The 57671-nt window shown below is 40.5% G+C and carries 54 protein-coding genes and 5 tRNA genes; 28 read left to right on the top strand and 31 right to left on the bottom strand.

Annotated elements, in window-relative coordinates:
- Positions 1-167 precede the first annotated feature (167 nt).
- The 6 genes from ACVCDT_RS11855 to ACVCDT_RS11830 all read right to left on the bottom strand — a co-directional run bounded on the left by ACVCDT_RS11855 (position 168) and on the right by ACVCDT_RS11830 (position 5798).
- Complete coding sequence (locus ACVCDT_RS11855) at positions 168-350, bottom strand: DUF2986 domain-containing protein (protein ID WP_447132996.1); 183 nt, start codon at positions 348-350, stop codon at positions 168-170.
- A gap of 95 nt (positions 351-445) precedes the next feature.
- Positions 446-1873 carry a sensor histidine kinase gene (locus tag ACVCDT_RS11850; RefSeq protein ID WP_447132995.1) on the bottom strand — a complete coding sequence of 476 codons (1428 nt, stop codon included), beginning with the start codon at positions 1871-1873 and terminating at the stop codon, positions 446-448.
- Positions 1874-1929: 56 nt separating this feature from the next.
- Positions 1930-2478 (bottom strand): vacuolar protein sorting family 37 protein, encoded by a 549-nt coding sequence (locus ACVCDT_RS11845; RefSeq protein WP_447132994.1) that lies wholly within the window; start codon positions 2476-2478, stop codon positions 1930-1932.
- Positions 2479-2543: 65 nt separating this feature from the next.
- Positions 2544-4247 (bottom strand): putative bifunctional diguanylate cyclase/phosphodiesterase, encoded by a 1704-nt coding sequence (locus ACVCDT_RS11840; protein WP_447132993.1) that lies wholly within the window; start codon positions 4245-4247, stop codon positions 2544-2546.
- Positions 4248-4562: 315 nt separating this feature from the next.
- Complete coding sequence (locus ACVCDT_RS11835; protein WP_447132992.1) at positions 4563-5186, bottom strand: FMN-binding negative transcriptional regulator; 624 nt, start codon at positions 5184-5186, stop codon at positions 4563-4565.
- A gap of 18 nt (positions 5187-5204) precedes the next feature.
- A complete protein-coding gene (locus tag ACVCDT_RS11830; RefSeq protein WP_447132991.1) occupies positions 5205-5798 on the bottom strand; it encodes a GNAT family N-acetyltransferase in 594 nt (197 codons plus the stop codon).
- A gap of 92 nt (positions 5799-5890) precedes the next feature.
- On the opposite strand from ACVCDT_RS11830, the gene pdxR reads away from it, so the two are divergent.
- On the top strand, positions 5891-7357 hold the full coding sequence (gene pdxR, locus ACVCDT_RS11825; RefSeq protein WP_447132990.1) for a MocR-like pyridoxine biosynthesis transcription factor PdxR: 1467 nt from the start codon (positions 5891-5893) through the stop codon (positions 7355-7357).
- Positions 7358-7421: 64 nt separating this feature from the next.
- Here the strand turns inward: pdxR and ACVCDT_RS11820 are convergent, their stop codons facing one another.
- On the bottom strand, positions 7422-9461 hold the full coding sequence (locus tag ACVCDT_RS11820) for a S9 family peptidase (RefSeq protein ID WP_447132989.1): 2040 nt from the start codon (positions 9459-9461) through the stop codon (positions 7422-7424).
- Positions 9462-9574: 113 nt separating this feature from the next.
- Positions 9575-11374 carry a M61 family metallopeptidase gene (locus ACVCDT_RS11815; protein ID WP_447132988.1) on the bottom strand — a complete coding sequence of 600 codons (1800 nt, stop codon included), beginning with the start codon at positions 11372-11374 and terminating at the stop codon, positions 9575-9577.
- A 163-nt stretch (positions 11375-11537) separates the two neighbouring features.
- Here ACVCDT_RS11815 and ACVCDT_RS11810 point away from each other — a divergent pair, with 163 nt between their 5' ends.
- The 4 genes from ACVCDT_RS11810 (at position 11538) to ACVCDT_RS11795 (ending at position 14812) form a co-directional block, all read left to right on the top strand.
- Positions 11538-12224 carry a PilZ domain-containing protein gene (locus tag ACVCDT_RS11810; protein WP_447132987.1) on the top strand — a complete coding sequence of 229 codons (687 nt, stop codon included), beginning with the start codon at positions 11538-11540 and terminating at the stop codon, positions 12222-12224.
- Between the two features lie 91 nt (positions 12225-12315).
- Positions 12316-12777: an Mpo1 family 2-hydroxy fatty acid dioxygenase gene (locus ACVCDT_RS11805; protein WP_447132986.1), complete on the top strand. Its 462-nt coding sequence runs from the start codon at positions 12316-12318 to the stop codon at positions 12775-12777.
- A gap of 117 nt (positions 12778-12894) precedes the next feature.
- Positions 12895-13992, top strand: coding sequence for a sensor histidine kinase (locus ACVCDT_RS11800; RefSeq protein WP_447132985.1), 1098 nt, complete (start codon positions 12895-12897; stop codon positions 13990-13992).
- Complete coding sequence (locus ACVCDT_RS11795) at positions 13982-14812, top strand: LytR/AlgR family response regulator transcription factor (protein WP_447132984.1); 831 nt, start codon at positions 13982-13984, stop codon at positions 14810-14812. Before ACVCDT_RS11800 ends, ACVCDT_RS11795 begins: the two co-directional genes overlap by 11 nt.
- 18 nt (positions 14813-14830) lie before the next feature.
- Here the strand turns inward: ACVCDT_RS11795 and ACVCDT_RS11790 are convergent, their stop codons facing one another.
- A complete protein-coding gene (locus ACVCDT_RS11790; protein WP_447132983.1) occupies positions 14831-15823 on the bottom strand; it encodes an ATP-dependent 6-phosphofructokinase in 993 nt (330 codons plus the stop codon).
- Positions 15824-15957: 134 nt separating this feature from the next.
- Between ACVCDT_RS11790 and ACVCDT_RS11785 the strand changes: the two genes are divergently transcribed.
- From ACVCDT_RS11785 to ACVCDT_RS11765, 5 genes are read left to right on the top strand one after another with little or no spacing between them, the layout of a single operon-like run.
- Positions 15958-16905 carry a DMT family transporter gene (locus ACVCDT_RS11785; protein WP_447132982.1) on the top strand — a complete coding sequence of 316 codons (948 nt, stop codon included), beginning with the start codon at positions 15958-15960 and terminating at the stop codon, positions 16903-16905.
- 46 nt (positions 16906-16951) lie between these two features.
- Positions 16952-18130: an FAD-dependent monooxygenase gene (locus ACVCDT_RS11780; RefSeq protein ID WP_447132981.1), complete on the top strand. Its 1179-nt coding sequence runs from the start codon at positions 16952-16954 to the stop codon at positions 18128-18130.
- 49 nt (positions 18131-18179) lie between these two features.
- On the top strand, positions 18180-18356 hold the full coding sequence (locus ACVCDT_RS11775) for a hypothetical protein (RefSeq protein ID WP_447132980.1): 177 nt from the start codon (positions 18180-18182) through the stop codon (positions 18354-18356).
- A gap of 54 nt (positions 18357-18410) precedes the next feature.
- Positions 18411-19424, top strand: a complete 1014-nt coding sequence (ylqF, locus tag ACVCDT_RS11770) for a ribosome biogenesis GTPase YlqF (protein WP_447132979.1) — start codon at positions 18411-18413, stop codon at positions 19422-19424.
- A 24-nt stretch (positions 19425-19448) separates the two neighbouring features.
- Entirely contained in the window at positions 19449-19847 is a 399-nt protein-coding gene (locus ACVCDT_RS11765) for a YkgJ family cysteine cluster protein (protein WP_447132978.1), read from the top strand.
- 16 nt (positions 19848-19863) lie between these two features.
- Here ACVCDT_RS11765 and ACVCDT_RS11760 read toward each other — a convergent pair whose 3' ends face one another.
- The 12 genes from ACVCDT_RS11760 to lolB form a co-directional block, all read right to left on the bottom strand.
- On the bottom strand, positions 19864-21267 hold the full coding sequence (locus tag ACVCDT_RS11760; protein WP_447132977.1) for an alanine/glycine:cation symporter family protein: 1404 nt from the start codon (positions 21265-21267) through the stop codon (positions 19864-19866).
- A gap of 127 nt (positions 21268-21394) precedes the next feature.
- A tRNA-Gln gene (locus tag ACVCDT_RS11755) sits at positions 21395-21469 on the bottom strand.
- Positions 21470-21558: 89 nt separating this feature from the next.
- Positions 21559-21633, bottom strand: a tRNA-Gln gene (locus ACVCDT_RS11750).
- Positions 21634-21637: 4 nt separating this feature from the next.
- Positions 21638-21722 (bottom strand) — tRNA-Leu (locus ACVCDT_RS11745).
- A 26-nt stretch (positions 21723-21748) separates the two neighbouring features.
- A tRNA-Met gene (locus tag ACVCDT_RS11740) sits at positions 21749-21825 on the bottom strand.
- Between the two features lie 663 nt (positions 21826-22488).
- Positions 22489-23580, bottom strand: a complete 1092-nt coding sequence (gene ychF / locus ACVCDT_RS11735) for a redox-regulated ATPase YchF (protein ID WP_447132976.1) — start codon at positions 23578-23580, stop codon at positions 22489-22491.
- Between the two features lie 67 nt (positions 23581-23647).
- Positions 23648-24232: an aminoacyl-tRNA hydrolase gene (gene pth, locus ACVCDT_RS11730; RefSeq protein ID WP_447132975.1), complete on the bottom strand. Its 585-nt coding sequence runs from the start codon at positions 24230-24232 to the stop codon at positions 23648-23650.
- Positions 24233-24237: 5 nt separating this feature from the next.
- Positions 24238-24876, bottom strand: coding sequence for a 50S ribosomal protein L25/general stress protein Ctc (locus ACVCDT_RS11725; protein ID WP_447132974.1), 639 nt, complete (start codon positions 24874-24876; stop codon positions 24238-24240).
- A 223-nt stretch (positions 24877-25099) separates the two neighbouring features.
- Positions 25100-26047 (bottom strand): ribose-phosphate pyrophosphokinase, encoded by a 948-nt coding sequence (locus ACVCDT_RS11720; protein WP_447132973.1) that lies wholly within the window; start codon positions 26045-26047, stop codon positions 25100-25102.
- Between the two features lie 183 nt (positions 26048-26230).
- A tRNA-Gln gene (locus ACVCDT_RS11715) sits at positions 26231-26305 on the bottom strand.
- 13 nt (positions 26306-26318) lie between these two features.
- Positions 26319-27173, bottom strand: a complete 855-nt coding sequence (gene ispE / locus ACVCDT_RS11710) for a 4-(cytidine 5'-diphospho)-2-C-methyl-D-erythritol kinase (RefSeq protein ID WP_447132972.1) — start codon at positions 27171-27173, stop codon at positions 26319-26321.
- Positions 27163-27786 carry a lipoprotein insertase outer membrane protein LolB gene (lolB, locus tag ACVCDT_RS11705; protein WP_447132971.1) on the bottom strand — a complete coding sequence of 208 codons (624 nt, stop codon included), beginning with the start codon at positions 27784-27786 and terminating at the stop codon, positions 27163-27165. The genes ispE and lolB overlap by 11 nt, the downstream gene beginning before the upstream one ends.
- A gap of 142 nt (positions 27787-27928) precedes the next feature.
- Here lolB and hemA point away from each other — a divergent pair, with 142 nt between their 5' ends.
- The 5 genes from hemA (at position 27929) to ACVCDT_RS11680 (ending at position 33910) form a co-directional block, all read left to right on the top strand.
- Positions 27929-29191 (top strand): glutamyl-tRNA reductase, encoded by a 1263-nt coding sequence (gene hemA / locus ACVCDT_RS11700; RefSeq protein ID WP_447132970.1) that lies wholly within the window; start codon positions 27929-27931, stop codon positions 29189-29191.
- A gap of 55 nt (positions 29192-29246) precedes the next feature.
- Positions 29247-30332 (top strand): peptide chain release factor 1, encoded by a 1086-nt coding sequence (gene prfA, locus ACVCDT_RS11695; RefSeq protein ID WP_447132969.1) that lies wholly within the window; start codon positions 29247-29249, stop codon positions 30330-30332.
- 24 nt (positions 30333-30356) lie between these two features.
- Positions 30357-31208 (top strand): peptide chain release factor N(5)-glutamine methyltransferase, encoded by an 852-nt coding sequence (prmC, locus tag ACVCDT_RS11690; protein ID WP_447132968.1) that lies wholly within the window; start codon positions 30357-30359, stop codon positions 31206-31208.
- 170 nt (positions 31209-31378) lie between these two features.
- Complete coding sequence (locus tag ACVCDT_RS11685; protein WP_447132967.1) at positions 31379-32929, top strand: DUF3369 domain-containing protein; 1551 nt, start codon at positions 31379-31381, stop codon at positions 32927-32929.
- A gap of 162 nt (positions 32930-33091) precedes the next feature.
- Entirely contained in the window at positions 33092-33910 is an 819-nt protein-coding gene (locus ACVCDT_RS11680) for a SirB1 family protein (RefSeq protein WP_447132966.1), read from the top strand.
- An 8-nt stretch (positions 33911-33918) separates the two neighbouring features.
- Here the strand turns inward: ACVCDT_RS11680 and bioA are convergent, their stop codons facing one another.
- Positions 33919-35196 (bottom strand): adenosylmethionine--8-amino-7-oxononanoate transaminase, encoded by a 1278-nt coding sequence (bioA, locus tag ACVCDT_RS11675; protein ID WP_447132965.1) that lies wholly within the window; start codon positions 35194-35196, stop codon positions 33919-33921.
- A gap of 112 nt (positions 35197-35308) precedes the next feature.
- Here bioA and bioB point away from each other — a divergent pair, with 112 nt between their 5' ends.
- The 7 genes from bioB to ACVCDT_RS11640 all read left to right on the top strand — a co-directional run bounded on the left by bioB (position 35309) and on the right by ACVCDT_RS11640 (position 43029).
- Positions 35309-36403 (top strand): biotin synthase BioB, encoded by a 1095-nt coding sequence (gene bioB / locus ACVCDT_RS11670; RefSeq protein WP_447132964.1) that lies wholly within the window; start codon positions 35309-35311, stop codon positions 36401-36403.
- Positions 36403-37590, top strand: coding sequence for an aminotransferase class I/II-fold pyridoxal phosphate-dependent enzyme (locus ACVCDT_RS11665; RefSeq protein ID WP_447132963.1), 1188 nt, complete (start codon positions 36403-36405; stop codon positions 37588-37590). Before bioB ends, ACVCDT_RS11665 begins: the two co-directional genes overlap by 1 nt.
- Positions 37587-38396: a malonyl-ACP O-methyltransferase BioC gene (bioC, locus tag ACVCDT_RS11660; RefSeq protein ID WP_447132962.1), complete on the top strand. Its 810-nt coding sequence runs from the start codon at positions 37587-37589 to the stop codon at positions 38394-38396. Before ACVCDT_RS11665 ends, bioC begins: the two co-directional genes overlap by 4 nt.
- A 9-nt stretch (positions 38397-38405) precedes the next feature.
- On the top strand, positions 38406-39113 hold the full coding sequence (gene bioD, locus ACVCDT_RS11655; protein ID WP_447132961.1) for a dethiobiotin synthase: 708 nt from the start codon (positions 38406-38408) through the stop codon (positions 39111-39113).
- A gap of 235 nt (positions 39114-39348) precedes the next feature.
- Entirely contained in the window at positions 39349-40329 is a 981-nt protein-coding gene (gene pheS / locus ACVCDT_RS11650) for a phenylalanine--tRNA ligase subunit alpha (protein WP_447132960.1), read from the top strand.
- Between the two features lie 14 nt (positions 40330-40343).
- A complete protein-coding gene (gene pheT / locus ACVCDT_RS11645) occupies positions 40344-42728 on the top strand; it encodes a phenylalanine--tRNA ligase subunit beta (RefSeq protein WP_447132959.1) in 2385 nt (794 codons plus the stop codon).
- A 4-nt stretch (positions 42729-42732) separates the two neighbouring features.
- Positions 42733-43029 (top strand): integration host factor subunit alpha, encoded by a 297-nt coding sequence (locus ACVCDT_RS11640; protein WP_447132958.1) that lies wholly within the window; start codon positions 42733-42735, stop codon positions 43027-43029.
- 69 nt (positions 43030-43098) lie between these two features.
- Here ACVCDT_RS11640 and ACVCDT_RS11635 read toward each other — a convergent pair whose 3' ends face one another.
- From ACVCDT_RS11635 to ACVCDT_RS11620, 4 genes are all read right to left on the bottom strand, one after another.
- Positions 43099-44289 (bottom strand): amino acid aminotransferase, encoded by a 1191-nt coding sequence (locus ACVCDT_RS11635; protein WP_447132957.1) that lies wholly within the window; start codon positions 44287-44289, stop codon positions 43099-43101.
- Between the two features lie 84 nt (positions 44290-44373).
- Complete coding sequence (locus tag ACVCDT_RS11630; RefSeq protein ID WP_447132956.1) at positions 44374-45135, bottom strand: NRDE family protein; 762 nt, start codon at positions 45133-45135, stop codon at positions 44374-44376.
- 9 nt (positions 45136-45144) lie between these two features.
- Positions 45145-46110, bottom strand: a complete 966-nt coding sequence (locus tag ACVCDT_RS11625) for an FHA domain-containing protein (protein WP_447132955.1) — start codon at positions 46108-46110, stop codon at positions 45145-45147.
- On the bottom strand, positions 46101-47357 hold the full coding sequence (locus ACVCDT_RS11620) for a S1C family serine protease (protein WP_447132954.1): 1257 nt from the start codon (positions 47355-47357) through the stop codon (positions 46101-46103). Before ACVCDT_RS11620 ends, ACVCDT_RS11625 begins: the two co-directional genes overlap by 10 nt.
- Positions 47358-47494: 137 nt before the next feature.
- Between ACVCDT_RS11620 and ACVCDT_RS11615 the strand changes: the two genes are divergently transcribed.
- On the top strand, positions 47495-48127 hold the full coding sequence (locus ACVCDT_RS11615; protein WP_447132953.1) for a 1-acyl-sn-glycerol-3-phosphate acyltransferase: 633 nt from the start codon (positions 47495-47497) through the stop codon (positions 48125-48127).
- Positions 48124-49362: a cystathionine gamma-synthase family protein gene (locus tag ACVCDT_RS11610; RefSeq protein ID WP_447132952.1), complete on the top strand. Its 1239-nt coding sequence runs from the start codon at positions 48124-48126 to the stop codon at positions 49360-49362. The genes ACVCDT_RS11615 and ACVCDT_RS11610 overlap by 4 nt, the downstream gene beginning before the upstream one ends.
- A gap of 112 nt (positions 49363-49474) precedes the next feature.
- Here ACVCDT_RS11610 and ACVCDT_RS11605 read toward each other — a convergent pair whose 3' ends face one another.
- Positions 49475-49870 carry an OsmC family protein gene (locus tag ACVCDT_RS11605; protein WP_447132951.1) on the bottom strand — a complete coding sequence of 132 codons (396 nt, stop codon included), beginning with the start codon at positions 49868-49870 and terminating at the stop codon, positions 49475-49477.
- A complete protein-coding gene (locus ACVCDT_RS11600) occupies positions 49867-50760 on the bottom strand; it encodes a CvfB family protein (protein ID WP_447132950.1) in 894 nt (297 codons plus the stop codon). The genes ACVCDT_RS11605 and ACVCDT_RS11600 overlap by 4 nt, the downstream gene beginning before the upstream one ends.
- Positions 50761-50875: 115 nt before the next feature.
- Here ACVCDT_RS11600 and ACVCDT_RS11595 point away from each other — a divergent pair, with 115 nt between their 5' ends.
- Positions 50876-51745 (top strand): aminotransferase class IV, encoded by an 870-nt coding sequence (locus ACVCDT_RS11595; protein WP_447132949.1) that lies wholly within the window; start codon positions 50876-50878, stop codon positions 51743-51745.
- Positions 51746-51776: 31 nt separating this feature from the next.
- The gene (gene alr, locus ACVCDT_RS11590; RefSeq protein ID WP_447132948.1) at positions 51777-52895 is read left to right on the top strand and encodes an alanine racemase; all 1119 of its coding nucleotides are present in this window, start codon (positions 51777-51779) and stop codon (positions 52893-52895) included.
- On the opposite strand, the gene cmoB is transcribed toward alr, so the two are convergent.
- Both cmoB and cmoA read right to left on the bottom strand, forming a co-directional pair.
- Complete coding sequence (gene cmoB, locus ACVCDT_RS11585) at positions 52876-53847, bottom strand: tRNA 5-methoxyuridine(34)/uridine 5-oxyacetic acid(34) synthase CmoB (protein WP_447132947.1); 972 nt, start codon at positions 53845-53847, stop codon at positions 52876-52878. The two genes, alr and cmoB, sit on opposite strands and share 20 nt — an antisense overlap.
- Positions 53848-53918: 71 nt before the next feature.
- Positions 53919-54650, bottom strand: coding sequence for a carboxy-S-adenosyl-L-methionine synthase CmoA (gene cmoA / locus ACVCDT_RS11580; protein WP_447132946.1), 732 nt, complete (start codon positions 54648-54650; stop codon positions 53919-53921).
- Positions 54651-54802: 152 nt separating this feature from the next.
- On the opposite strand from cmoA, the gene acs reads away from it, so the two are divergent.
- A complete protein-coding gene (acs, locus tag ACVCDT_RS11575) occupies positions 54803-56746 on the top strand; it encodes an acetate--CoA ligase (RefSeq protein ID WP_447132945.1) in 1944 nt (647 codons plus the stop codon).
- 121 nt (positions 56747-56867) lie between these two features.
- The gene (locus ACVCDT_RS11570) at positions 56868-57500 is read left to right on the top strand and encodes a response regulator (protein ID WP_447132944.1); all 633 of its coding nucleotides are present in this window, start codon (positions 56868-56870) and stop codon (positions 57498-57500) included.
- A gap of 79 nt (positions 57501-57579) precedes the next feature.
- Here ACVCDT_RS11570 and ACVCDT_RS11565 read toward each other — a convergent pair.
- Positions 57580-57671 (bottom strand): IS3 family transposase (locus ACVCDT_RS11565; protein ID WP_447133087.1); only part of this gene is annotated, 92 nt, incomplete at its 5' end.

The following is a 57671-nucleotide window of genomic DNA, read 5'->3' as shown; positions in this document are numbered from 1 at the left end:
TTAAGTTTTGATGAAAACTAAACACGCTAATTAATGGACATTAATAGTATTTTATAACTAAGGGTATTTTATCAGGATTTTCACAAGCAAAGAGTAGAAAATATATGGCCTTTGGCTTAGCTGACGAATGCAATTATTCTCAACTATATTTTAAATAAAAATAACTTCTAGCTTGCTGGTGAGGCGTTCTCTGCACTTAGGTTAGACTCGTTATTTGATTCTGGCTGTTCAGTCATTTGGGCTCTTTCTGCTTTGCTTATATACTTAGGTTTACGTTTTCCAGAGAGTTTAGCCTTAGCTTTTTTAGCCCGGGCTTTTAATATTTGATTACCTTTTTTGCGTCTGTTCATATTTTTCTCACACTTCTAAAGAAACAGTTTACCATTGTCAGTGATGATTTGACTTAACACTATCGAATAAAAACTAAAAAACCTAACAGTAAAGTTTAAACATCATCGTCATCAATGGCATCTGGAAAAGTTAACGAGAAACAGCAGCCCGCACCTAACTCTGAGGCGAGTGACACTTCGCCATGGTGTTTTTGCATGATAGTTTTGACTATGGTTAAGCCTACACCTGTGCCTTCTTCTTTAGATAAGCTTTCAAAAATATCAAACACCACTTTATGATATTTAGGATCTATACCAATACCATTGTCTTTAACATGAATGATGGTTGAATCAGCAGTACGAGTAGTAAATATTTCTACAATTAATTTTCTTGATGGGTCGCGATATCGAATGGCGTTACTTAAGAGATTTAATAAGGCCTCTGAGAACAATCTAGGATTGGCATTGACCTTGTGTAATTCTTTAGCCACTTGAATAGTGGCATGGCTATTATTGATCTCTTCTTCTAAGGCCCGGCATTGTCTGGCAATTAAGCCTTTAATATCAACTGCCATGGTAGTAATGGCTTGTTGGGCAATTCTTGAGATATCTAACAGATCAGTTAACAAAGCTTCCATGTTTTTAATATTTTGAGTGATTCTATGAAAACGGTGTTTTTGTTCGTCGCTTAAATCGGAATTTAATTCAGATAGCAGTTTTTGGGTAAAACCACTTATGGTCACTAATGGAGATTTTAAATCATGAGAAACCGTATAAATAAACTGTTCCATTTCTTTGTTTTTTCGGGTGAGTTGGTCGTTTAACGCGTGAGTTTGACCTTTTTCTTTTTCAACATCTTGCATCACACTGAGTAGAATAGACTGAGAGCGCAACATGTCTGCTTTGTGCTTCTCCATTTCTTCATTTAATTGTTGACTATGATGTAGTGCTTGTTGCTGCTCTTTAAAGAAAAAGCGAATGAGCAATATTATGGTTAGTAACAAAGCTAGTAGCACAATAAAACCAAACTTTAAGCTGCGGTAGCTTAAGTCTGCTAGTTTGCTTTCCATATCTTTGGTAACTTTTTCTGCAGTATGTTGAATTTCTGTGTGAGAAGGTTGATCGTCAAATCGCAAGCGTTGATCAATTTCTCTAACACTTAAACCTTGAGCAAGTAAATTAGGTAAAATTGATAATCTTTTCTGATAGGCAGATATCATAGCGTAGGTATGTGGCATAGAGATGTTTCCATTTGCGCTACTGGATGAAGACTCAATCTCTTTAAGTATGTCTATTGCAAGGTAAATATTTTTATGGGCTTTTTGAATGTAGCTTGGATCCTCTGGACGCAAGATGGCATTTTTAAAGTTATGAATTAAGCCCACATAGCCAATTTGATTTTGCAAAGCGATAAAGTTGTCAAACATAGCCACGCGCTGCTTGCGCATTTCATCTTGTTTCGAAACAAAATCTAAAGCAATCAGCACTTCTAAAGTAATAAAAAACATCAGCAAAGTGGTTAAAATAGTGTTTTTGCTATTCATTATTTATTTATCACTCTGACCCAATACCAACCATTAAATAGAAGCACTTTAAGACTCTATACTTTGTAGGTTGGAATGCGTTGAAGTTCGACCATTAAATCATTGACTTCTTTTTTTAATTCTATAATGCGCTCTTCTCTTTCTAATGTAGCTGTGTAAACCGAGCTCATTTGTTGATGTTTTTCTTGTAACACCTCTAATTCTTTTAAGGTTTTGAGATAGTTCTCTTTGGCTTCTGGAAGTTTAATTAATTCTTGAAGTTTGGGCGCCAAAACTATGACTGTAAGCAATGAAGTAAAAGCGGTTAAGGCTTTTAGCCATCCCTGATATTCGTAGGCTGCATACCACGTAACATATATGGATACAAAGTGGGTGGTACCGCAAAAAAAGATAAAGGCCATAAATAAGCCAAACAGCTCTTTGTAAGGCACAGTGTCTTTTCGTTTAAACAACAACACACCTAAAATTAAAGGAATAACATAATAAGACAGGCCAATCACTACGTCTGAGATCACATGGGTCCACAAAATATCTGGTCGCCATGCGTAACAGTGTCCGTGCGGCATAAAACTAGGGTTGGCAAATTGTTCAAACCATTCTTGCATTGGACATCCTTTCTTATAGATTTTAGTTATTGAAATGAATTGACTAAGTTCGCAAGACTAAGTAATTATTTTGAGTTCTCTAAAATATTTTCAATTTCATTGGCGGGAGCCGGCTTACCCAATAAGTAGCCTTGGATCCTATCTATTTTTAAGCGATGGCACATGCTCAATTGGGTGTCTGTTTCAATGCCTTCTGCTATTACGATAAAATCTAATAGTTTTAGCATTAATGCCACAGCTTCTAACACTCCTTTACGTTTTTCCATTTTCCCTTCGGTTTCTTGTAAAGATTTATCTAACTTTACAATGTCGATGGGATAACTATGTAAATGCGAAATAGACGAGTAACCCATACCAAAGTCATCAAGTGCAATGACAAATCCTACAGCTGAAAGTTCGTTTAATATAATAAGGGTCTGCTCGTTATTGTTAAGCAATGCAGTTTCGGTTATTTCCAAAATAATGCTTTTTGGGGAAATGCCGTACTTTTTTGCTTCGCTGAGCAATATATCAACTAAATCAGCATCTTGCAGCTGTACAGCGGAAATGTTGATAGATAAAGATAAGCTTTTATCGTAAGTTTTTTGCCAATACGCTAGTTGTTTAAAACTGGTATTAATCACCCATAACCCAATTTTATTAATTAGCCTAGACTCTTCCGCAATGGGAATAAATTCGTCTGGGGTATAAAAAGGCTGAGTGTCTGGCCATCTAATTAGGGCTTCTACTCCTTTAATATTATCTTGGTGCGCATGAAAAATGGGTTGATAAAACAAACGAAAATTAGACTGCTTAACAATATCGCTAATAGTATTTTGGATCACAAACTGACGGTTAAACTCTCTTTGGTAATGAGATTCATAAAACCTAATGGTGTTTTTACCTTGTTGCTTAGCACGATACATGGCGATATCAGCACACTTTACTAATTCAACTTGGTTTTTAGCGTCATTGGGATATAAGGCTGCACCTATACTTAAAGAGCAATTTATTCGGTTTCCTTCAATAACAAAAGGTTGATGGGTGGAGTTTAAAATACGCGAGGCAACATTATTTACCTCATCAAGAGAATGTATTTCGGGTAAGGTGATAGCAAACTCATCTCCACCTAATCTAGAAAACCCATCGTTAGTGCGCAGACACTCTTTAATACGAGCAACAAAGGCAATTAATAGCTGATCACCAGCTTGGTGGCCAAGTGAATCATTAATATGCTTAAAGTTATCAATATCTAAAGCTAACATACCAACAGACAAGCCTGAACGTTTGCAACTTTCAGTCATGAATCTTAGGTTTTCGTTAAAGTAATATCGATTATACAAACCTGTCAGTTGATCGGTTTCGGCCATGGTCTTTATAGCAAGGTAACTGGCCTGCATTTTTTGTTCTAATTCAAAACGTTTTTTAGAATGAATAATGGCTTTGTGTAGGCGTAAGTGTGACACTTCGGTTTTAGAGATAAAATCTTGCGCACCCGCTTCGATACATTCAAGTTCAATTTCGTGATTTTGCGCAGCGCTAATAACAATAATGGCAGTATTGCCTAAATGGGGGCGGGAGCGAATATCAATGATCATTTCTATGCCATTGACTTCTGGTAAATGGTAATCAAGCAAGATAACGTCAAACGCTTTGCTATCGATTAATTCAATGCCTTTTTTAACTGAATCAGCTACTTCAATGTGATGTTCTGCATTTAACGCAGAAGCAAGGGCATTTTTTACTAATGCCGTATCGATTTCATCATCATCAACAATTAAAATATTCATTCATATTCCTATATTGCCTAATTCCATTTTCCCCATTTAAATAGGGGGTTCTATGCTATTGGATATTGCCGAATTATTATTTTAGTTTGCTATGTGTGTAAGCGTAGACCAAGATATAAAATATTGTTTTAATTTGTTAATTTTCTACTAAGTTTGGTTTTTTGACCAACATCCTTGTACCCAGTGGGATGTGAGAAATAACTATTTTGCTATGTTTAGGTTAAAAATCAACCAAAACTTTTGCCTTTATTCATACTTAGGTTTTGCTTTAAATAACTCTGGGAGTTGTTCTTTTCAACAAACAAGTTAAAAAGCTTATTTTACGCCCATTCCTATATTTTCAGCCTGCATATATTCAGCTAGGGCGCGATCATGTAAATGTTGAGATTGAGTTAATTGTTGAAAGATTGACTGTTGATCTGCCTGTTTACGATCTTGACCTAACTTATGTTGACCTTGCAAATTGTGTATTTCAATTTTAATTCCCACTATGCCAGCTAGCAGGCGTTCCTTATGAGCAGGTGACACAACCTCTGGCTGATTTAACAAGTTAGGTTCGTAGTGTGCCAATAAATCATCGATTGAAGCTAAGGTTGCTTCAGGCGTTAATAACTTGGCCTTGCCATAAGCATGGACTGCAGAATAATTCCAGGTGGGTACCGCGGGTTTTTGCGTATACCAATTAGGTGAAATGTATGCATGGGGGCCGCTAAACACCACCAATACTTGGTTGTTGTCTAATTCTTTAGTCTGTGGATTAGCCTTAGCTAAATGACTAAATAACACCCCTTGTTTACCTTCATTGGCTTTTAACACAAAAGGCACATGGGTCGCTATGAGGGATTGGCCTGAGGAGAATACAATGCCAAAACCAAATTGCTGAATAAATTTAAGTTGTTGTTGAGAGTCGGTCATTTTATAAGGAGTAGCTGTAAACATGGCTTAATTGCACCTAAGTTAAATTAAAGACTTGTGGAGTTTTGTTTGAATGAGTTGGCTTACCTGTGGCCATTCTGATTGTATAACACTATAGACTGCGCTACTTCGGGTTTGACCGTTAGGTAAAATTCTATGTTGGCGTAAGATGCCCTCAAAACTTGCACCCAAGGCTAAAATTGCTCGCCTAGAGGTATGATTGTGCTCGTGAGTTTGAAACGCCACACGGTTAAAATTAAGTGTTGTAAAAGCGTAATTAAGTAATAGCCATTTGCATCTTTTATTAATTTGACTGCCTTGGGCATTAGGGGTTAAAAAACTGTAGCCAATTTCTATGCATTTATGATTTTCTGAAATATTAAGGTAGCTACTTGAACCTACAATAGTATTTTGTTTCTTATCAAAAATAACAAAAGGGTACTGTTGTTGTTTTTGTTTTTCGGCTAAACAAAATTCAACCCAAGCCTTTGTCGATGCGCGAGTTAAGCAATAAGGCTCAGTGGTCCATTGCCATATTTCTGCAAACTTGCCGGCCTCATACAATGGGTCAATATGCTGCCTTTGCATGGGCATTAGAGTAACGACTTGATCATCTAAAATGACATTGTCTTGCATGTTTAATCTCCAATTTTAATAAATAAGTTAGACTATAATGCGTTAATTCTGGTTTAATTAAATCAACCAGTTTTTACTTTTTAAGTAGACCAGTGAAATTGCTATATTTGCACCCCTCTCACGAACATCAAGCCAAATACTTACAACTGGCAGACGCTATTAGAGTTGCCATTCAACATGGTCAATTTGAGCCAGGGGATGCTTTGCCATCGGTAAAAAGTCTCAGCCAAGATTTAAATTTAAATCGTCATACTGTAATGAAAGGGTTTGCTGAATTAGTTGCCGAAGGGTGGGTGGAGTCTTGGCCAAGGGTAGGGTATAAGGTTGTGCAGTTCCTACCTATAGAACAAAGTATTAAAACCAACCATTGCACCACTCCCTCTGTAAATCCACATAGCTATAGATTAGTTCGCAACTTACCGGCCATTCCTCAAGTGCCCAATATGCCAATAACTTTTAATTTTGCTGGTGGACAGCCTGATTTATCGCGCTTTCCTTTTACCGAGTTTAAAGGTTGTATGAGTCAGGCCTTATTACGCCCGAACTTAGAGCAAATGGGCTACGGGCAAGTTGCTGGTACACCTGCTTTAATTGAACAGGTAGCTAAGTATTTACGTCACTCTAGAGCAATTAGTGGGCGCGAGATTGTGATTACAAATGGCTCTCAAGAAGCATTATATCTAGTTGCACAATTGTTATTGCAAAAAGGCGACAAAGTGGCAGTTGAGAATTTAGGATACCCCCCAGCCTTAGCCGCGTTTAGTCATACTGGTGCAGAGTTGCTTGGGATCAAGCAAGATGAACAGGGGATCAATCCAGCAGATTTAGAAGCAAAAATTATTTTAGGTGATATTCGCTTAATCTATTTAACCCCTTTACATCAATATCCAACCACAATCACGCTGTCGGTAAGTCGACGTATGGCGATTTATCAATTAGCAACAAAGTACCAGATCCCAATTGTTGAAGATGATTATGACCACGAGTTTCACTATCGTTGTCAACCTTTAGCTCCTATGGCTGCTAATGATCCTGCACAATTAGTGATCTATCTATCAAGTTTTTCGAAAGTCATGTTCCCTGGCGCAAGAATAGGCATTATGGCATTAAGTGCAAGTATGGCTAAAGCGGTGATCCAATATCGATTGATGCTATCCCATAAAACTAACGTTTTAATGCAAGAAGCATTGGCAAAATGGATGGAAAATGGCGGGTTCGCTCGGCATTTAAGAAGAACGACTCGTATTAATCAACAAAGACGCGATCATGCAGTTAATGTATTGTCTAAATATAAACAACTGGATTTTGCGGTGCCAGACGGGGGCATGGCATTATGGATAAAGCTTAAGGCTAAGCAATCTAAGCCTATTAGCGCTAAACAGCTTGCCAAGCTGGCGTTGGAGCAAGGCGTATATATTCAAGATCAAAGTCAATTTGTGTTGTCAAAACAAAACCATTCAGACAATCATTTTAGATTAGGCTTTGCAGCTATGGATGAGCAAAAGTTTGCTAAAGGTATTCACGCTTTAATGGATTTATTGCAACAACTAACAGACTAAAAACAAGAACCAAGAGAAACCGCGCTCTTGGAACTTGCTTTTTATCATGTGTATTGGTTAGGTTTTAAGGTTTAGTGGCGCTTTTAGCCGGGTCAAATTCATCAAACCATTTACGCAACATTAGGTTGGTGCGTAGATAATTAGATGGGATCGAGCCGGTTCCATGATATTCATTGCGCATTGGCACTAAACGAGTAGGAATGCCTCTTATTTTTAACGCGGCATAGTAGCTTTCTGCTTCGCCAATAGGGGTACGAAGATCTTTATCACCAGTCATTAATAAGGTGGGAGTTGTCACTTTGCCCACATGCATTAAGGTTGAGTGCGCTAACCATGGTGTAGGATCTTCCCAGTAGGGAGCAGGGAAAAAGTTATATAACCATGCAACAACGTCAGTGGTACCCGACATACCTATCCAATTTGTCACTGGGCATAGTGCGGCGGCAGCTTTAAATCTGTCGGTTTGCCCAATTATCCAAGTGGTTAACACCCCGCCACCAGAACAGCCTGCAACAAATAGTCGATTTGCATCTACATAACCATCTTCAATGACTTTGTCTACGCCAGCCATTAAATCTGCATAGTCTACAGGTCCTGGGTATCTGTGTCGGATTGCGTTGGCAAATTCAATGCCGTAGCCAGTTGATCCTCTAGGGTTGGTATACAAAACCACATATCCGCGAGCGGCAAACTCCTGATAAGTAAAACTAAAGCCGCTGTTATACATGGCATGAGGTCCACCATGAATTTGTAATAATAGTGGATAACGTTGCTTAGGATCATAATCTGGCGGCAAAACCACCCATCCTTGTACTTTAGCTTGTTCGCCTGTCTCAGCAGTTGCTTGGTACCAAATTTCTTTAACTTGTCCTAAGGTTTTGCCCAAAAGAACATCTGCATTCACCTCGGTAAGTCTTTGTATTGCTGAGGCTGAACTAACCTTAGTAACTGCAATTTCAGTAGGCTTATCAGAGGTGGTGATTGACAAGGCCGCCATACCGTTTTTTGCCAAATTAAATAGAGAAATAACTTGTGCGCCTGTACTAATATCGCGCATTTTGCCTTTTAAGTTGACCTTATGAATATTGCGAGAACCCGCTGCAGACATAGTAAATACAATTTCTTTATTGTTGGCCAACCAATGAATAGACGAAGGGCCATCGGCTAAATTTTTTGTCAGGGCAGTTTGATCTCGACCAGTGTGACTCATCACATATAAATCTGACACCGGATAAGAGGTGTTGTGCTCAGGGTAGCCTACATAGGCAATATATTTGCCGTTTGGCGAAAATTGTGGCTCGGCATAATGACCATTGCCGGTGGTAAGTTGTACTAGGCTTTTATCGGCGAGCTTAACTAAATGTATATGACTTACCGACCAATTTTGTGCTGTTTGTGCCTCTGTGAGTCCATCAAATGCAATAACACTGCTATCTGGTGACCAAGATAAAGTAGGGGCAGTGGCAATACTGCCTATTCTGCGGCGTCCTACATTCCACTCTCCATCGGTTAACTGCCTAACTGTGCCGCCTAAGGCAGGGACCACAAAAATATGGTCGTAACCTGTGTTGGTATAACCTACGCGATCTTGGCGATAATGTAGGCTATCGATTATAGGCGGATCTTCTGTCCATTTAGCGCCTTTGGGTCTATCAGGAAGGGTCACTGTCCAATTGGATTTCATCGGCACCCTAGCCACAAATGCAATCTGCTTACCATCTGGCGACCAAGCTAAACTACGTGGTGCGTGTTCAAAAGAGGTAACTTGTATAGTCGCTCCTTCATCATTAATAAAACGCACAAAGATTTGCGTTCGTCCGTGTTCATCTTTTGCAAAATAGGCAATCCGCGAACTATCGGGTGACCAAAATGCTGCGCTTCCATCTATTAATGGGCGTTTTTCACTGCCATCGGCTTTCATCAGCCAAATAGTAGACACAAATTTATCATGCATTTTATCGACACGACTTCGCGCATAAAGAATATGTGCGCCATCTGGGGATATTTGTGCGTTGCTGACTCGTTCGAAATCCAAGTAATCTGAAATTTGTATATGTGCTGGATTTACCGTGGACTGTGTTGCAGCTGCTGAGTGAAAACTCAAAATGCAGCAGCTTATTAATGCCAAGTGGTATGCCATTTTAGAAAACATCTGTCTTAATCCTTTTGTTTGGGAAAGTAAATATCAACGGCTTTGCTTAAATAAGTCAAGTAAAGCTAATTGGATAACCAGAGTTGACACAGTTCTGGATCATTAATGCGTAAACTCAGGGTATCTTTAGCTGCTTGCTGTGCTGTAAAGCTTAGTTGCTTTAATTTTTTATCGCGTAAAATGTGCATAGCAAAACTTTGATTAACTTCTAGGTTATTTAACTGTGCTTTTAGGTTGGTTTTATCTATCTGCCAATGATTTAGCGCAATCACCAGATCGCCGACCATCAACCCTGCTTGATAGGCCGCACTTTGTTCTGTTACTTGAGTGATTTCAATGCCTATGTCCGCTGCTTTAAATTGCGCGCCAAACTCTATTTCAAGTGGCTCTTCTGCGGGTTTTCCACCTTTATCTTCAAAGTTGTTTCTACTGTGATAGTCTAAGCTGATACCAAATTCCGCAAGTATTTCAGCTACTGGTAACTCCTCAGTGCTGTATAAAGCCTGCTCTAAGAAATCGTTCAAATTTAGCTTCAGCTGATGCTGTAAAATTTGCTGTATGACATCAGGCGCCGTTGCTCGATTTTTTTTACCATATTCTTGCCATAAAAATTGCATGACATCTTGTAAGCTATGTTGATCTTGACTTTTAAAGCGGATCATTAAGTCTAGGCACATAGCTATTACGGCCCCTTTATTGTAATAACTGACTATGTGGTTAATGGCACTGGCATCTTGTTTATAAAACTTGGTCCAAGCGTCAAAACTTGATTCTGTCACGCTTTGTTTAAAGCGCCCTTTGTTACGTAATAAACGAGTAAGGTTTTGTCCAACTACGCTTAAATACTGGTTCTGGTCGATAACATGAGCGCTGAATAAACTTAGATCGTCGTAATAACTAGTAAAGCCTTCATATATCCATAGTTGTTCAGTGTATTGCTCGGTTAATAACGAAGCTTGATGTAATTCTTGCGGTTTGATCCTTTTGACATGCCAAGTGTGAAAAAACTCATGACTGCATAAACTTAAAAAGCTTTGATAGCTTTCTGTCATTTTGTGTTTTTCGGCTAGGCTTGGTAAATCATTGCGGCTATACATTAAGGCGGTTGAACTAATGTGCTCTAAACCACCAAAAGCGTTATCAGTTAACAAGGTAATAAATTGATAGCGAGAAACCGGGGCTGGTTCCTGAAAAAATGCAATATGATGCGCACATATTTTACTTAAGTCAGCGGTAATACGTGATACATCAGCTTGGTGACCACCGGCCAAGACTAATTCAAACTCGACCCCTGAGGTGTTAAAGCAATGGCGTTCAAATTCGCCTATTAGTACTGGGTGATCCACAAGATCTTGATAGTCTTGAGCCTTAAAGCGACAAAACCCTTCTTGCTTTTGGTTAAGACAGGGCATAGTGGTTGCTACCTGCCAATGAGAGAGGGATGAGTCTGAGGGTTTAATTAGGCTCATCTGGCAAGGTAAATCGCTTTGTCCTTCTACCGCCAAAAATAAATTAGTGCCATTAAAAAAAGCAATTTCATCATTAATGTAAGCGCCTCGTACCGATAGATCGAAGGCGTAAACTTGGTAGGTCACTGAAATAGGCGTCAAACTTGGTTGAATTTTAAAACTTTGTTTGTCTACCTTTTTTATCGTTAACGGCTGGCCTTGTTCATCTACCGCTGAAATTTGAACGATATTTTTGGCAAAGTCTCTGATCATATAACTACCAGGGATCCAAGCAGGCAGCGTAAGAAGCTGGCCCTCTGGGTTGGGATGCTGAATATCTAAACGAACATTAAATAAATGTCCTGCAAGGGAAGCAATACTCACCTGGTAGTGAATGGGGCAAAGATCATTTGACATGGTGTTCTCTTTTTAAAATTGACTGCTAAAAGTGTTGGATATGCGCGCGCTATTAAGATAGATTATTTTTGTAGGTCGTTGTTTTTATCTACTTTAATGAGCAAAAGACAAGAGCAGTTTTACTTTTGACATGCGCACTAGTACTCAAGGATATAATAATAACATGGCAATTTTGCAGGAAAAGATTGGACTTACTAATGAAGACCTAAGAAAAATTCGCGCTATGCGTCCTGGCCGACCAGTAGATCTCCAGCTTACTATGGCAGATTGTACCAAACGCGTTAGAACAGAGTTTGTTGGCATGGATGGTACACGTTGCATGATATTCCGCTACCCAGATGAAAGAAAGTGGGGGCCAGTTGGCGACGGAATATTCAAAGAAAAATCTATGGTTATCCGTTACATAAACGAAGATGAAACTGGCGAAATTATTGCGTTTAAAGTGAATGTTGTATTGGTGGCCACTAAGCCAAGTCATCTGATTTTTTCAAGTTTCCCTCTGGCGATTCAAAGTCACGATTTACGGGTTGAACCACGAGCTCAGACCCGTATTGCCACTACTATGTTTGACGCCTCAAATGATGAAAAAATTTGTGCACCTATAGTGCAAGATATATCTGTGCATGGTTGTCGAATTTGCATTAGTAAAAGTGAAGAAGGAGGGCGGCCTAAATTAAGACAAATGGTGAAAATGTTCTTTGCCGCATCTAAAGACAAAGAAATCTTTCTGACAGGCACCATAATGAACAATAAATCTGATGAAATAAGTTTGTATTATGGGATAAAATTTGACACCCCAGAAGCTGAAGTGAATCAGTTATTAAATGATTTAATGTTAACCACTAAATAGCCTCACATTTTTACTTATAAGTATGAGTTTTTATTGCTCAAACTCATGTGAATTGTTAACGTAAAGTTAATAATAAGATTGTGAGATATTTATGCGACAAATTGAGTTTTTGTTACGAGAATATGACGAAAGTCATCAGAATAAAACCAACGTTTTAATCCATGCAATTGCAGTTCCAGCCATATATTTTGTTACTTTAGGTTTATTGTGGTCTTTACCCACCCCCAAAGTGTTAGCTTACTTTGATTTAACTTGGGCGCATGTTTTTGTGATCCCCATTTTAGTTTATTATTTTAGACTGTCTGGTCCTATTGGGGCGGCAATGACCTTGCTTAGTATTACAGCCTTTGTGGGGATTAAGCTGTTGGTTTGGTTAGATATATCGGTTTGGAAATTTAGTTTAGCCTTGTTTGTAGTGATGTGGGTGCTGCAGTTTGTTGGTCATCATATTGAGGGTAAAAAACCGAGCTTTTTTAAAGATCTGCAATTTTTGTTAGTCGGACCCGCTTGGTGGTGGGTGCACTGGCTAAAAAGAATGAATATTAATTATTAAATAATACACTTCAATAAGCGCTTCTTGCGATAAGTGACAGTTAATCTACGACCAAGCTAATTCTAGCTTGGTCGTTTTTTTGTATACTAAGCTCGCAGTCATCTTTCAGGAAATCACGTGCCAAATTGGGAAAAGTTAGTAGATAGTCGGGAACGATTATTTTGGACCTTACATACAGCTGGATGGTGTGGATTTGCCATAGTCTATTATATAGGGTCATTTTTACATGAAATGCGCAGTATTTGGCTGTTTGTCATTATTCTAAATGCTTACGCTGGTTGGCTGCTTACCATTCCACTTAGATATATTTATCGCAAAGCCTTAACCTTATCGCCACTGAAAATGCTGATATTAGTGTGTGTGAGTTTATATATCACAGCATTGCTTTGGGCTATGGTGAAAAATGTCAATAACTGGGAAATATATAAAAAGGGCTATCGACCCGAAGATTGGTATTGGTATTTTAACGACACCATTAATTCATTGATTATGATTGGTTGTTGGACAGGGGGTTACTTTGGTATTAAAAACTACCAAATGCTGCTAAGAGAAAAAGCCAATGTATTAAAAGCCTCATCTATGGCGCATCAAGCCCATATTAAAATGTTGAGGTATCAACTCAACCCCCATTTTTTGTTTAATACCTTAAACGCTATTTCAACCCTAATTTTAATGAAAGACAATAAAACCGCTGATGCCATGGTCAGCCGTCTTAGCGACTTTTTACGCTATTCCTTAGACAAAGATCCAATCCACAGAGTGCCGCTTATTCAAGAAATTCAAGCGTTAGAATTGTATTTAGAAATCGAAAAAGTACGTTTTGAAGATAGGTTAACTGTCACTTGGGATATTGAAGAAAAAACCAAACAAGCTTTAGTGCCTAGTTTGATATTGCAGCCTTTGATTGAAAACTCCATTAAGTATGCCATTTCAAAACTAGAAGCAGGTGGTTGCATTAGTATTACGGCTAAAACCTTTGGCCGCGATCTAATGCTAAATGTGAGTGACAACGGCCCAGGTGCGGAAATTAAAAACGGTCAATTGCCCGCCAGCAAGGGAGGCGGGGTAGGGTTGCACAATATTCAAGAAAGGCTACAAGCTTTGTATACCAATAACTATTCTTTTGTAATTTCGCATAATTATCCAACAGGGATTAAAGTAAATATACGCATTCCCTATGAAGTAAAAGAAAAGGGCGAAGTAAATGGCGCATAACAAAATCATAAAAACCATAATAGTTGACGACGAGCCACTTGCCCGAAAAGGCTTAGCTTTACGTTTAGCCGAGTTTTCAGAGATTGAGCTAGTGGCTGAGTGTAAAAATGGCTTAGACGCAGTGACGGCAATTCCAGAGTTTTGCCCCGATTTAGTGTTTTTAGATATTCAAATGCCAGGCTTAAATGGTTTTCAGGTGATCAATAAGTTACAAGAATTGAATCAGCCCATGCCCTTGATTATCTTTGTTACAGCCTTTGACTCATACGCTATTAAAGCCTTTGATGTGCATGCTTTAGATTATGTACTTAAGCCTGTTGATGCTAGCCGTTTGGCCGACGCCATTAAAAAAGTCAACTTAACCCTAGAACAACAACAGCAAGACTCCAACCAGCAAAAATTAGCTCGATTAGTTGCAGATTTTACCGGTGATGACTGCGAAGATATTTTGCGTAAATTGGCAAACGGCGAAAATATTGATACTAACCTTTACCCCGAAATTTTAGCCATAAAAGATGGCTCTGAAGTCACTCGAGTGGCAGTGAGTGATATTCAATGGGTTGATGCTGCTGGGGATTATATGTGTGTGCATACCTTAGATATGACCCATATTATGCGTCGTACCATGAAAGAACTCGAACAAGAGCTAGATCCAAAAGTATTTGTCAGAGTGCATCGCTCAGCCATAGTGAATATTAAGTTTGTGCAAAAATTGGTAAGCCATATTAGTGGCGAATATCATCTGATTTTAAATAACGGCACCGAACTTAAGGTAAGCCGTAGTCATAGAGACAGAGTGAAAGAGATGATTAAACTCTAATACTTGAGCCATATGAGATTATTTTGCGGCGTTAAATAGCCTTTGCTGTATTTTAATCAGGTAAGGATCTAAGGCTTTTTGTTGTTGCCAGCTTATTTCAATATTGTGACTAACCAATTGATTGTTAAGTATGCCCACCATAATGTTGCTTTGCCCAGCTAAGGCTTGCTCTAAAGCATAAGCCCCTAATTTAGTTGCTAAAATGCGGTCTTGGCTAACAGGTGAGCCGCCTCGTTGAACATGGCCTAAAATTACTGGGCGACATTCAATTTGCGTTTTCTCAGTTATATCTTTAGCTAAACCTACCACGCCAGCTGGAAATAAGTTTTCACTCACAACCACTATGTAACTGGACAAGCCTCTTTGGCTATACACTGACTTTAGGTGGTCAATCATAGCGTCAATTTCACTTTCTTGATCGCTAAATAGCTCAGGCACTAATACTCTATCTGCGGCTGACGCCACTGCTGCATCTAAAGCTAAAAAGCCCGCGTGTCTACCCATAACTTCAATTAAAAATATGCGTTCAAAGGCATCCGCGGTATCTCGTACTTTGTCGATAGAGTCTAAGGCCGTTTCAATGGCTGTGTAATAACCTATAGTGGCATCTGTGCCGTTAATGTCGTTATCTATGGTGCCAGGCAAACCAATGACTTGGCCATTATAGTACTTGGCTAAATGGTGCGCGCCTTTAAAAGAACCATTCCCACCTATTATAAATAGGGCGTCAATCTCTAATTCGTGCAAATTATTGGCCGCCGCTCGACCCGCTTGTTCGGTTTTAAATTCTTGGCAGCGACCACTTTTTAAACAGGTGCCCCCTTGTTGAGTTAAATTCACAACATTAGCTGCAGATAGCAGTTTGTAATCTTGATTTAATAGTCCATTATAGCCGTGCTTGTAACCTATCACTTGCAGTGCATAATGCTCGGCGGTTAATACTATTGAACGAATACAAGCATTCATGCCAGGTGCATCGCCACCCGAGGTTAACACGGCAATTTTTTTCATCTTTTACCTTAGATAGTGTTGTGTTGAATTAGCTAATTGGGTTTAGATTAGAAAACAAAATGGTGACTAACAAGAGCTGCCAGTTAAATAATTGATTATGTCTATGGGATACTTCTAAAACATTAAGGAGGATTATGAAAATTTTCACAGGTGATAACGGCGCGCACTGGTATGGATTTTCGCTGTCATTGCTAACAGCAGTTTTATGGGGAGTATTACCGGTATTTTTATCTCTGTGTTTAGAAGTCATGGATGCCATGACCATTACCCTTTATCGCTTTTGGGTGGCTGGGTTGTTTGTGTTTATCTGGTTATATCAACGTAAGGCATTACCGCAAGTTAAGATCTTAGGAAAAAATAAAGTTCTGTGTTTGTTAGTGGCCAGTATTCTGTTGGTCTGTAATTATGTGGCAAACGTACAAGGTTTAGTTTATTTAAACCCAGAAACTGCGCAGGTGGTGATGCAAACTGCGCCTTTTATGTTGATGCTGGGAGGCGTGATATTTTTTAACGAACGCTTAGGGCGTATCGAAGTGTTAGGAGTATTAGCCTTATTTATTGGTTTAGGGTTATTTTTTAATGACAGACTGGCCCTATTACTTTTATCTATGAGCCAATTTACTACAGGGGTATTGGTCATTTTATTTGCTGCGACCACTTGGGCCGCTTATGCCCTAATGCAAAAACCTTTATTAAGGGTGTTAACTGCCAAACAGCTGACTTTGTTGATTTATATTATTGGATTTTGTGCGCTATTGCCTTTTTCAAGCTTATCTCAGTTATGGGCGATGCAAGGCATTCACTTATTTGCGTTAGGCTTTTGTTGTTTAAATACTATTGTGGCCTATGGCGCCTTTACTGAGGCTCTGCATGTATGGCAAGCTGCCAAAGTAAGCGCTGTATTAGCCTTAGCACCAGTGTTTACATTTTTAAGTATGATGGTGGCTGTGCGAGTATTACCCGAACATTTTACTGCCAGCGTATTAGATACATGGGCCTATTTAGGGGCTTTGATAGTGGTGCTAGGCTCAGCCTTTACCGCACTTGGGCGCGCCAAAACCGCTCAAGTTATTATAAAATAATGACGATTGATACTGATTTAAAGGCAACAAAAGGTAACTCGGCTTAATGTATGATTTCTGTGTAGTTGGCGGTGGCATGATTGGCTCTGCGACAGCCTTGGGCCTAAGTCACTTAGGCTTTAAGGTAGCGCTGCTTGAAGCAAAATTGCCCAAACCCTTTGAAGTTGAACAAGCGCCAGATATTCGTGTTTCGGCAATTAATCTGAATACCGAACAATTACTCCATAAACTTGGTGCTTGGCAGTCAATTCAGGCAATGCGCGTCTGCCCATACACTAGGTTGTCGGTGTGGGATAATCCAAGTTGCCGAACCGATTTTTGCAGTAAAACTATTAACCAATCACACCTTGGCCACATCATTGAAAACCGAGTTATTCAATTAGGTTTACATCAAACTATTCAAACTGCAGATAATGTGACTTTAATAGGCGATCTGAGTATTGATAGCCTGCAACTGGGGGAAGTAAATAAAGTCAGCTTAACCGATGGCAGTCAGATAGCTGCAAAAATGCTAATTGCTGCCGATGGTGGCCAATCTTTTGTGCGCCAGCAAGCCGGTATAGGCGTTCAGGGCTGGCAGTATTCACAACAGGCATTGGGGATATTAATTAAGACCTGTGCGGCTCAACAAGATATTACTTGGCAACAGTTTACTGCGAATGGCCCATTGGCGTTTTTACCTTTGTTTGACGGTTATGCTTCGTTAGTTTGGTATCATCATCCACAGGATATTCGGCAGCTGCAACAATTGTCTAAAACTAAATTAAAACAGCAAATACAAGCTCATTTTCCACCTGAGTTGATGGATTTTGAAGTACTAAGCAGCGCTAGTTTTCCACTCACTCGTATGCATGCTAACCAGTATTATAAAGCTAATACTCTATTAATTGGCGATGCGGCTCATACTATTAATCCTTTAGCAGGGCAGGGAGTCAATTTAGGCTTTAAAGATGTCACTGTGTTGTTGGAGGTTTTAGCTGAGGCTAAAAAACAGGCTAATTTCGCCGATCTATTAAGCCCAGATATCAACCAAAAGTGGCTAAAGCGTTATCAAAAACAAAGGCGAGCAGACAATCTGTTAATGATGTCTGCAATGGATATTCTATATGCTGGGTTTAGTAACAATCACTTTCCCTTTAAATTTATGCGCAATGCCGCGCTTAAATTAGCCAATAATGCTGGTCCATTAAAAGCCAAAGCCATGCGTTATGCCATTGGTTTATAAGGCTAAAATGGTTGGGCATGAGTATAAACACTAACAATAGGTAAATACTTTGACAGTTTTGATTATAATAGCGGTATTAGTTTTGGCACTAGTGGTCATAGTGCCGTTAATTGAGCGTTCAAATTTCCAAATGTCAGAACAACAAATGTCAAAATGGGGTAGGTGGATCTTACCTTTATTAGTTGTGATGGTGGTGATCCAACTAATAATGCATTACAGCAATTAATGGATAGTTTTTACGGCTGCAGCATTCACTATATATAAACAAATAGGCAAATAAATGGCGGTTCATTGGTACCCAGGGCACATGCATAAAGCCCAAAAAGAAATAAAAGAAGTTTTACCGCAAGTAGACGTGTTAATCGAAGTGCTAGATGCTCGTATTCCCTATTCAAGCGAAAACCCCATGATTGCACAATTACGCGGCGATAAACCTTGTATTAAAGTGCTAAGTAAAACTGATTTGGCCGATCCTGAAGTGACTGCTGCTTGGCAGGAGTATTTAGAACAAGAGCGTTCTGTTAAAACCTTTGCCGCTACGACTGAACAGCCAGCCAAAATGAAACAAATTATTGAGCTGTGCCGCAAAATGTTGCCCGAAAAAGATGCCAGCGTAAAAGCCATCAATACCATGATTGTGGGTATTCCTAATGTAGGGAAATCCACATTAATTAATATTTTAGCCGACCGAATTATTGCCAAAACGGGCAATGAAGCCGCAGTGACTAAAAACCAGCAGCGCATAAATTTAGGTAATGGTATTACCTTATTTGATACCCCAGGCATATTGTGGCCAAAACTTGAGAACCCTAATAGTGGCTATCGACTCGCTGCAACTGGGGCAATTAAAGACACTGCCATGGAATATGATGATGTAGGTTTTTATGCGGCTGACTATTTAATTAACGCCTACCCAGATTTACTCAAAGAACGATATAAATTATCTGAGATCCCACACACTGAAATTGAATTTTTAGAGTTGGCTGCTGCATCTAGAGGAGCGCTTAGAGCCGGAGGCCGAGTAAACTTACATAAAATTTGTGAGGTGTTAATTAATGAACTTCGCTCTGGGCAAATTGGGCGTATTAGTTTAGAAACACCGGCAATGATCATTCAAGAAGTAAAAGAGATGGAAGCCGTTGCCGCCAAAAAAGCTGCGGATAAAGTAAAACGTAAAGAAAGCTTTAAGACCGGCTCGTTAACACCTAATAAAAAAGATCGAAAAGAAAAACGTGAACAAGAAAGGGCAGAGCAATCGGCACGTATGAAAAAACAAACGAAAAGGCGCAGATAATTAACAACCTAAGACGTTTTTCTCATGCAAGAATGTAATTCTTGTGGCAAATGTTGCATTAAATACAGTGACGGCGATTTGTCGGCATCTGAACAAGATCTTGAAATGTGGCAGTTGCTTAACCCAGAGATTGCCCAGTATGTAAAAGCTGGGCTAATTTGGTTTTCGCCCACTAACGGCCAACGTTTAACTTTGTGTCCATTTTTGCGCGCTGTGCCCAGTAAACAAGCCAAAGGTAAAAGTTACTACACTTGTGATATTTATTATGATCGCCCTGAAGATTGCCGGTTTTATCCGGTGACAGTGCAGCAAATGATTAAGGATGAATGTGAAATGCTTGAACCACAAGATTTGACTGATCCAATAAAAGCCCAGCAAAACTTAGATAAATTATTAGCCGACAGTCGCCCTAGCTATGACTAGGGCGTTTAATTAACCTCTACCAAATTCCGTCTTCAGATTTACCCTGGATCTCACAGTCTCCTGCCTTGTATTCAATTTCTTTGCCGCTTTCACGCTTAGCAAAATAATCTTTACTGATAGAAACAATAGTAGGGGTCATCCACACTATGGCGGTAATGTTAATTACAGTCATTAGGCCTAATGCCATATCGGCTGCCGCCCATACCTCAGGCAAAGCGGCCATAGAGCCCCACAAGATCATAATTAAGTAACCTACTGTGTAACAGGCGCGGCCTAATTTATTGTCTAGCTTAAACATATGTAAGTTACTTTCACCGTAAGCATAGTTGGCCACAACTGAAGTAAAGGCAAACAAACTTATGGCAGCGGCAACAAAATAACCACCCACGCCACCAAGGTGTGAGCTCATGGCATCTTGGGTTAGGCGAATCCCTTCCATGCCTTCGTTAGAAGAGCCGCCAGCCAGTAAGATAACAACGGCAGTACAAGTACATAAAATCATAGTGTCGATAAACACCCCAAGCATTTGCACGTAGCCCTGAGACACGGGATGATTAGGATTCGGAGTCGCACTTGCTGCAGCGTGAGGCACACTACCAGAGCCTGCTTCGTTAGAATAAAGCCCACGTTGCACACCGTGTTTAAAGGCTGCGCCAATGGCGCCTGCACCAGCTTCTTGTAAACCGAAAGCTGAAGCAATAATATCCCACAACATGGCTGGTACTAGCTCAATATTTAATAAGGTGATAGCCAGTGTGACCAAAATATAAGTGACCGCCATAAAAGGCACCACCCACTCAGCAAACTTAGCAATGGCACGTAAGCCACCCACTACAATTAAGGCCGCCAATAATATGATGACTAAACCTGAATACAGAGTAGGGATGTCGTAGGCGTGATTTAACGCATCTGTGATGGTGTTGGCTTGTACCGCACTAAAAATAAAACCATATCCCAAGAATAAAAATAACGAAAATATTACCGCTAACCAGCGTTTATTAAGTCCTTGCTGAATATAGTAAGCTGGCCCACCACGGTACTCACCGTTGGTGTCTTTAACCTTGTATAATTGACCTAAAACACTCTCAGCAAAGCCAGTAGCCATGCCTAAAATGGCAATCACCCACATCCAAAAGATTGCCCCAGAGCCACCTAACGAAATAGCAACCGCTACACCTGCTAAGTTACCAGTACCGACTCGGGCGGATAAACTGGTACATAAGGCTTGAAAAGAACTAATACCCGCAGCGTCACTTTTGGTGCTGTTTTTCATTACTGAAAACATTTGGCCAAAATGGCGAATTTGAATAAAACCTAAACGAAAAGAAAACCACACCCCTGCTGCCAATAACATATAGATTAGGATCTGACCTTCACCCCAAAGAATGTTATTGATAAAAGAGACTATTTCATTAATCAAAGTGCTGCCCGCAAGTTATTGAAATTATATTAGAATATTGCCGTTTATAGGAGGAGTTGTCTAGAGTGAAATGACTTAGCTTAGAAACAAAAAACGCTAAGCAAAGCTTAGCGTTTTTTTAAGTATTTGGCTGGGGTAGCTGGACTCGAACCAACGAATGGCGGGATCAAAACCCGCTGCCTTACCACTTGGCTATACCCCAAGAGAATTAGGTAATCTTAAATCACCTTTAAACAACGAAATTAGAATTTGATTCTAATTTTATCACCATTGTTACCATATAAAAGAAAATGGCTGGGGTAGCTGGACTCGAACCAACGAATGGCGGGATCAAAACCCGCTGCCTTACCACTTGGCTATACCCCAACAATGGTGCGGAAGGAGAGACTCGAACTCTCACGCCGTGAAGCACTGGAACCTAAATCCAGCGTGTCTACCAATTCCACCACTCCCGCTTACTTCAAACTAGACGAATAAAAAGTGGTGGCTACAGCGGGACTCGAACCTGCGACCCCATCATTATGAGTGATGTGCTCTAACCAGCTGAGCTATGTAGCCACTTCATTACTCCGTCTTCGAAGTGGCGCGTATTATGCTGATCTAGCTTTTTGTCGTCAACCGTTTTATTGCAATTAAATGTTCGTTTGCTTAGATACTAAGCAAGTAGGCTCGATTTTTAACCAGATATAGCTAAATCGAGGTGTTTTTGTGCAGTAAATTAAGCTAATTTTAGAAAATTAATACTTTAATAAAGTTACTTATCAAAATATTAAAAAGATTGTTTTGAGAGGCTTTCCATTTGAGTGTTGGCAATATCTTTAATACTCAATGGATAATGGTGCAATTTTCTCTAGCTTTACCGAGAAAGCAGACATTGCCCAATTAACGTTGAACCTCCGTCTTTCCCGCGAAGGCGGAACCCCCTTCAACACCGGTGAAATGACGATAAATAATGTCAAAGCAGTAGCTTTCTAAAGCACGCTTCGCGCAATCATCCATGATTGTTTATGTCTCGAATCCCTTCGAGACATAAACTGGCAGGACGCCAGTGAGCGTAAGCGAATGCTTTTAGAACAATAAGCAAACAACCGCTATCTGCTAAAACCAAACAATCAAATATTGTAATTGGCATCCCATTTTTACTACTTATTCACTTTATCCATTTATTTAGGTACAAAAAAAGCCCACATTAAGTGGGCTTTTTAATCACAGTATTTGGGTTTACACGTTAAACCTAAAGTGAATAACATCACCGTCTTTTACTTTGTAGTCTTTGCCTTCTAGACGCCACTTACCGGCGTCTTTTGCACCTTGTTCACCATTGAACTCTATGTAATGGTCGTAGCTGATGATTTCAGCGCGAATAAAGCCTTTTTCAAAGTCGGTGTGAATGATACCGGCGGTTTGTGGCGCGGTAGAACCCTCAGGGAAGGTCCATGCGCGTACTTCTTGCACACCAGCAGTGAAGTAGGTTTGCAAAGTTAGCAATTCGTAACCACTGCGGATCACGCGGTTTAAGCCAGGCTCTTCTAAGCCCATATCGGCCATAAACTCGGCTTTTTCTTCTTCGTCTAATTCACCAATCTCTGCTTCTATTTCGGCACACACAGCAACCACTACCGCACCTTCTGCGGCAGCTATCTCACGTACTTTATCTAGATAAGGGTTGTTTTCAAAGCCGTCATCATTAACGTTAGCTATGTACATAGTTGGCTTAAGCGTTAAATAGTTCATGTAGCTTATGAGTTTTAACTCTTCTTTTTCTAAAGGTAATGAACGTAACAAATGGCCTTCATCTAAATGCGGCTTAATTTTTTCTAATACTTTTAATTCTGCTTTAGCATCGGCGTCGCCGCCTTTAGCGCGTTTTGCTACGCGGTGTAGAGCTTTTTCTGTGGTGTCTAAGTCGGCTAAGGCCAGCTCAGTATTAATAATATCTATGTCGTCAGCAGGGCTAACTTTACCCGCTACGTGAACAATGTTTTCATTGTCAAAACAACGTACTACATGGCCAATGGCATCTGTTTCGCGAATATTGGCTAAAAACTTATTGCCTAAGCCTTCACCTTTAGAGGCGCCTTCTACTAAACCTGCTATATCAACAAATTCCATAGTGGTAGGGATCACGCGTTTAGGCTGAACTATAGCAGCTAGTTTATCGAGTCTTAAATCTGGTACTGGCACCACGCCTGTGTTTGGCTCGATTGTACAAAATGGAAAGTTGGCTGCTTCGATGCCGGCTTTGGTTAAGGCGTTAAAAAGTGTCGATTTGCCAACGTTGGGTAAACCTACTATGCCGCATTTAAAACCCATTTTGATATCCTCGTAAAAAAGTGTTGGATTAATAGGGCTTGGCCCTTTAATCAATGTGCTGTATTAATTATTCGCTTTTAAACGAATGTAATCTGTTCATGGCGGTTTTTAGATCTTGCCTGATCAATATTTCGGTGCAACTTAGCGCTTCACTAATTGCATCTTCTATTTGTTGTTGTTCTTTTTGTGGCGCTTTGCCTAATACATGTCCGGTAACGCGATTTTTGTCACCTGGATGACCTATTCCTATGCGTAAACGTAAAAAGTCCTTTTGATTGGCCATTTTACTGACGATATCGCGAATGCCATTTTGGCTTGAACTACCACCTGTTTTAAACTTAGCTACCCCTGGAGGTAAATCTAATTCGTCAAATGCTACTAATAATCCTGCCAATGGCACGCGATAAAACTTAGCCATAGCTGCTACCGCTTGGCCGCTTTTATTCATATAGGTAGTAGGAATGAGTAGGCGAATATCCTGACCCGCAATGCTAATACGACCAGTATAACCAAAAAATTTATTTTCTAATTTGAGTGGACAATTGTAGGCTTTTGCAAGGGATTCAACAAACCACGCCCCAGCATTGTGGCGAGTATGCTGATATTCGGGGCCTGGATTACCCAGGCCCACAATTAACTGAATATCAGTCAAGCAACTTATTCCGCAGGCGCTTCTTCTTCAGCTGAATCACCTTCGTCTTCAACTTTAGGTCCTTTGGCAACTTTAACTGTTACTACAGCCAAGTCGTGAGACTCACCTTTGTTCAGTTCTAATAAAGTAACGCCTTTAGGCAATACTAAATCAGTTAAGTGAACAGTTTGACCTAATTCAACGTTAGTTAGGTCAACTTCGATGAACTCAGGTAAATCAGCTGGCAAACAGCTAATTTCTACGTCAGCCATGTGGTGCTCAGCGTGACCGCCTTGAACTTTGATTGAATCAGCTTTGTCTTCGTTAATGAAGTGCAATGGTACATTAGTGTGTACCGCTTTCTTCGCATCAACGCGCAAGAAATCTAAGTGCATAACTTGAGGTTTAAAAGCATGACGTTGCATGTCTTTTACTAATACTTCTACTTTTTCTTTACCAATGTTTAACGTTAATACGTGAGAGTAAAACGCTTCAAACGCTTGCGCTTGGAAAACTTTGTTATGAGAAAGGGTCAAAGAAACGGCTTCTTTATCCGCTCCGTATAAGACAGCAGGTACTTTACCTTGATGACGTAGGCGGCGGCTCGCACCTTTCCCTAAATCAGTACGGATTTCTGCGTCTAGTGTAAAAATTCCTTCAGACATTGAGATAACTCCAAATATATATAAATGAGTGTAGATTTTTGCGACCAAAATCTACGTTTAGTGAGGCAATTTACCGTCAATTTAAGGTAAATTACCCACACCCCTAAAAAAGGGCGGCGAATGTTAACATCTGTTGCTTTGCTAAACAATGCCAACTCGGCTTTATTTGCCAATAAAAAAGCGGCTTAAGAAGCCGCTTTTCTAAATTTCGTTAAAGCATGAGTTAATATTCGAACATAGCCGAGATTGACTCTTCATTACTTACTCTTCGAATAGCTTCGGCTAGCATGTTAGATAAAGTCAATTGTTTAACTTTAGGGATAGCTTTAATGTCATCACCTAAAGGAATGCTATCCGTTACTATGATTTCATCTATAACCGAATCTTTTAAATTTTGTGCGGCATTGCCAGAAAAGATTGCGTGAGTGGCATAGGCATAAACATTACGAGCACCATGTGCTTTTAGGGCTTCTGCAGCTTTTGCTAAGGTTCCGCCTGTGTCAATCATGTCATCTACAATAATGCAGTCGCGGTCTTGTACATCACCAATAATATGCATCACTTGGGCAACATTAGCCTTAGGACGACGCTTATCTATTATGGCTAAGTCAGTATCGTTCATTAACTTGGCTAAGGCACGAGCTCGAACCACACCACCAATATCTGGCGAAACAACCACTGGATTATGGAAATCACGTTGACGCATATCGTCTAGTAAAATTGGGGTACCAAAGGCATTGTCTACCGGTACATCAAAAAAGCCTTGAATTTGTTCAGCGTGAAGATCGATAGTTAATACTCGGTCAACGCCAACATTTGACAAAAAGTCAGCCACGACTTTTGCCGTAATAGGTACACGGGCTGAACGCACACGTCTGTCTTGACGAGCATAGCCAAAGTAGGGGATAACAGCAGTAATTCGACCTGCTGAAGCACGACGAAAGGCATCGATCATCACAATCAATTCCATCAAGTTGTCGTTAGTGGGGGCACAAGTCGATTGAATAATAAATACATCTGAACCACGCACGTTTTCGTGGATTTCAACGCTGATTTCTCCATCGCTAAAACGTCCCACACTTGCATGTCCCAACTTAGTGTAAAGCCTATCAGCAACTTTTTGGGCCAATTCAGGTACTGCATTTCCAGAGAAAATCTTCATATCCGGCACGGTTATATCCTCGGTGCGTAATCATTTGGCGAGATTAGCTGGAAATGAACCTACGACATAGCCGTGGTTCAGGCCCTGTTATCACAACCATACTTTAATAAAATGGCTGGGGTAGCTGGACTCGAACCAACGACATAGACGCGGATCAAAACCATATAACTCAGCGTTTATTGTTTTCAAAAATGGCTGGGGTAGCTGGACTCGAACCAACGAATGGCGGGATCAAAACCCGCTGCCTTACCACTTGGCTATACCCCAATTAAACTGGTTATTAAACCTTAGCTTGCAAAGGAGAGTTGTTCACCCCTTTTGCAACAAAACTTTTCATGCCTGTTGGCAATAATGTTTGAACACTCTGCGCGTCTTCTTGTCTATCAAAAACAGCAAAAACACATGCGCCTGTGCCGGTCATCCTCGACGGCGCGTATTCTAACAACCAGTGTAATGCTTTTGCAACATCAGGATAGCGTTGACAAACTAATTTTTGGCAATCATTTTGGGTTTGCGCAAATTGATAGCTAGCAAAGTTTATTTTTGCGGTATTTCTGGGTAAATCTTCTGCTGAAAAAATTTCGGCAGTAGATACATGCACATCGGGGCATAACACCAGATAATATTTAGTTGCTAGTCTAATAGGGTAAATTAGTTCGCCTACACCTTCGGCAAAGGCCGTTTGGCCTTGAATAAAAATGGGCAGATCGGCCCCTAATTTCAATCCCAGTTCGGCTAATTTAGTTTGAGAAAGGTTAAGTTGCCACAAATGATTCAATGCCACTAAAGTGGTGGCGGCATTTGATGAGCCTCCACCTATACCTCCACCCATAGGCAGTTGTTTGTTTAAATATATATGGCAACCTAAATGAGTTTGTTGCGCCATTGAAACTTGTTGCTTTAATAGCTTGGCAGCCCGCACTATGAGATTGTCTTGGTCTGGAACATTAGGAATAGGGTTGGCCAAGGTAATTGTACCGCTGGTATTGACTTCAAAGGCTAATTGGTCACCAAAGTCTAAGATTTGAAATAAACTTTGTAATTGATGGTAACCATTTTCGTAGCGACCGTTGATGTGTAAAAACAAGTTTAATTTGGCAGGGCTTGGCCACCAATCTAACTGATTAGTTTTCATCCAAACTCCAATCGTTAATGCGGATAAGCAGTTGGCTATTCGTTAGGCTATTGCTTAGTACTACTTTATGCGGCAACCAAAGTTCTCCTACTTTTTTATATTGATTGTATTCTATGCGCCAGCCAGAACAGTTTTCACAAACCGGGGTCAGTTGTGCTAGCCAACCTTGCGGACTCATTTTTACTTGGTCATTTGCCTGATATTGGCCTTTTATCCAAATGCGTAATGGTTCGACTGGTATTTGCCAGCCCGAGACTCGCCAAATAAGGTTGGCTGGATCTTTATCTAAATAGGTTTGTTCATCTGTAATCAGTTCAACCACCCCATTTTTATTGTTTAGCGATAATAAGGCACTGCCTATAATAGAAGTTAAGTTAATTTGATACTGCTGTGATTGCTGTTGCCAGCGAAAGTTTGCACTTTGTTTTTTGCTTGGCCCTTTAAATCCAATTTTACCTTTAATTGTCCAGTTTTTAAGTTTGGCTAATGCCTGTTGATGCTGCTGCGCATGCAAGTTAATAGAGGGCGCTGGGGCGGTGGCGCAACCCGTTAAAAAAGCGAGTAACAAAGATACCAATAAAATAGGTTTAATATGAGCTTGATAGGCTAACACTGAGTAAATTTCACTCTATTGAAGTAAATATAATGCGCCAATGGGAACATAGATGTGACATCGCTTTCAATAGTTTTACCTTTTGCGTACAATGCCGCCATCTTTTTAGGCAAACCATAACAGTAGTTCATCTTAGTATTCCATGACCCTGATCGCTTTTGGCATAAATCATAAAACAGCCCCGGTAGAATTGCGCGAGAAAATTGCTTTTTCTCCAGATGCTATTGTGCAAGCGTTGGCTTCATTGCGAAATAATACTGGGGCATGTGAGTCTGTGATTTTGTCTACTTGCAATAGAACAGAAATCTACGCTGAACTAGATCCGCAACAGCAACAAAAATTAGCATTTTGGTTAGCCGATTTTCATCAGGTTGAGATAGATCAAGTGGTGAATAATAGTTATTGCTATACCCAACAAAAGGCCGCGCAGCATTTAATGCGCGTAGCCTGTGGACTAGATTCGTTAATTTTAGGTGAGCCACAAATATTAGGTCAAGTTAAACAAGCCTTCACCGATGCTAAAAATTCCGGGGTGATAAACAGCCAGTTTGAGCGTTTGTTTCAATTAACCTTTGCTATTGCTAAAAAAGTGAGAACCGAAACCGAAATTGGCGCAAACGCTATTTCTGTGGCCTATGCTTCAGTGCAATTGGCTAAACATATATTTTCATCATTAGAAAAAAGTCGGGTGTTATTAATTGGCGCAGGGGAAACCATAGAGTTAGTGGCCAAACATTTATTTGAGCAAAATGTTAAATCGCTCACAGTGGCAAATCGCACCCTTGCTCGAGCTGAAAGCATAGCCAAACCACTGCAAGCCTCGGTATTAACCTTGGCGCAAATACCACAACATTTATCAGAAGCGGATATTGTGATCAGCTCTACGGCCAGCCAATTGCCTATTATTGGTAAAGGCTTAGTGCAAAGTGCATTAAAAGAAAGAAAGCATAAACCCATATTCTTAGTGGACTTGGCTGTGCCTAGAGATGTTGAAGGGGAAGTGGCTGAATTAGACGATGCTTATTTGTACACAGTGGATGATCTACAACAAATTGTGGAACAAAACTTAGCTAGCAGACAAGATGCAGCGGATATTGCTAATGGTATGATAGAGCAACAAGTACAAGTGTTTTTTAGTTGGCAACAAAGCCAAGGTTCAATCGACCTATTAAAGCAATTTCGCGATCAATGTGAAACACAGCGCGATGTTTTGGTGCAAAAAGCCTTGAACCAAATTGCCGATGGTAAACAAGCTGAAAAAGTCATTACAGAATTAGCCAATAAGCTAACTAAAAGTTTGATCCATGGCCCCACTAAAGCATTAAAAAAAGCGGCAAGCGAGCAAGATTTAGCGCATATGGCCTTACTTAAAGATGCATTAGCCTTAAAAAACACAGATAATTAACTATTAATTTATTATTTTTGAATTACAACGTAAGTTGTAACCATACAGGAATACAATGAAAGACTCGGTACAACGAAAATTAGAATCCCTGATTGAACGCTTTGAAGAAGTGCAAGCATTGTTGGGCGAAGCAGAAGTGATTGCAGATCAAGACAGGTATCGTGGACTGACCAAAGAATATTCGCAGTTAGAAGACGTAGTGAAATGTTTTCGTAGTTATCAACAAGCGCAGCAAGACTTTGAATCTGCGCAAGAGATGATGCAAGAAGACGACCCTGAAATGCGCGAAATGGCGCAAGAAGAGTATAAATCTGCCAAACAAGGCATTGAAGAATACGAGCAAGAACTGCAAATTTTATTGCTACCTAAAGATCCTAACGACGACAGCAACTGCTTTGTGGAAATTCGCGCAGGGGCAGGGGGCGACGAAGCCTCTATTTTTGCTGGCGACTTATTCCGCATGTACAGCCGTTTTGCCGAAAAGCAAGGCTGGAAAGTTGAGCTTGTTACCGCAAATGAAGGCGAGCACGGTGGCTTTAAAGAAGTCATTGCCAACATAATCGGAGATGGCGCCTATGGCATAATGAAGTTTGAGTCTGGTGGCCATAGAGTACAAAGGGTACCAGAAACTGAATCTCAAGGCAGGATCCATACTTCTGCGGTTACTGTTGTAGTGATGCCAGAAGTACCAGAATCTGAAGCCATTGAAATTAATAAAGCAGATTTAAAAATTGATACTTTCAGAGCGTCTGGCGCCGGTGGACAACACGTTAACAAAACCGATTCGGCTATTCGTATTACCCATAACCCAACGGGCATAGTGGTAGAGTGTCAAGACGAACGCTCACAACATAAAAACCGTGCCAAAGCTATGGCAATATTACAATCAAGACTGACCCAATTAGAAGAAGAAAAACGCCAAGCCGAAGAAACCTCAACCCGTAGAAACTTAGTGGCCAGCGGCGATCGCTCAGAGCGCATTAGAACTTATAACTTTCCACAAGGGCGTGTGACCGACCATCGCATTAACTTAACTTTATATAGTTTAAATGATGTGATTGCTGGAGACTTAGGGGCGGTGTTAGAGCCAATTAGACAAGAACATCAGGCTGATTTGCTTGCCTCATTGTCTGACGAATAATTTGTAGTCATGGCAAACTCCCGTATGTCCATTCAACAAGCGCTTGAATGGGCAAAGCTTGCTCTTGCACAAGCTCAAGTGAGTGATGACGGCGAGTCTGATTCTTCAGGCATAGATAGCAAAATCTTGTTAGCTGCAATCTTGCAAAAAGACCAAGTGTTTTTGCATACTTGGCCAGAACAATTGCTAGAAGAAAAACAATGGCAGCATTTTAGTCAGGCAGTACAACAGCGTATAGATGGTCATCCAGTGGCGCACATTATTGGCTACAGAGACTTTTGGTCTTTACGTTTAGAAGTAAACCCCTCAACCCTTATTCCTCGCCCAGAAACTGAATTGTTAGTTGAACTAGCCCTTGATTTAAATTTAGCTGATCAAAGTTCTGTGTTAGATCTTGGCACAGGAACCGGCGCCATTGCACTTGCACTAGCATCAGAGCAAGCAAGTTGGAAAATTACTGCCATAGATAAAAGTGATGAAGCGGTGGTATTGGCAAAACGTAACGCTAAGCGCCTAAAGCTAGACCAAGTAGAAATTAAACAAAGTAATTGGTTTGAAAATTTAGTTAATCAAAAGTTTGATTTAATTCTATCTAACCCTCCTTATATTGAAGATAAAAACATTTTTTTACAAAAAGGTGATGTGCGATTTGAACCAGCGTCTGCGCTTACTTCAGGCATTGATGGCTTAGATGATATTCGTTTAATTGTGTCACATAGCAAAGCCTTTTTAGCTCCTTCAGGAATATTGGCAATAGAGCACGGCTATCAGCAGTCAGAGGCCGTTCAGGCTATTTTTAAACAAAATGGATTTGCTAATATTCGAACCCAAAACGATCTAAATCATTTGCCTCGCGTAACTATGGGTAATGTTTAAATTTATCCGATATTAGATAGTGCAATAAATTGTCGTCAAACAGACTTAAATGATTAAATTAAAAAGAAATTCACTAACAAGAGTTGTTGTTTTTAGCAATACATTATAACTTAGTTATTGAAGCATCATAGTAATTCCATCTATGACTGATTTTTTTCAATGGGAAATGTATGACAGACGAGATTTTGTTTGCAGAAGATCAAGAGGATGAATTTTCTGAATATAGTGGAAAATGGAAAGTCCTAATAGTTGATGACGAGCCCGAAGTTCATGCTGTAACAAAATTAGCCTTAGGTGATTTTGTATTCCAAGATAAAAATCTTGAATTTATTAGCGCCTACGATGGTGAGCAAGCAAAACAAATGTTTCTTGAGCATCAAGATATAGCGGTGGTTTTGCTAGATGTAGTGATGGAAACTGACGATGCTGGCCTCAAGGTGGCTGAATTTATTCGTGGTGAAGCCAGTAATCATTTTACTCGGATTATTTTAAGAACAGGCCAACCAGGCCAAGCGCCAGAGCGTGATGTCATTATTAATTACGACATCAACGACTATAAATCTAAAACCGAATTAACCGCACAAAAATTATTTACCGTAGTGATCTCTGCACTGCGCTCATACCGCGACATTATTGTGATTGAACAAAATCGCCAAGGTTTAGAAAAAATTATCTCCGCATCTGCTGATTTATTCAGCATGCAATCTTTTGAAAACTTTATCGAAGGTATAGTTCAGCAACTTACATCTTTAATTGGCGGCACAAAAGATGCGGCCTATCTCACTTCTGCGGTAGCAGGTCCTAAGCCCATTGAGCAATATAATTCTTCTGAACTTTATGTGTTTACTGGCAAAGGCGAATATGAAAATACCGAAGGTAACAGATTAGAAGAAGTGATTAAGGGGCACGAACTAGAATCCTGTAAAAAAGCTTATGCAAATAAATGCTTAGTGTATGAAGACGATCACTTGGTTGCATATTGCGATAGTAAATCGCAAAAAGGCTCTTTGTTATATATGTCTGGTTTACCTAGAAAGTTAACTGAAGGTGATAAACGTTTAATCGAAATCTTTTCGCAAAATGTGCAAATTGCCTTTGATAACGTGCTGTTGACCAAAGATATTGAAGATACCCAAAGAGAAATTATTGAACGTTTAGCCCATGCCCTTGAAGAAAACTTTGGCAGTCAAAATCATACCAAGCGTATGGTTAAAATTTGCGAAATATTAGGTAGGGCCGCTGGATTAAGTAAAGACGAACTTAAAACCTTATGTTTAGCCGTTCCATTACATGATATTGGTAAAATTAAAGTATCAGACAGCATTATTTTGAAAAAAAGTAGCTTAGATAGTGAAGAGCTCAAAATAGTACAAAACCATGCTGAATTTGGTTATAGCCTTTTGAAAAACTCAAATCGTCCTTTGGTAAAAGCTGCAGCATTAATTGCGCGCGATCATCACGAATATTGGAATGGTAAAGGTTACCCAAGAGGGAAAGCCGGAGAGGCTATTCACATTTATTGTCGTATCACCAGTTTAGCTGATGCCTTTGACGCTATGCGTACATCAAGAAGTTACAAAGAAGCTTGGCCACTAGATAAGGTGCTGAGCATTATTGAAGCGGAAAAAGGCAAACAATTTGATCCTGAAGTAGTTGAATTGTTAAAACAAAATATTGATGAAATAGAACAAGTTATGCATGAATTTGGCTGTGAAGACTAAAAATACTTTAAGTCTTTAGGCGTGAAATAAGTAAATTCTAAAGAGCTTTAGAGTCGTTAAAATTAAAACCTAATATTTAGTAAATAATGGTGTTTTAAGGTAAAGAAAAACCCACATAAACCGATACAAAAAGCAGTATTGAGTTTTTGTGGGGAAAAGTCAGTGGAAGCGTTAAAGCAGGCGATCGATAAACAGGACTGTTTGATGGCCAGTTTGCAGTTAGCAAAGGTATTTCAAGGTAACCATTACCATCCTAGCAAGCATCTTAGAAAGGTAGATGCCTGGATAGAGCAAGCTCGATCTTTTATTGATGAAAGTCAGCCAAGTGCACAAGGTTTTAATCGCTTAGTGCAATTTTTTTATGTTGAACTTGCCTTTAGCGGCGAAGAAAAACATTATTTTACCAGTCAATATAGCTCCTTAGATTATGTATTAGATTATCGCACCGGCATTCCTGTCAGTTTAGCTATAGTGTTTTCTTTCATTGCCAGAGCCTTGGGCTTTGACGTACATGGGGTTAACTTTCCTGGCCACTTCTTAATAAAATGCGTAATCACTCCTCAGCACAGTATTTATTTAGACCCCTTATCTGGTAAACAATTAAGCCGTTGCGATCTTGAAGCCTTATACTTTTCTATTTTACAAGAAATGGAAGGGGAAAAGATGCCAGAGGAAGCATTAGACAAGGCCAGTTGTGATGAAACCATAGTCAGGTTATTACATAACCTAAAGGCCTCTTTTATTAACGAAAAGAATTATGCAGATGCGTTAAAAGCGGTGGAAGTGTTAGTTAACTTATGCCCAAATGATCCGTACGAGAGACGAGACAGAGGGTTTTTGTTGCATCAGCTAGATTGCACCCAAGTGGCCATTGCCGATTATCAATATTTTATTCGTCAATGTCCTAAAGATCCCGCCAGTCAGCTGCTGCAAGCCCAGTTACAACAGCTGTCTGAACAAGCGCCCGCCACCCTTCATTAGGGGGATTATTAGCTAGATTCTAAGGCTAGATAAATAGCCTGAGTTAATTGACTAAGTTGCTCAGGCTGAATGATGTAGGGCGGCATAATATACACCAACTTACCAAAGGGTCTGATCCAAACGCCCTGTTTAACAAAGATTTTTTGTAATTCTGCAACATTCACCGGCGCTTTACATTCCACTACACCTATGGCACCTAACACCCGCACATCTTGTACTTGGTTTAATCCTAAACAGGGCTGAAGCTCGGCTTTAAGTTGTTGCTCTATATTATTAACCTGCTTTTGCCAGTGCCCTTGTTGAAAGATGTTTAAGCTTGCATTGGCCACAGAGCAGGCCAAGGCATTGCCCATAAAAGTGGGGCCATGCATAAATACCCCAGGCTCACCTTGACACACACCTTGGGCTACATCTTCTGTACACAAAGTGGCGGCTAAAGTCATGTAACCACCTGTTAGGGCTTTGCCAAGGCACATTATATCTGGGCTAATGTCAGCATGTTCACAAGCAAAGAGTTTACCTGTGCGGCCAAATCCTGTGGCGATTTCATCACAAATGAGCAGTAGGTTGTAATCATCACATAGTTGCCTACAGCGTTTTAAGTATTCTGGGTGATAAATTCGCATGCCCCCTGCATTTTGCACTATTGGCTCAATGATCAAGGCGGCCAATTCATGATGATGGCTTTCAATTAATTGCTCTAGCGGCTTAATATCATCTTCATTCCACTGTTTATCAAAGCGAGTCTGAGGGGCAGGAGCAAATATTTGTTGGGCTAGGGCATCGGTAAATAAGCCATGCATACCATTTACAGGATCACATACAGACATGGCAGCAAAAGTATCACCATGATAGCCATTACGCGGGGTAATAAAGCGGTGTTTATGGCTGTTGCCTTGGCATGCCCAAAATTGCAAAGCCATTTTCATGGCTACTTCTACTGATACCGAGCCAGAATCGGCTAAAAATACCCGATTTAATCCTTGTGGGGTTAAGTCAATAAGGCTTCTACATAAGTCAATAGCGGGCTGATGGGTGAGTCCACCAAACATTACATGAGCAAAGTCATCCACTTGATCTTTTACTGCTTGATTTAGCTCTGGGTGATTGTATCCATGAATGGCTGTCCACCAAGACGATACTCCATCCACTAATTTTTCGCCCGTGGCTAAATGGATATATACCCCTTGCGCTTTAGTGACTTCATAACAAGGCAGAGGAGAAATTGCTGAGGTATAAGGGTGCCAAATATGTTGCTGATCGAAGCGTAAATTACTGTTGTTCAATTTTAATCCAGTTGTAAAGGTGGTGAATGAAATTAAGTTGACAATGTTGCCGCGCGGCATAGACTAAGCGCCTTGTACTTAATAGTAAAGTCTAATCATTCAAGGTCTTTTTATGTCGTTAAACGTCTCGTCTGCAACTTCCCCTTCACCCATTCGTCACGATTGGACCATTGAAGAGGTTAATCAGTTATTTAACTTACCTTTTAACGATCTGATGTTTCAGGCACAAACGGTACACAGAGCCAACTTTGATCCTAATCATGTACAAGTAAGCACTTTATTATCTATTAAAACCGGTGCTTGCCCTGAAGATTGTAAATACTGTCCACAAAGTGCGCGCTACGATACTGGGCTAGAAAAAGAGCGCTTAATGGAAGTTGAAAAAGTCATCCAAAGGGCACGTGAAGCTAAACAAGCCGGTTCAACTCGGTTTTGTATGGGCGCAGCCTGGCGTAATCCTAAAGAAAGAGACATGCCATATGTGACTGAAATGGTTAAAGAAGTGAAAAAGTTAGGTTTAGAAACCTGCATGACATTAGGCATGTTGTCTCGTGATCAAGCGTTAGCCTTAAAACAAGCAGGCTTAGATTACTACAATCACAATCTCGACACTTCTCCAGAGTTTTATGGCGACATCATTACCACTCGTACCTATCAAGATCGATTGAACACTTTAGATAATGTCCGTGAAGCGGGCATGAATGTATGTTCAGGCGGCATAGTAGGTATGGGAGAAACCGCAAAAGATCGCTCAAGTTTGTTAATGCAATTAGCCAACCTAGAGCATCACCCTGAAAGTGTACCTATTAACATGTTAGTAAAAGTTAAAGGTACGCCTATGGAAAATGTCGAAGACTTAGATTATTTCGCTTTTATTCGCACTATTGCGGTTGCAAGAATAATGATGCCTAAGTCTTACGTGCGCTTATCTGCAGGTCGAGAAGCAATGAACGAACAAATGCAGGCCATGTGTTTTATGGCTGGGGCAAATTCTATTTTTTATGGTTGCAAATTGTTAACTACTTCAAACCCAGAAACCCATGAAGATGTGATGTTATTTAAAAAATTGGGGATCAATGCTAGGCAGAGTCGCGAATATTCAGACGAAGCCCATGAAGCGGCCTTGTTAGAAGAAATAGAAGATAACAGCGAACCAAGTTTGTTTTACGACGCAAGCAAAAAGCAGGCGGCTAACGCTAATTTGTAATGGCTTTTGATTTTATTCAACAAAGTTTGCAACAGCGACGTGCTGAGGGATTGCTACGCAGCAGAACAACCATCTCCTCAGCTTCGGGGCCGTTAATAGAAGTAGATGGCCAGCACTATCTAAATTTTTCAACCAATGATTATTTAGGCATGCGCCGTTCACAAGTTGTTGCTCAGGCCTGGCTAGACGGTCTAACAGAATTTGGTGCGGGCAGTGGGGCTTCGCCTCTAGTAACGGGCTATACGTCAGCCCACCAAGCACTAGAAAACTATTTAGCCAGCAAGCTTAAGCGTGAAAAAGTGCTGTTATTTAATTCGGGGTTTGCAGCCAATCAGGCGATTTGCCAAGCGCTGTTTAATCAAGTCAATGTGCAAAAAGACGGGGCAATTATTGCCGACAAGTTAATGCATGCTTCTTTTATTGAGGGGGCTCAATCGAGCGGCATAGACTTTTCTCGTTTTAATCACAATCAAGTCGCTCATTTAAAGCAGTTACTGGTAAAACAAACAAGTCGCAAAAAGCATATTTTGGTTGCCACCGAAAGCGTGTTTAGCATGGATGGCGATAGGGCCGATTTAGCCCAGATCCAACCTCTGTGCGCCGAACATAATGCCTGGCTGATGCTTGATGATGCTCATGGTTTTGGGGTATTAGGCGCCAATGGTATGGGCGTTGTTGAAGAACACTGCCTGAGCCAAGAGCAGGTGCCTATAGTAATGGGAACTTTTGGTAAAGCGGTTGGCACTGCTGGTGCCTTTGTGGCTGGTAGCCATGATTTTATTGATTATTTAATCAACTTTGCTCGTCATTATATTTATAGCACTGCCATGCCTGCCGCCCAAGCTTATGCCACTTTGCAGAGTCTAGACTCAACTAGCATAAGTGAGAATAGGCAAAAGCTAACAGCAGGCATTGCATTATTTAAAACCCTGGCCAGCCAAGCCGGATTGCCGCTTATGCCTTCTGATAGCGCTATTCAGCCTTTGTTAGTAGGCGACCCGGTGCAGGCAATACAGGCCAGTGAAGAATTGAAAAAGTTGGGGATCTGGGTTTCAGCTATACGTTATCCCACTGTGCCCAAACATACAGATAGATTAAGACTTACCCTAAGTAGCAATCACAATGAAGCTGATATCAAAGCTTTAATTGATGCATTGCAATTAGTTTTGGTAAAAGCCAACACATGACGGTTTCTTTTGCACAACTTAATAAGCACCGTATTGCACGACAATTTAGTCGCGCTGCCAACACTTATGACTCGGCGGCTGAGGTGCAGTTGGATATAGCTCAGGATGCTATGTCTTTGTTACCCAAACAGGCCAACAGAGTGTTAGATATTGGCTGTGGTACCGGCCGAATTAGCCAAAAGCTAGCGGCTAAATACCAACAGGTATGGGCGATGGATTTAGCTTTTGGCATGCTTAGTTATGCTAAACAACAGGCGTTAATGCTTAATCCTAATATTGTTTGGATGCAAGGTGATGCAGAGCATTTGCCTATTGCTGATCAGAGTGTTGATCTGGTGTTTTCGTCCATGGCGCTGCAATGGTGTAACCAACAAAATCAAGTGATGCAAGAAGTCAAAAGAGTGTTAAGCAAAGAGGGGCAGGCGGTATTGGCAATCATGTGTGACGGCTCTTTTACTGAGCTTAATCAAAGTTGGCAACAGATAGATAGCCAACGCCACACAAATTTGTTTGCCAGTGCTGGGGCATGGCTACAAGCAGCGCAAAGCCAAGGTTTGCAGGTACAAATGCAGCAATCAAGTTATATGACTTGGCATTCAGGGGTAAGACCATTGCTAAGCTCGATAAAGTCTATCGGTGCCAATGTGTTAATAGGTGCAGAAGCAGGTCAAGAACCCCAACAAAATAAAAGCCTAACTCGATTAAATTTACAGCAACTAGAAAATCATTATCAGCAACATTTTGCCCAAGGTGCGCAACTTCCGCTGACTTATCAGGTCTGCTTTTTAGTTTGCCAGCATAATTAAAGGATATTCATGGGACATTTATCGGTAAAAAGACGCGCATTTTTTATTACTGGAACCGACACTGAAGTTGGCAAAACTTTTGTCAGCGTGGGGCTTCTTAAAATGCTGAATAACCAAGGCAAATTAACCGCTGGCTATAAGCCAATCTCTGCTGGCTGTGAACAAACACAAAACGGCTTGCGCAATGAAGATGCATTGGCCTTACAGGCTAATTCCTCATTAGATCTGGCTTATGATGAAGTTAATCCTATTGCTTTTGAAGCTCCCATTGCCCCACATATAGCTGCAATGCAAGCGCAACCCATCTCGGTAGATACCATTCGTGAAGGGATCAATAAGTTATTGCAAAAGAAACCAGAAGTGCTGCTTGTTGAAGGGGCAGGTGGCTGGCGTTTACCACTTGGCCAAGATTTTAGCGGCAAATCACGCTTTTTATCTGAAATTCCCGCTGAGTTAAATTTATCGGTTATTTTAGTGGTAGGTATGCGTTTAGGTTGTCTGAACCATGCGGTTCTCACTGCTGAATGTATTCGTAAAGATGGGTTAACTATTGCTGGATGGGTGGCCAACCAGCTAGATACAGAGATGCCCTATTTAGATGAAAATATCGACAGTCTCAAGCATTTAATCAATGCGCCATTTTTAGGCACTATCCCCAGGTTAGAAAACCCAAATCAGGTCAGCCAACATCTAGATCTTCAATTGTTAGACTTGTAGTAAAATTTATCCGCAAAGCAGCGGTGCCACTGTGTTATCCACTAAAATTCCTCTTAATTAGCCTAAATCTGCAATGGTTTGGGCTAAATCGTTGAAAAATATTTAATTTGTGGCAAATGAGTCTAGCCACTGAATAGGGCTTTCGTGTAGAATTGCGGGCTATTTTTTACTAGCCTTTGACTTGAATCAAGTTGTTGAATAAAGGCGATATTTTAAATCCAAATCCGAGGATACTATGGATCTTGAAGCCATAATCAGTGAAGCAGAAAGACAAATCAATGCTGCACAAGATGCACAAACACTAGACGCTGTGCGTGTAGATTTTATGGGCAAAAAAGGGCGCATGACTGAGCTGCTTAAAGGCTTAGGAAAGTTATCAAATGAAGAGCGTCCCGCTGCAGGGCAAAAAATTAATCAGGCTAAACAACAGATCCAACAGCTTATCCATGCTCGTGGTGAAGCGTTGCGAACCCTTGAGTTAAACCAAAAACTAGCCAGTGAAAGTATTGATGTGTCTCTACCTGGTCGAGGTCAATCACGAGCTGGCCTGCATCCTGTTACCCGCACCATTAACCGTATTGAAAGTTTTTTTAACGAACTAGGTTTTCAGGTAAAAACAGGCCCTGAAATTGAAGATGGCTTTCATAACTTTGATGCGTTAAATATTCCAGCTAATCATCCTGCCCGGGCTGATCACGATACCTTTTATTTTAACCCTGATGTGATGTTAAGAACCCAAACTTCAGGGGTACAAATTCGTACTATGGAAGTAGAGCAACCTCCTCTTAGAATTATTTCGCCGGGGCGAGTTTATCGAAATGACTATGATCAAACCCATACACCTATGTTCCATCAGGTTGAAGGCTTAATGGTAGACAAAAACGTTAGCTTTGCTGAATTAAAAGGCATATTGCATGACTTCTTAAATAACTTTTTTGAGCAAGATCTTCAGGTACGTTTTAGACCTTCTTATTTCCCTTTTACTGAACCCTCAGCCGAAGTTGATGTAATGGGTAAAAATGGCAAGTGGTTAGAAGTGTTAGGCTGTGGAATGGTGCACCCTAATGTATTAAAAGCCGTCAACATTGATCCTGAAATATACACAGGCTTTGCTTTTGGAATGGGGGTAGAGCGCTTAACTATGTTGCGCTACGAAGTGAACGATTTACGTGCCTTTTTTGAAAACGACTTACGTTTTCTAAAGCAATTTAATTAAGGTCGAGCCAAGTTATGAAATTTAGTGAAAAGTGGTTAAGAGAATGGGTTAATCCGTCGATTTCAACAGACGCATTATCTGAACAATTAAGTATGGCCGGCTTAGAAGTAGACGCAGTCGAAGCTGTTGCTGGCGAGTTTTCTGGTGTAGTAGTGGGTGAGGTAGTGGAATGTGCACAACACCCCGACGCCGATAAATTACGTGTAACTAAAATCAATGTAGGTGAAGACGAACTATTAGACATAGTTTGTGGTGCACCAAATTGTCGCCAAGGTTTAAAAGTAGCTGTAGCCAAAGTTGGCGCTGTGTTACCTGGCAACTTTAAAATCAAAAAAGCTAAATTACGTGGGCAGCCTTCATTAGGTATGTTGTGTAGTTTTTCAGAGCTAGGTATGTCTGACGATCACGATGGCATTTTAGAACTGCCTAGTGATGCCCCTATTGGTCAAGATATTCGTGAGTATTTAGCATTAGACGATTTGGTGATTGAAGTAGACCTTACCCCTAACCGCGCAGATTGTTTAGGCATTAAAGGCTTAGCCCGCGAAGTGGGGGTGTTGAATCAAATCTCAGTAACAGAATTAGAGGTGCCAAAGGTAAGTGTTAGCAGTCAAGAGACTCGCAATATAGTGCTAGAAGCGCCCGAGTCTTGCCCTAAATACTTAGGGCGAGTGATCAAAAATATTAAGTTAGATGCCCAAACCCCTTTGTGGATGGTAGAAAAACTTAGACGCTCTGGGATCAGAAGCATTGATCCTGTGGTAGATGTAACTAACTACGTTTTACTTGAGTTAGGCCACCCTATGCACGCCTTCGACAACGATAAGTTGCAGGGCGACATTATTGTACGTTTAGCTAAACAAGATGAATTGTTAACTTTACTTGATGGCAATGAAGTGAAGTTGCAGGCCAATACTCTACTAATCGCTGATGAAGAAAAAGCCTTGGCTATGGCAGGGGTCTTTGGTGGTTTAGATTCAGGTGTCACCCAGACAACTAAAGATATCTTTTTAGAAAGTGCGTTTTTTGCACCAGATGCCATTATGGGTAAGGCTCGACAGTATGGACTGCATACCGATGCCTCACATCGTTATGAGCGCGGTGTCGACCCCCAGTTACAAGCAACGGCAATGGAAAGAGCCACTCAGTTGCTGTTAGATATAGTAGGCGGAGAAGCCGGCCCTGTGGTTGAGGCGCTAGATCAACAGCATCTTCCTAGTCATCGCTCAGTAAGTTTGCGCAAGCAACGCTTAACTAAAGTTTTGGGTATAGAGATTGATTCAGCAAAAGTCACAGATATTATTCAACGACTTGGCTTTGGCGTAGACTTTAAAGACGACATTTGGCAAATCGAAGTGCCGCCTTATCGTTTTGATATCAGTATTGAAGAAGACCTAATAGAAGAAATTGCCCGTGTCTTTGGATACAACCAAATTCCAAATGTTGCACCTGTGGCAAGTCTTAAGATGTCTAAACATCAAGAACAAAAAGTGCAAACTAGCCAGTTAAAAAACAGCTTAGTAGAACGGGATTATCAAGAAGCCATTACCTATTCTTTTGTTGATCCAAAAGTGCAAGCAAAGCTTTTCCCTGATCTAAATGCATTGCAATTACCTCATCCTATTTCTATTGACATGTCGAGTATGAGGGTAAGTTTATGGCCTGGCTTATTACAAGCTATGTCCTATAACCAAAAGCGCCAACAAGGTCGAGTAAGATTGTTTGAAACAGGTTTACGTTTTATACCTGATGCGCAAGAAAAAGCTGGGGTGCAACAACAACAAGTAATAAGTGGTGCTGCATGTGGCTTAGTGAATGATGAAAATTGGGATAGTAACAGTCGTGCCATAGACTTTTATGACGTTAAAGCCGATGTTGAAGCGCTGTTAAATTGCGCTGGTATTCTCGATTATCGTTTTGAGCGAATTGAGCATAATGCCTTACATCCAGGGCAAAGTGCCGGCATTTATCAAGGGGATAGATTGTTAGGCATGATGGGCGCAGTTCATCCTCAATACGAAAAAGTTTTAGGTTTAAATGGCAGAAGTTTTGTTTTTGAGCTAGAAATAGCTAGCTTAGGGTTGAAAAACTTACCTAAAGCACAAGAAATATCAAAATTTCCTGCAAATCGACGTGACATTGCAATCGTAGTAGACGATGATAAAGTAGTAGGTGAAATTTTGAATTTCATTGAAAAATTTGGCCAAAATCAATTAGTTGGCCTAAACTTGTTCGACGTGTACAGGGGTAAGGGAATTGCTCAAGGTAAGAAAAGCTTAGCGATTTCACTTATTTTGCAAGACAAAACCAAAACATTAGAAGAAAACGATATTCAGGCTATTGTCGATAGAGTTTTAAGTGCTCTAGCACAAGAGTTTGGTGCATCATTGAGGGATTGACGGTATGGCGTTAACCAAAGCCGAAATGGCAGAACATTTATTTGAAAAACTTGGGATCAACAAGCGTGATGCAAAAGATCTGGTGGAAACGTTTTTTGAAGAAGTGCGAGAAGCCCTAGAGTCGGGTGAACAAGTTAAGTTATCTGGCTTTGGTAATTTTGATTTAAGACAAAAAAGTGAACGCCCAGGCAGAAATCCTAAAACTGGTGAAGATATTCCTATTAAAGCAAGAAGAGTAGTGACATTTAGACCGGGCCAAAAACTCAAAAGTCGAGTAGAAAGCTCAAAGCCTAACGATTAGCTTAATCAGTTTTAAATAGCATTAAAAAACCCGGTTTATACCGGGTTTTTATTTAGCCAAACTTTAAGCTTAAAGAACTGAGACTAAAGCCTTAGCTAAGGTATCTACGTTGTTTTTGCTGATCCCAGCAATATTCACCCGACTTGAATCAACAAAATACACGCTGTGCTTGGCGCGAACAGCTTGCACTTGCTCAGGAGTGATACACAAAAAGCTAAACATACCTTTTTGTTGCTTCACAAAACTAAAGTCTTTATTGGCACCATATTCGGCCATTTTATCTACTAGTAGAGTTCGTAAGTCTTGCATGCGGGTACGCATAGACTCAACTTCACCCATCCATTGCTTACGCAAGTCATCATCATTCAAAATAATATCTACTAAGGCGCCACCGTATGATGGCGGCATAGAGTAAATGCCTCGGGCAATGGTTTGAATTTGCGATTGAATCGCTTGGCGAGTTTGACTATTTTTGGTCACCATTACGGCAATACCTACACGTTCACGGTATAAACCAAAGTTTTTTGAACAAGAAGCGGCTATCACTACTTCTGGTAAATTGTTGACCATTAAACGCATGCCATAAGCATCTTCGTCTAAGCCATCGCCAAAACCTTGATAAGCCGTATCAATAAAAGGTACAAAGCCGGTTTTTTGCGCTAGTTCTAAAACCACTTTCCACTGTTCATTGGTGAGATCTGCACCAGTAGGGTTGTGGCAGCATCCATGTAATAACACCACGTCACCTTGTTTGACTTGGGCTAAACACTCAGCCATAGCGTCGAAGTTGATCAGTCCTTTAGACTTGTCAAAGTAGGGATAAGTTTTAATGGTTAAGCCCGCACTACCAATAAGTGGAATGTGGTTAGCCCAAGTAGGATCACTTACCCAAACCGTTAGGTTTTCATCACAACGCTTAAGTAATTCAGATAAGATCCTCAAGGCTCCACAACCGCCAGGTGCCTGCACAGCAGCAATACGGTCAGCCAACAAAGCCGGGTTGTCTTTACCTAACATAAGTTGCAACATGCCATCAATAAAACCAGGTACACCTTGCGGGGCAATATAGGTTTTAGATTGTTCTTGTTCTAATAAGATAAGTTGCGCTTTAGCTACGGCATCTAATATTGGGGTGTTGCCTAACTCGTCTTTATATACCCCAACCCCTAAATCAATTTTTTGTGGATTAGGGTCGGCTTTAAAGGCGGTAGATAAGCCTAAAATAGGATCGGCAGGCAGCTGCGGTAATTGGTCAAACATGATGTTCCTTAAAGATTGTTAAGCATGCACAAATATTTGTGCTCATTATGCCACCGAGATAATAAAATTCGAGTTAAATTCGCTCTAATTTATGCTGAACTGAAAGCTTTGAGTGGATAGCCTGTCGCCAGTGTTGGAATAGCTTCGCTCTTCCCAACTAACTTGATTTTGATGGCTAATAGTTAAAACCGTAGAAGAGCGGGTGCCATAGGTTTCACCTGTAATAAAAATAGATGACAAGTTACGCTCCCAATCTAAGGGGACACCTGTATTAGGCAAACTATGATCAGGAGCTTGTTGCTTGTCTTTTAATAAGGTAAATAAGTCCTGATGTTGTACAACTTGGTTGCTTTGGCAGTAGTTTTTTAGTTTATTGACTCCGCGACTTACTTTCGGCCAAGGACTATTTAAACTGGCGTTAGATAACCCATAGTAGCCGTCTGTAAGATATTGCAGACTATTTAAATGGTTGTTGTAAACCGCTAGTTTATGCCAAGGGCCAAACAATAAATTATACCCATTGTAGTGCTGCCGTGTGCTGCTTAGCTGTGTTTGATAATCTTGCTTGGGTTGCTTTATATATTGGCTGACTAATTCCCCGCGTGTACGGGCATTCGCATCAAGCTTATGTGGGTCACGAATATTGGTTAGCGCTGCCAAGTAGCCTTGTTTATTGATTCCCATCCAAGTTCCGCCAGCTTGTAGATCTCTGCCGGCTAAAACATCTTGATGTTCGGGCCAAAAATGCGAAGGCGCAGTATCGCGCTTAAAAAACTCATCACGATTTGCAGCGATAATCACAGGAAAGTCCTTATGCTGATTAATCGCTACAAATAATATACACATTACAAAAGCTTATTTAAGGGCTTTGCTTTTTTGCTCATCAACTTGAGTAAACAAAGTGTTAGAGCGGGCAATAAACCTATGGCTTTCAATGGGCGAACTAAGATTATAGGCCGGCGGTAACATTATGCCGTTATAAGTGGGGCGCGCTTTAAAGTCTGCCTCGGTTAAAAAGCCTAATACATAGATTGGGGCAATTAATACACTGGTCATCACACTGGCAATAATATTGCGTCTTCGGGTTGTTTGGTGAAAAGCAATAAACAAACTTAACCAAATAAATCCCCCAACAATAAGGGTCAATACTATTAGTTCTACCCAAGCTAACCAAGCTCCGGGATGCAGATTAAATACGGTGAACTTTTGTAAAAAAATAATCCCATTGGCAAATAATATCACTAGCCAAGTGAGACTAAACTGACTGACTATGTGACTCTCTTTTTTCACTATTTTGGCTAAAATCGCAAAAATTAATGGCCACAGACAGAACACAGCGAGTTTGCCTAGTTCTGCGGGCAGCGCTTTGGCTAAATTAAACGTCTCTATGCTGTCAAGATAACGGGAATAAAGCAGCATAGCTAAACAGCAGCAAGCTAAAGTAACGGCTAAAAAGCTGTGATTAAGCCAACTTAATTTTTCTTCTAATTCGCTTAAGGGTATAGCATCGGGTAACGCAACTTTAGTATCGATAATACGTAATCGCGTGCGCCCAATTTTAATGATGTCATGGGAATTTAAGGTTGCTTGGCGGACAAATTTATTATTGACCTTAATGCCGTTAGTCGATTGACAATCATTAACTATTAACTGACCAGACTCTGGATCTATAGCCACTAACATATGACTTGGGCAAACGTAGGGATCGTCTAATCGAAGATCATTATTAAAATCGCGACCTACACACACATAGTCTTGTTCAAATTTGTAGTGTTTGATTGGGATGTTTTTGCGCGAAAGCAGCTCTAAAACTATTGCCATGTTAGTGAGTCCATAAATTTCAGGGTAAAAGTAAGGGCTGATTCTTTGCTTACACCGGCTAAAGTGTAGTGACTGATTAATCCCTGCTTGTAGTGATCTAAGGTGGCGCCAACAAACAGTACATCATAGAGTTTATCGAATTCTTTATATGCTCTTACGCATAGCAGCGTTTTAAGGGTTACACCTTGTTCGTTTATTACCTGATCTTGTTGGCAGTTATAATTAGTCACATCTGTTTTGCCGGCTTTATTACCCGGACCTGCGCCAGTAATACTATTAGTGTAAAAATTATAAAATCTATGTTCCCCTAATGGCTCTCCGTCTAACCATTCAAATTCTATTTCTAGCCCACCAGTGGTTAAGCCATTGTGTAAAAATATTTGTTCATCTATCCGGCAACGATTTTCAACCGACAAATAAAGGGCATCTTGATCGTTAGTATTAGAGCCACCCCAACAAGAAAAGAACTCAGCAATCTTGCTGGGGATCATGGCGTCACCTAAGGGGCCTGCTTGCCATTTTTGAGAATTTAATAATGCAAATAGTTTTGCTTGATTAGCCAGTAGTTGGCTTTGAATGCGGGGTTTAAACTGTTCGTGGGTTAATGGGCTTTGATCTTTAGTCTTAAGCAAAGCTTGTACTTTAGCTAAAGGAATTAAAAAACCAATTTGATTGCCAGCGGTTGCTACATTCACACCCATAACCTGCCCAAGTTCATTTAACACTGGGCCACCACTCATGCCAGGATTAATCGAGCCAGTAAAATGAATTCGTTGATAAAAACTGTTTTTCTTTAAACCATTAAAGGTGCCAGGCACTACTATCATGCCTAAATCTAAGGGGTTGCCTAAAGAATAAATAGTGCTGCCTTGCTCTGGTAGGCTATCGGCTACAGGAAAAGCCACTTCTTGTGGCCAAAGCGACTGTTTTCTAACCATAGCCAGATCGTTAACCACATCCACATCTACTAGTGTTAATTCGCCTTCTGAGCCATCATGCGCCATATATTGCATTCTATATTTGTCAGGGTTGTAAACGTATTCAGAAATGACATGGTAGTTGGTGATCAAATTTCCCGACGCGTCAATTTGAAAGCCAGATCCAATTGAAGACTTGTTGCCAGACTCTAACTCGATAATTTTCACCTGATATAGTGCACTTCGGTACTGGCCAAATAAACTTTGCGCAGTTTGTTGTGCCTGAACTATGGCACTGCTAAACAACAGTAAAACTAATAAAATTCTCAATATTAAGATCCTAATGGCAAATTAGACAGAGGCTAAAAAATAGCCTAACGAGTCAGTTAACATTTTGTTTACACTCGACAAATTCACTTGCATAAGCGAACATTCAGCTAGTTTAAATTGCACAAGCTAAGAATGAAATGCCCGAAAGAATAAATACCCCAATTCTTTGTAAACAAATTCCTCAAAGTGGGAATAAATTTAGTCACTGGTTAGGTACGACTGTTTTAAATTTATTAGGCTGGCAATATCATGGTGAGTTTCCCTGTGCTAAAAAGATGATCATTGCGGTAGCGCCTCATACATCAAACTGGGATTTTGTTATTGGGTTAGCGGTTAAGTTTAATCTAGGTCTTAAAATTTCGTTTTTTGGTAAAGACAGTATTTTTATCCCTCCTTTTGGTTACCTGCTAAAACGCTTAGGTGGCATTCCAATTAAACGTAGTCAAGCACATGGTGTAGTAAGCGCTATGGCAGAAAAAATGCGTGAAGCCGAGCAAATGATATTAGCCTTATCACCAGAGGGTACACGCAGTCCTATTTCGCCTTGGAAAAGCGGTTTCTTGCATATAGCCCATCAAGCACAGGTACCGGTTTTTTTAGTGGCAATTAATTATAAGAAAAAACGAATCGAGTTTGGACCTATGCTGAATATCAGCGACAATATTCAAGATGAGATGAATAAAATCTATCAATACTTTCAAGATATTGAAGGTAAATACCCAGAAAAAACAATTACGGAAGTGGTCCCCTCAAGTGGAGAAAAAGATTGAAAAATAAAGGTTTTACCACCCAGTTAGTGCATGCAGACAGGTTATTAAACGCGCCGCAACATGGAGCCGTACACCAAGCAAGCAGTAACTCTGTGTTATTTGAATTTAAAGACGCACAAGATTTGGTGGATGTTTTTCAAGGTAAAAAAGCTGGCCATGTATATTCTCGCTCGTCTTCAGGCTCAAATGTTGCCCTACAAAACATCTTAAATTATTTAGAAGGTGGAGTAGGGGCAGTGACCTTTGCTACTGGTATGGCCGCCATTACAGCTAGCTTTTTAAGTTTATTTAGAGCCGGTGATCACCTCATTATGAGTCACTTCTTGTTTGGTAATACCCGCAGCTTGTGTGAAACCTTACAAAATTTAGGAGTCGAACTTAGTTTTGTTGATGTGACTGAAGTACAAAATGTAAAAGCGGCACTACAGAAAAATACTAAAGCAGTATTTTTAGAAACTATCGCTAACCCAGTTACTCAGGTAGCAGATTTGTTGGCTATAGGTGAGTTTTGCCAGGCCCAAAATTTGTTATACATAATAGATAATACCACCACACCTTTTAGCATTTTTGAGCCTAAATCTGTTCACGCTTCTCTGACTATTAGTTCTCTCACTAAATATATTGCCGGACATGGCAATGTATTGGGAGGGGTGGTGATAGATACCGGGCTGTTTGACTGGGCAAGCTTTGACAATATTTTGCCAATTTACCGTGGTAATGATGTTAAACAGTGGGGCTTAACCCAAATTCGCAAAAGGGGCTTACGCGATATGGGGGGCACCTTATCCCCAGATTCTGCACATGCCATTTCAATAGGATTAGAAACCTTAGTCTTGCGTCAGCAAAAAATGGCCGCCAATGCACAGCAGCTGTCTGAATTTTTACAGGCACACAAAAAGGTAGCCAGGGTTTATTATCCAGGTTTAGCGCATCATCCTCAGCACGAATTAGCTACCAAGTTATTTGACAACTATGCTGGCATTGTCAGTCTAGACTTGGCTGCTGGAATTGATCCTATTGCCTTTTTAAATCAACTTAACTTAGTTATATGTGCTACTCACTTAGGCGATAATCGCACCTTAGCTTTACCAGTAGCCTCAACGATTTATTTTGAGAATAGCGCGCAGCAAAGACAACAAATGGGCATTAACGACAATATGTTACGTTTATCTATTGGCATAGAAGATTGCCTAGATTTAATCGCCGACTTCGAACAAGCCTTTGCGAAATTTTAAACCATTGCATAGTTAGAGCAGCAAAAACTCGATTAAACCAAAGGCTGAAAAATATTCAGCCTGTTGGTTTAAGCAAAGTCGAGGGTTAGCTTGTTTGTTAGATAAATGCTATTTACTTAATGATTTCAAAGCTAGTAGTGATTTCAACCTTGCCTGCTAACATCAGCATCACAGAGCAATATTTTTCAGCCGAAAGCTGTACGGCTCTAGCCACACCTTTTTCAGTTAGATCTGCGCCTTTTACCTGATAATGGGCGTGTATAGCAGTAAAAAATCTAGGCGCTTGTTCGGCACGAGTTGCCTCTAATTGGCAAACACAATCTTCTACCTGCTTGCGCGATTTTTTTAAGATATCAACAACATCAATAGATGAGCATGCCCCAGCAGATAACAAAACCGACTCCATGGGGGTCATAGTTTTGCCATCGCCGTCTAAAATTAATTGATGTCCAGTGTCGGTGTTACAAGAAAAGGTTAGGTCTTGCTGCCAGTTTACAGTTGCTTTCATGATGTTTTTGTCTGTTCTACTAAAGTGATTTTGGTTTTATCGATTAATATACGTTTTTGTTTATACAAGGAGCCTAAGGCTTTTTTATAGGCATTTTTGCTAACATTAAATCGTTTGCTGATTTCTTGCGCTGAGCTTTTATCGGTTAAACTCGACAAGCCGCCATGGGCAATTAAGTCTTCGATAATTTGCTCTTCTAGGCTATTTCTGGCGCTAGGATCATGAAATTGAAAACATAAATCTATCTTGCCATCTTCTCGAATGCGTTTTATATAACCTGTTAAAGAGTGCCCAACTTTAATGGGTTGAAACACTTCATCTTTAAAAATTAATCCTAAGTGCGAGCCATTAATTACAGCTTTGTAACCCATATCGGTTTTGCCGCAAATTAATAATTCAACTTGTTGTTTGGGTTCAAATGTTCCGCCTTCTTCACAAGACTCTTCATATAAAAAGTCTTTTAACTTAGTTGATGCAGCCAAACGGCCGGTTTCTTCATCACAGAATACATAAACCACATAGGATAGCCCTTCAGACATAGGGGCATCTTGCTCGTTAAAAGGCACCAGTAAATCTTTTTCTAAGCCCCAATCTAAAAATGCGCCGACTTTGGTGATGCTCACAACTTTTAAAAAGGCACAATGATCGACTGTGACTTTAGGGCGTTTAGTCGTTGCTATAATGCGGTCGTCGCTATCGTGATAAATAAAAGCCCGTACTTGATCGCCGATTTTGCAATCTAAAGGAGCGTTTTTGCTAGGCAATAAAATTTGGCCTAAGTTGCCAGCCTCAAGGTAAAAGCCAAAAGGCACTTCTTTTACCACTTCTAGCTGATGAAATTTTCCAACTTGATACATGTGTTTGTTTTTCTGATACAAAATAATAGTCATAGTGTAACCGACCCTATGTCTAAGAAGTATAAAAACAATCAATATTTTATGTATTGTCGGTTTTTTTTCGTGGCATAATCTAGCCCCATTCACTGCACTAATTAGTTGCCAAGCTATGACTGATACCAACAATATTGTCTTCTTAAATGGTGAATTTATGCCCATTTCAGAAGCCAAAATATCTCCTATGGACAGAGGTTTTTTGTTTGGAGACGGCATTTACGAAGTTGTGCCAACTTACGCAGGTAAAGCCGTTGGGTTTAGATTGCATATGGAGCGTATGACTAAGGGCTTAGCGGCGATTGGCATTGAGCTTGATATGCAAATTGAACAATGGCGTACTATTGCCAATACCCTAATAGAACAAAACGGCGGGGGTAATTTAGGTTTATATTTTCATGTCAGCCGTGGCGCAGATGTAAAACGTTTTCATGCCTATCCGCAGAATATTTCTCCCACTGTATTTGCTTATTCTTTTGCCATTGAGGCTGCTAACAAAGCCGATAAACAACAAGTTAAAACTTACCGTGTGAAGAGTGCTGAGGATTTACGTTGGAAACGCTGTCATATTAAGTCTACCTCTTTGTTAGGCAATGTTATGCATTTTCAACAAGGACAAGATGCAGGGGTGAATGAAACAATTTTATATAATGCCCAAGAGCAATTAACAGAAGCCAGCGCCTGTAATGTATTTATCGTTAAAAATGAAGTGGTGATAACGCCCCCTCTCGACCACCAAATTTTGCCTGGAATTACGCGCAACATGCTATTAGACATTTTGCGCCAAGATGGCACGCTGCAAGTAGAAGAGCGGGTAGTGAGTATGAGTGAAGTGCGAGCGGCAGATGAGTTGTGGATCACAAGCTCAAGTAAAGAAATTGGTCCGGTGATAGAGCTGGATAATAAAGCGGTTGGCAATGGTAAAGTGGGAGATATTTGGTTGTTTGCGCAAACCTTATATTCAGCCAACAAGCACAAATATTAATAACTATAAAAAGGATTGCTCTAGTTTAATTATGTCACGACCTGCTCACGTTATTATCGATCTTGCCGCCATAGGTTCAAATCTTGAACAGGTGAAAAAACTTGCACCTAATGCCAACATTATGGCGGTGGTTAAAGCTAATGCCTATGGTCACAATGCGCTACAAGTGGCCAAAGCATTAAGCTCACAAGTAAGAATGTTCACGGTTTCTTGTTTAGAAGAAGCCTTAGCCTTGCGAAAAGGCGGGATCAACCAGCCCATATTATTGTTAGAAGGCTGTTTTCAAGCAGAAGAGTTACAGCTTGCAGCACAACAAAATTTTGAAATAGTGCTGCATAGTCAGGAACAAATTAAGCAGTTACTTGAGACTCCCCTCACCAGTAGTTTAAAGCTTTGGTTAAAGTTTGATACTGGTATGCATAGGCTAGGTCTGCCATGCGACCAGGCTGCTAGTTTTTACCAGCAGTTGCAAAAATCAGATAAGACTAACGGCATTAAACTGATGAGCCATTTTGCCCATGCCGACGACTTAGAAGGGGACTTTACCTTAAAACAATTGACTGCTTTTGAGGGAGTTGAGCAAGAGATTAACCAGTTATCTCAGGCAGATTGTCAGGTGAGCTTAGCCAATTCTGCGGCCATATTGGCTTGGCCCACTACTCACAGAGACTGGGTACGTCCTGGCATAATGTTGTATGGTCTTAGCCCATTTACCCAAGATTTGGCGATGACTGAACAGCTTGTTCCTGCAATGAACTTTGAGTCCGAGGTGATTGCCTTACGTAAAGTTAAAGCTGGTCAAAGCGTGGGTTATGGCTGTACCTGGCAAGCAAAATCCGATGCGCTGATTGCCACTGTAGCTGTAGGTTACGGTGATGGTTACCCGCGCAATGCTAAATCGGGAACACCAGTCTGGATCAATGGCCAGTTAGTGCCTTTAGTGGGCAGAGTATCAATGGATCTGATTTCTATTGAAGTCACTCAATTAACTAAGGTCAAGATTGGCGACAGGGTGGTATTGTGGGGTAAAGAATTATCTGCAGATAGGGTGGCAAAATTCGCAGACACTATAGGCTATGAATTAGTTACTCGTATGCCAAGCCGTGCGGCTCGGCATTTTATCAATCAGCCTAAACCTCAGCTATCATGACCGCTCTTAGTGGGGCGGGATAGCCTTCAATGGTTTTAGTTCGATCATTAGGATCAAGAAAGTCTTGTAGTGATTGACTGTCCATCCATTCAGTATGGCGTTGTTCTTCTAAAGTTGTGACAGCAAGGTCAACCAAGCGAATATTTTTAAATCCTACTCTTTGCATCCATAAACTAAGGGCATCGGTACTAGGTAAATACCAAACGTTACGCATTTGTGCATAACGATCTTTGGGCATTAACACACTTTGCTCATCGCCTTCTACTACTAAGGTTTCTAAAACCAGTTGACCACCTGGCCTTAATTGACTTTTAAGTTGATATAAAAAGTCGATAGGGCTACGCCTGTGATATAGCACGCCCATAGAAAACACTGTGTCAAAGGCCTTAAGTTCAGGAAGTTGTTCAACCCCTATAGGTAATAAGTGAATATCAGGGTGCGGATGAAAATGTTTGATGGCCTGAAACTGCATTAAAAATAGCTGTGAAGGATCGGCGCCTACAACTAACTTGGCTTGCTCACCTAGCATTCTCCACATATGGTAGCCACTGCCGCAGCCCACATCCAATACATACCTGTCTTTTAGGTTATGGATATGAGGCAAAACCCTTTGCCATTTCCAATCTGAGCGCCATTCTGTATCTAAATGAATATCATGAATATAAAATGGCCCTTTGCGCCAAGGCATAAACTGTTTAAGCAGGCCAATAATTTGTTTTTGGGTATATTCACTAATGTCTGACGCTTGACCCATGGCCACCTTATCTTTTAAATCGATAGTTGAGGGCGCTGTGCTGGGTAGTTTGTTTAATAATTTAACCCACTTATTAAAATCACCATGTAGTTGTTCTTTTTGCCAAGTGGCTATTTGCGCTGGCAACACTTCTAACCAATGGCTTAAAGGTGAATTAGCAATCTGTTTGTAAAAGTCATTAAACCAAGTGACAGCCAAAGGACCTCCTATTTTTATTTAAAATTTGTTGCCCAGACAGGCGTTTTATTTAGACCACATCTAAGGTAAATTTAAGCTTTTATGGCAACCATAGAAGCAAAATTAAAGCACCTAAACCAAGGGATCAGATCGTTAAAACCAATTTTTTGTAACCTTTGTTTATGGTCTGCAAAACTTTCCGGGCGCATTACATCTTCTAGGGCAGAGCGTTTTTGGCTAATTTCTAATTCGCTATACCCATTTCTGCGTTTAAATTCGTGGTGCAAATCAATGACTAATTCATTACCTTGCTCAGTGGGGTGATTGAGTTTTTCAGATAAACACAACACCCCTCCTGAATTTAAACCGTCAAAAATCTTTTGTAATATGGCATGGCGCTGTGCCAAAGGAATAAATTGTAAGGTAAAATTCATCACCACAGCACTGGCATTTTCAATGTGAATATTTTGAATATCGTCACACACTACCTGTATAGGGGTAGGGGCTTTATAAGATTGCAGGTGTAATTCACACCTTTGGGTCATGGCGACAGAGTTGTCTACTGCAATGATTTGGCAATCAGCTTTATTAATGTATTTGCTAGCCGCTAAGCTGACTGCGCCTAATGAGCAGCCTAGATCATAAACTTGAGTGTTAGCTTGCGCGTAACGCCCACAAATTTGTCCAATAGTATCAACTATAGTGTTGTACCCAGGTACCGAACGTTGGATCATATCGGGGAACACTTCTGCTACAGACTGATCAAAACTAAAATCGGTAACTTGCTGAGGTTGAGAATATATGGTGTCTTTATGACCTTGCATTAAGATCTGGCTCTTATTTAAAATTTGGCGCAATTCTACCTGTGCAATGCCATGCAATCAATTTCCTTTCTTGCCAACAGGTTTTGGCTCTTATACCTTATAGCATTGAACATTTATGTTGCTATTAATTAAAGTGTAAGGGATCGCTCAACATGTCAGAAAATGTCTACCCAGTAGCCAAAAATTCAACTCATAAAACTCACGCCGACAATGCCGAATATGAACGTTTATATCAATGGTCAATGAATGATCCAGATGAATTTTGGCGCCAGCAGAGTAAAAGAATAGATTGGATAACCCCTTTTACTAAGGTATCGGACTTTACCTTTTCTGCTAAGCATACTGAGATTAAATGGTTCGAAGATGGTCAGCTAAACGCCAGTTACAACTGTATTGACCGACATTTAGCAAGTGATCCTGAGCGTACTGCCATTATTTGGGAGGGCGATGATCCTAATCAGCAACAGAAAATTAGCTATCAAGAATTACATGATCAAGTTTGCCAAGTGGCTAACGGGCTTAAATCATTAGGTGTAGAAAAAGGCGATAGGGTCATTATTTATATGCCAATGATCCCTGAAGCAGCATATGCCATGTTAGCTTGTGCCAGAATTGGCGCTGTACACTCAGTGGTATTTGGCGGGTTTTCGCCTAATGCCATTGCCGATAGAATTGTTGATTGTCAGGCAAAAGTGGTCATGACTGCAAATGAAGGTCGCCGTGGTGGAGGCCTTATTCCTTTAAAAGCCAATGTTGATAAAGCGCTTGAAGATCCTAAAACCTCCAGCGTTAAAAATGTAGTGTGTTTCCAATTAACCTCTGGTCAATGCAATTGGCATGCGCCACGGGATGTTTGGTGGCATGAGCTTACTCAAGCATCCGCGCCTGATTGTGCTCCTACTGTAATGAATGCCGAAGACCCTTTGTTTATTTTGTATACCTCAGGCTCCACTGGCAAACCTAAAGGGGTAGTACATACCACTGGAGGATATTTAGTTTATGCGGCGCTTACGCACCATTATGTTTTTGATTATCAACCCGATGACATCTATTGGTGTGCAGCTGATGTAGGATGGATCACGGGTCACACTTATATTATTTATGGGCCATTAGCCAATGGGGCCACCACCTTAATGTTTGAAGGAGTACCAACTTACCCTGATGCCAGTCGAATGGGGCAAATAGTTGATAAACACCAAGTATCGATTTTATATACTGCGCCCACCGCCATTCGTGCACTTATGGCAAAAGGCGACGAACCCACAGCTGGCAGCCACAGATCGAGCTTACGTGTATTAGGCAGTGTAGGTGAGCCGATTAATCCAGAAGCTTGGCAGTGGTACTATCAAAAAATTGGCAATGCACAATGTCCAATAGTCGATACCTGGTGGCAAACAGAAACAGGTGGAATCATGATCACTCCTTTACCCTATGCCACAGCATTAAAACCAGGCTCAGCCACGCGTCCATTTTTTGGGGTAAAACCGGCATTAGTATCGAACGAAGGAGAAGTGCTGTCTGGTGCCGCCGAAGGCAATTTAGTGATCACTGGCTCTTGGCCTGGTCAAGCTCGAACCTTATGGGGTGACCATAATCGTTTTGAACAAACTTATTTTAGTACCTACGATGGTTTGTATTTTGCTGGTGATGGCGCAAAACGTGATGAAGATGGCTATTACTGGATCACTGGACGAGTAGACGATGTGTTAAATGTGTCAGGTCATAGACTAGGTACGGCAGAAATAGAAAGTTCCTTGGTGGCCCACCCATCGGTAGCAGAAGCTGCGGTAATAGGCTATCCACACCCAATAAAAGGTCAAGGTATTTATGTGTATTTATTACCTAATGATGGGGTGGCAGTGTCTGAAGAGTTAAGCCTACAAATTAAAAACTGGGTGAGAGAAGACCTGAGTCCCATAGCATCTCCAGATTTAATTCAGTGGACCACAGGTTTACCCAAAACCCGCTCTGGCAAAATTATGCGCAGAATTTTGCGAAAAATTGCCTGTAATGAGCATGAGCAATTAGGGGATACCTCGACCTTAGCAGATCCCAGTGTTGTGGACTTATTAATTCAGAATCGTCTAAATAAGTAGCGACTTTGCATAAAAGTCGCTTTGGTTGTAAGAAATATTGATTAAATATCAATTAAGCCTTCAAAGACTAATACTAAAGTATTAGTCTTAGCTTAATATGGTTTAGCTAACGAGGTTTTTAGTGTCAAAGTTTTTGATTGCAGATGATCATCCTCTTTTTAGAGATGCGCTAATTGCTGCACTGCATCCATTATTTGAACAAGTCTCAATTATTCAAGCTGATAATTTGCAAAGTACTATGTCTGCCTTGCAAGAGAATCAAGATCTAGATTTAGTCTTATTAGACCTTAATATGCCTGATTGTGATAATTTTTATGGCTTGATCCATGTTACCCAAGAATTTCCAGAGGTACCTGTAGTAGTGATTTCTGCTAATGAAGGAAATTCTGTGGTCACTAAAGTCATGAGCTTAGGCGCTAAAGGCTTTATTCCAAAGTCGACTCCATCTCACCTTATCGCTAATGCCTTAAAACAAATTATGCGCGGCGAAAATTGGGTACCAGAGGGCTCGTCAATCGAAACAACTGAAGATAATACAGCCGGTGATATTGCTAAATTAGTGGGGGAGTTAACCCCTAAGCAGTTTAAGGTATTAAAACTCATTCAAAATGGTTTACTGAATAAACAGATTGCCTTTGATTTAGACATTACCGAAGCAACAGTTAAAGCACACATCAGTGCCATTTTTAGGAAGTTAAAAGTGAACACTCGTACTCAAGCTGTGTTGTTATTAAATAACCTTAACATCGAGTAATGTTTTAGCTGATTTGAGTCACCTAATGCTAAAAAAAAGCCCTGTTAAATGAAGTGACCCCGTAAAGTTGGACTCATTTCTAAGCGGCTACCAAGGCCTGATTTCGATATGCTATCGGACTCAGGCCTTTTAGTTTCAGCTTAATTCGTTTGTGATTGTAATATTTTATAT

The organism is Paraglaciecola aestuariivivens, from assembly GCF_052983255.1.
The sequence above is the reverse complement of the archived record's forward strand: the minus strand, read 5'-3'. Positions and strand labels throughout refer to the sequence as shown.

Excerpts from the sequence above, each read along its gene's own strand:
- ACVCDT_RS11855 (WP_447132996.1), bottom strand. The coding sequence starts at position 350 with ATGAACAGACGCAAAAAAGGTAATCAAATATTAAAAGCCCGGGCTAAA.
- ACVCDT_RS11850 (WP_447132995.1), bottom strand. The coding sequence starts at position 1,873 with ATGAATAGCAAAAACACTATTTTAACCACTTTGCTGATGTTTTTTATT.
- ACVCDT_RS11845 (WP_447132994.1), bottom strand. The coding sequence starts at position 2,478 with ATGCAAGAATGGTTTGAACAATTTGCCAACCCTAGTTTTATGCCGCAC.
- ACVCDT_RS11840 (WP_447132993.1), bottom strand. The coding sequence starts at position 4,247 with ATGAATATTTTAATTGTTGATGATGATGAAATCGATACGGCATTAGTA.
- ACVCDT_RS11835 (WP_447132992.1), bottom strand. The coding sequence starts at position 5,186 with ATGTTTACAGCTACTCCTTATAAAATGACCGACTCTCAACAACAACTT.
- ACVCDT_RS11830 (WP_447132991.1), bottom strand. The coding sequence starts at position 5,798 with ATGCAAGACAATGTCATTTTAGATGATCAAGTCGTTACTCTAATGCCC.
- ACVCDT_RS11815 (WP_447132988.1), bottom strand. The coding sequence starts at position 11,374 with ATGTCAAATGATCTTTGCCCCATTCACTACCAGGTGAGTATTGCTTCC.
- ACVCDT_RS11810 (WP_447132987.1), top strand. The coding sequence starts at position 11,538 with ATGGCAATTTTGCAGGAAAAGATTGGACTTACTAATGAAGACCTAAGA.
- ACVCDT_RS11805 (WP_447132986.1), top strand. The coding sequence starts at position 12,316 with ATGCGACAAATTGAGTTTTTGTTACGAGAATATGACGAAAGTCATCAG.
- ACVCDT_RS11795 (WP_447132984.1), top strand. The coding sequence starts at position 13,982 with ATGGCGCATAACAAAATCATAAAAACCATAATAGTTGACGACGAGCCA.
- ACVCDT_RS11790 (WP_447132983.1), bottom strand. The coding sequence starts at position 15,823 with ATGAAAAAAATTGCCGTGTTAACCTCGGGTGGCGATGCACCTGGCATG.
- ACVCDT_RS11785 (WP_447132982.1), top strand. The coding sequence starts at position 15,958 with ATGAAAATTTTCACAGGTGATAACGGCGCGCACTGGTATGGATTTTCG.
- ACVCDT_RS11780 (WP_447132981.1), top strand. The coding sequence starts at position 16,952 with ATGTATGATTTCTGTGTAGTTGGCGGTGGCATGATTGGCTCTGCGACA.
- ylqF (WP_447132979.1), top strand. The coding sequence starts at position 18,411 with ATGGCGGTTCATTGGTACCCAGGGCACATGCATAAAGCCCAAAAAGAA.
- ACVCDT_RS11765 (WP_447132978.1), top strand. The coding sequence starts at position 19,449 with ATGCAAGAATGTAATTCTTGTGGCAAATGTTGCATTAAATACAGTGAC.
- ychF (WP_447132976.1), bottom strand. The coding sequence starts at position 23,580 with ATGGGTTTTAAATGCGGCATAGTAGGTTTACCCAACGTTGGCAAATCG.
- ACVCDT_RS11725 (WP_447132974.1), bottom strand. The coding sequence starts at position 24,876 with ATGTCTGAAGGAATTTTTACACTAGACGCAGAAATCCGTACTGATTTA.
- ispE (WP_447132972.1), bottom strand. The coding sequence starts at position 27,173 with ATGAAAACTAATCAGTTAGATTGGTGGCCAAGCCCTGCCAAATTAAAC.
- hemA (WP_447132970.1), top strand. The coding sequence starts at position 27,929 with ATGACCCTGATCGCTTTTGGCATAAATCATAAAACAGCCCCGGTAGAA.
- prfA (WP_447132969.1), top strand. The coding sequence starts at position 29,247 with ATGAAAGACTCGGTACAACGAAAATTAGAATCCCTGATTGAACGCTTT.
- prmC (WP_447132968.1), top strand. The coding sequence starts at position 30,357 with ATGTCCATTCAACAAGCGCTTGAATGGGCAAAGCTTGCTCTTGCACAA.
- ACVCDT_RS11685 (WP_447132967.1), top strand. The coding sequence starts at position 31,379 with ATGACAGACGAGATTTTGTTTGCAGAAGATCAAGAGGATGAATTTTCT.
- bioB (WP_447132964.1), top strand. The coding sequence starts at position 35,309 with ATGTCGTTAAACGTCTCGTCTGCAACTTCCCCTTCACCCATTCGTCAC.
- ACVCDT_RS11665 (WP_447132963.1), top strand. The coding sequence starts at position 36,403 with ATGGCTTTTGATTTTATTCAACAAAGTTTGCAACAGCGACGTGCTGAG.
- bioC (WP_447132962.1), top strand. The coding sequence starts at position 37,587 with ATGACGGTTTCTTTTGCACAACTTAATAAGCACCGTATTGCACGACAA.
- bioD (WP_447132961.1), top strand. The coding sequence starts at position 38,406 with ATGGGACATTTATCGGTAAAAAGACGCGCATTTTTTATTACTGGAACC.
- pheS (WP_447132960.1), top strand. The coding sequence starts at position 39,349 with ATGGATCTTGAAGCCATAATCAGTGAAGCAGAAAGACAAATCAATGCT.
- pheT (WP_447132959.1), top strand. The coding sequence starts at position 40,344 with ATGAAATTTAGTGAAAAGTGGTTAAGAGAATGGGTTAATCCGTCGATT.
- ACVCDT_RS11640 (WP_447132958.1), top strand. The coding sequence starts at position 42,733 with ATGGCGTTAACCAAAGCCGAAATGGCAGAACATTTATTTGAAAAACTT.
- ACVCDT_RS11635 (WP_447132957.1), bottom strand. The coding sequence starts at position 44,289 with ATGTTTGACCAATTACCGCAGCTGCCTGCCGATCCTATTTTAGGCTTA.
- ACVCDT_RS11630 (WP_447132956.1), bottom strand. The coding sequence starts at position 45,135 with ATGTGTATATTATTTGTAGCGATTAATCAGCATAAGGACTTTCCTGTG.
- ACVCDT_RS11625 (WP_447132955.1), bottom strand. The coding sequence starts at position 46,110 with ATGGCAATAGTTTTAGAGCTGCTTTCGCGCAAAAACATCCCAATCAAA.
- ACVCDT_RS11615 (WP_447132953.1), top strand. The coding sequence starts at position 47,495 with ATGCCCGAAAGAATAAATACCCCAATTCTTTGTAAACAAATTCCTCAA.
- ACVCDT_RS11605 (WP_447132951.1), bottom strand. The coding sequence starts at position 49,870 with ATGAAAGCAACTGTAAACTGGCAGCAAGACCTAACCTTTTCTTGTAAC.
- ACVCDT_RS11600 (WP_447132950.1), bottom strand. The coding sequence starts at position 50,760 with ATGACTATTATTTTGTATCAGAAAAACAAACACATGTATCAAGTTGGA.
- ACVCDT_RS11595 (WP_447132949.1), top strand. The coding sequence starts at position 50,876 with ATGACTGATACCAACAATATTGTCTTCTTAAATGGTGAATTTATGCCC.
- alr (WP_447132948.1), top strand. The coding sequence starts at position 51,777 with ATGTCACGACCTGCTCACGTTATTATCGATCTTGCCGCCATAGGTTCA.
- cmoA (WP_447132946.1), bottom strand. The coding sequence starts at position 54,650 with ATGCAAGGTCATAAAGACACCATATATTCTCAACCTCAGCAAGTTACC.
- acs (WP_447132945.1), top strand. The coding sequence starts at position 54,803 with ATGTCAGAAAATGTCTACCCAGTAGCCAAAAATTCAACTCATAAAACT.